The sequence below is a fragment of the Paraburkholderia silvatlantica genome (assembly GCF_003096715.1).
Lineage (GTDB): Bacteria > Pseudomonadota > Gammaproteobacteria > Burkholderiales > Burkholderiaceae > Paraburkholderia > Paraburkholderia silvatlantica.
In genome coordinates this window covers 1-56986 of record NZ_QEOL01000001.1, presented here as the reverse complement: position 1 = coordinate 56986, position 56986 = coordinate 1, and the positions used below count along the sequence as shown (strand labels likewise).

Below are 56986 nucleotides of genomic sequence, written 5' to 3'. Positions count from 1 at the left end.
GTACTCCCGCTCCACGCTTGCCCACGAGGAAGTCGAGGTCGCAACCCTCGTCGGCCTGCAGCACGTGATCGACATACAGGCGCGCATAGCCGCCCTTGCCCAGCTGCTCCGCCACGCCGGGCGCGGCCGCCGGATCGACATCGCTCAGACGGCGCGCGAGTTCCTCGTCGCTGATGTCCAGATGCAGGCGGCCCGATTCGCAGTCCAGCTCGATCCAGTCGCCGTTGCGCACCGCCGCGAGCGGGCCGCCCGCCGCCGCTTCGGGCGCCACGTGCAAGACCACCGTGCCGTAAGCCGTGCCGCTCATGCGCGCATCCGAAATGCGCACCATGTCCTTCACGCCCTGGCGCAGCAGCTTGGGCGGCAGGCCCATGTTGCCGACCTCGGCCATACCGGGGTAGCCGCGCGGGCCGCAGTTCTTCATCACGAGGACGGAGTCGCGGTCGACGTCGAGCGATTCGTCGCCGATCGTCGCCTTGTAGTGGTCGAAGTTTTCGAACACCACGGCGCGGCCACGATGCCTGAGCAGCTCGGGTGTGGCCGCCGACGGCTTGAGCACGGCGCCGCGCGGCGCGAGATTGCCGCGCAGGATACAGATGCCGCCGTCTGCGATCAATGGGTTGTCGAGTTGACGAATCACTTCGTCGTTGTAGCTGGGCGCCTCGCGCACGTTATCCCAGATCGACTTGCCGTTGACCGTGAGCGCGTCGGGATGCGGCAGCAGATTCGCTTCGCCGAGCCGGCGCAGCACCGCCGGCAGCCCGCCCGCGTAATAGAACTCTTCCATCAGGAAGCGGCCCGAAGGCTGCAGATCGACGATGGTCGGCGTGTTGCGGCCAATGCGCTGCCAGTCTTCGAGTTCGAGGTCCACGCCAATGCGGCCCGCGATCGCCTTCAGGTGGATCACGGCGTTGGTCGAGCCGCCAATGGCCGCGTTCGTGCGAATCGCGTTCTCGAACGCTTCGCGCGTGAGGATCTTCGAGAGCTTCAGGTCTTCCAGCGCCATCTGCACGATGCGGATGCCCGACATATGGGCGAGCACGTAGCGGCGCGAATCGACGGCGGGAATCGCGGCGTTGTGCGGCAGCGAAACGCCGAGCGATTCGGCCATGCAGGCCATCGTCGAGGCGGTGCCCATGGTGTTGCAGGTGCCCGCCGAGCGCGACATGCCCGCCTCTGCCGAAAGGAACTGGTGCAAGTCGATCTCGCCCGCCTTCAGCTCTTCGTGCAGCCGCCAGACCACCGTGCCGGAGCCGATGTCGCGGCCTTCGTGCTTGCCGTTGAGCATCGGGCCGCCGGTCACGACGATGGCGGGCACGTCCACGCTCGCCGCGCCCATCAGCAGCGCGGGCGTGGTCTTGTCGCAGCCGCACAGCAGCACGACGGCGTCGATGGGGTTGCCGCGAATCGCCTCCTCCACGTCCATGGAGGCGAGATTGCGCGTAAGCATGGCCGAGGGGCGCAGGTTCGACTCGCCGTTCGAGAACACCGGGAACTCGACCGGAAAGCCGCCCGCCTCATAAATGCCGCGCTTCACGTGCTCCGCGAGCTTGCGGAAATGCGCATTGCAGGGTGTGAGTTCCGACCAGGTGTTGCAGATGCCGATGATCGGACGACCATCGAATTCGTGATCGGGAATGCCCTGGTTCTTCATCCAGCTTCGGTACATGAAGCCGTTCTTGTCCGTGGTGCCGAACCACTGTTGGGAGCGCAGTTTGGGTTGGGTATCCGACATCGTGTTCGTCTTGTGGAGCGGGTAGTTCGCCGAGTGCTTCGCCGATTGATTCGAGCGATGGATTCGGCACAGTCTATGGAGAAGTCTGATAACCTTCTAATGAAATAATGGACGCTTCCGATATCGAAATCAGCATTGGTATAAACACCTAATATTATTTGGGAAAACAGGCGAAAAACATGCTCGATACGAGCCCCTGGTACGTGCGCACGCGGCTGAAAACGCGGCAACTGCTCCTCGTCGTGGCGCTGGCGGAGGAAGGCAACATTCACCGCGCGGCGGCGGCGCTGAACATGACGCAGCCCGCCGCCTCGAAGCTCCTGCGCGAGCTCGAGGACATGCTCGGCGCGGTACTGTTCGAGCGCATGCCGCGCGGCATGCGGCCCACGCTGTATGGCGACGCACTGATCCGCCACGCGCGCGCCGTGCTCGGCAGCCTCGACCAGGCGCAAGAGGAATTGAGCGCACTGAAGGCCGGGCGTCTTGGCCACGTGGCGGTGGGCGCGATCACCTCGCCGGGCGTGCGCGTGCTGCCGGCGGCCGTTGCGGCGGTCAAGCGCACGCATGCGAACCTGCGCGTATCCGTAGAAATCGACGCCAGCAACGTGCTGCTCGAACACCTGGCGCAAGACAAGCTCGACGTGGTGCTGGGCCGTCTTTCCGCCGAGCACGACAAGCTCCAGCTGCGTTACGAGCCGCTCGCGGGCGAGCCCGTGTGCGCCGTAGTCCGGCCGGGGCATCCCATGCTTGTGGCGGCGCAGGACCAAGCCCGACCGATCGCGCTCGCCGACATCGCGCGCGCCACCTGGGTCGTGCCGCCGGTCGGCAGCGTGCTGCGCCACCGCTTCGAGCTGATGTTCCAGCGCGCGAGCCTCGCGCCCCCATCGAACGTGGTCGAGACACCCGCGCTGCTCTTCATCACGCGCGTGCTGGAGCAAAGCGACATGATCGCCGTGCTCACCGAGGACGTGGCGCGCTACTACGCGGCGCACGGCATGGTCGCGATCCTGCCGGTGCCGATGGATTGCCAGATGGACGACTTCGGCATCATCACGCGTGCGGACGGGCTCCTTACGCCTGCGGCGAGCGTGATGATCGAGGCGTTGCGGCAGGTGAGCGCCGACATTTACGGCACGCACGGCCGCGAGCCAGGCGCGCGATAATCGCGCGGCGAAAACCGATGCGGCCAGCTTGCCGCCTTCTGCACGGTTCAGGTCGTCAGCCGCCGATACGCGTTCAAATGGCGGACGAGGCCCTGCGGGTCGCCTCGTCTTTCGAGCAGCATCGCCAGATTGTGGTGAGCGTCCGCGTACGTCGGGTCGAGTTCGAGGCAGCGTGTATAGCTTCGCTCAGCGTCTTCGAAGCGTCCCAGTTCCTCGAACGCAATCGCGCGATTGAAGTGCAGCACGGCATCGTTGGGGAAGTGAGCCAACGCCTCGTCGAATACATGCAGCGCATCCTCGCAGCGGGATTCGAGCTCACACAGCAGCGCGCCCAGGTCAACGAAGGCAGCATAAAAAGGGTGCGGCGATAGCGCGATGGCCTTCCTGTACGCCCGTTCGGCACCGCTCGCATCGGCTGCTCTCAACTGCTCGCCAAGGTCGTACCACTCGTGCGCCTGATGCGCCAGATTCTTCTGTGCAGGCGCCGAATCGAGAAACACGACATCGCCCTTGATTTGCGCAACTTCGAAATCGAGCAGGAACTGACCGGTGGCGGCATCCCATTGCGAAGGGCCGGCTCGCACCGCCACGTCGTTACCGACCGCCGATACGCGAATTCCCGTAAGCGGCAATTCGTCAGGTAACTCGTCCCTGAGCCGCGTGAGCGCCATGATGATCTTGCGCGGCGCAATGCGCGCATCGCGCAGCTGCAACGCCGTACGCAGCAGCACGGCGTCCTGGAACGTGAAGCGGTAGGCGTTTCGCGGCCCTCGTGACGGCTTCACGAAGCCAGCGGCAATGAGACCTGATACCACCCTCCGGGTAACGCCCAGCATGGCCTGCAATTCGCGCATCGATATCTCGCGCGCGGCGGCTTGCGGCGTCACTTGCGTGCCCGCACCTTTGCAGGCGCTTCAGCGGGTGCCTTGGCGGCACGCGCCGGCGGCTTGCGCGTTTTGGGCGCGACAGGAAGCTCGGTAACGGGCTCCGCGCTCTTGCCACGTTTGGGCGCCGCAGCGGCTTTCGCTTTTGCGCCACCCTTCAAGCTCGCACGCAAGGCATCCATCAGGTCGATAACCTGTCCGCCGCCGGCCCGTTCTTCGTCAGCCTCGTGAACGACGACCTGCTTGCCGGCGATCTTTTCGTCGATGGCTGCGAGGATGCGCTTCTTCTCTTCGTCTTCGTACGCAGTCGGATCGTAATTGTCTTCAGCACCCTGCTCGATAATCTGCAGCGCGAGTTTCATCTCGGTATCGGATACGTCGACACGTTCGACATGCAGGTCGGCCAGCGAGCGCACCTCGTCGGCGTAAAGCAATTGCTGAAAGACGAGCCCGTCTTCCTCGGGGCGCACCTGCACGATCCGCGTCCGTCCTTTCGACGCCCATTTCGCCAGCGCGCAGCGGCCGCTCTCTACGAGCGCCTGCTGCAACAGGCTGTACGGCTTGCCGCCTCGCTTGTCCGGCGCAATGTAGTAGGCCTTGTCGTAGAAGACCGGGTTAATCGCCTCTTCCGGGATGAAGGCCATGATTTCGACGACATGGCTCGCAGCGTCTTCCAGGGCTTTTAGCTCGTCGCTGGTGAAGACCACGAAACGGTCCTTTTCGAATTCGTAGCCCTTGTTCATGCTCGAGCGCTCGACAACATCGCCCGTCTTCTCGGAGACGTATTGCTGCTTCACGCGCGAGCCGTCGGGCGCCAGCATGTGAAACCGGACGTCGGACGAACTCTCAGTGGCGGTATAGAGCTTCACCGGTATCGAAACGAGCCCGAAGGACAGCGTCAGGGAAGCGATTGAGCGGGCGGGCATGGACTTCTCCTCGCGGATTTGCATGTTCGGCAGTCGCTTACGCAAAGCGCGTGCCGCCGCCGACCAGCGGTGGTTTCATTTTAGGAGCTTTATCGCCGATGCCAACGATTGCGCCCCCGTCCAGTAATCCGCCCAGGGGTCCTGCTGCTGGAAGCTGAGGTACTCGCGGGCCGTTTGGACTGTCCACTGCGCCCCGCCCTTGAGATCATTCAGTTGCGCCCAGGAGACCGGCATCGAGACGCCCATTGCGGGTCGCGCCCGCGCGGAAAATGCCGCAGCGGTGGTCTGCGCCTTGCCGTTGCGCAGGTAATCGACATAGATCTTTCCGACCCGGTTCGAAGCCCCGGAGGTCGCCGAAAAGCGCTCGGGAATCGTCTTCGCCAGATGCCGCACGAATGCCTGCGAGAATGCCTTGACCGGATCGTAGCCCAGCTGCGGGGCAAGCGGCACGACGACGTGCAAGCCCTTTGCGCCGCTCGTCTTCAGCCAGGCTTGCAGGCCCAGCTCCGACAACAACGTTTGCACCAGGAGCGCCGCTTCCTGAACGCGTCCCCATTTCACGCCTTCGCCTGGGTCAAGGTCGAAGATGACCCTGTCGGGCTTCTCGAGGCGTCGAACGGTTGAATTCCACGTGTGAAACTCGACGGCGTTCATCTGTGCCGCCGACAGCAGCGCGTCGACCGTATCGATGGTCAACAAAGGCGGATGATCCGGCCAGAGACTGCGGTCGTGAGCCGTCAATCCGGGTATGCCTGTTCTCTCGGCATGTTTCTGGAAGAACAGCTCTTCGGCAATGCCTGCAGGCGCGCGGACCATCGTAACGGGCCGGGCCAACAGGTGTGGCAGCATCCGCTCGGCGATACTCGCGTAGTAGCGGACCAGGTCTGCCTTCGTGATACCGGTCGATGGGTCGACGACGCGCTCCGGATGCGTGATCTTCAGCTTCGGCTGCGGCTGGGGCGCCTGCGTCTTTCCGCCTTCCCTTATGACGCCCGTTGCCGGCTTGTCGATTCGCAGACCCCGGAAGGAGGCTTGCCGGATGACACCATCGGCAGTCCAGTCCGCGAATTCGACCTCGGCGACGAGTTCCGGGCGCACCCACCGCTCGCTGCCGGCCGAGCGCCGGGCCCAGCGGCGGGGCCTCGCGACAGCGGTGTCGAATGGTGCCGCATCGACTTCGAGCGGCGCCAGCCGCGCCCACAGGTCCCGCGCGGTCCTGGCGTCCCAGCCGGTGCCGACGCTTCCGGCGTCGTGAAGCTTGCCGTCTGCGTAATAACCCAGCAGCAGGCTGCCGACCTCGCCGTCTTTGCCGCCTCGGCCCGTGAAGCCGCAGATGACCAGTTCCTGCCGGAATCGGGACTTCGCCTTGAGCCACGTCTGCGTCCGCCCCGATTCATAGGGCGCGTCGCGGCGCTTGAGCATGAGGCCTTCGAGGCCCAGGCCCGAGGCGGCCTCGAACAGTTGCGCAGGGGGCGCCTCAAAGTCCTGGCTGAACCGGATGTGCTCGCCGGCATGCGCAAGAAGCTGCGCGAGAAGCCTGCGCCTCGACCATAGCGGCACCTTCCTGAGGTCTTTCCCGTTGAGGTACACCAGGTCGAACAGGAAGTAGACGATGTCCTGGCTCGCGTTGCCGTCTATCGCATCTTGCAGTGCAGCGAAACTGGGAATGCCATCTTCGAGGACGGTAATTTCGCCGTCCAGCCACGCACTGCCGAGCGCAAGCGCTTCGACCTCTGCTGCAAGCGCGGGAAACTTCGCTGTCCAATCCTGGCCACCTCGTGTGATGAGTCGCACCCGGCCTTTGGCGACGCGGGACAGCATGCGATAGCCGTCGAGCTTGGCTTCGGCTATCCAGTTACCCCTTGCGGGTAGTGCAGGCGCCAGGGTCGCGAGTTGGGGCTCGAGTCTGGCGGGCAACGGAGCAGAAACCGCCGCGCCAAGGTCTATCTCCGACGACGCGCTGCTTGCCGGCCTCGCCACCCTCGGCGCTCGTTCCTCGATGAGCCCGAGCGGCCTCGCGGTAACGCTGTCGGGAAGCGCCTTGATGACATCGTAATCGGCAAGCGGCTGCGCCCACGCATCGCGCTTCTTGAACAGCATCCACGGGTCTTGCCTGTCGCCGGGCCTGGATATGCGAACCAGTTCCCAGAGTCCGGCAAGCTTTTCGCCGTGGAGCCGGAAGACGAGCTTGCCGGCAGTCATTCCCTCACGCGGATCGCCGACGGGTTCCCAGGTGCCGCGGTCCCAGACAATCACGTCTCCGGCGCCGTATTGTTTTGCCGGAATCGTGCCTTCAAAGACCGCGTAGTCGACAGGATGGTCCTCCACGTGAATGGCCATCCGCTTTTCCTTCGGGTCGTAACACGGGCCTTTGGGTACGGCCCACGACAGCAGCACCCCGTCGAGTTCGAGCCGAAAGTCGTAGTGCAGCCGGCTCGCCCAGTGCTTCTGCACAACGAAGCCCAGAGGTCCATTTTCAGCGGGCGCGTGGGCAGACAACGGCGCCGGTTCAGGCGTGACATCGAAGTCCCGCTTTTTTCGATAGCGGGAAAGCGGCGGTGAGGGCGGATTGCGGTCGCGGGTCGAGGCCATGACGATAGTCTAGAAAGAACTGTCGCCTGGTGCGTCGCAAACGGAACGCGTGACGCGAACGCTCGCGCCCGCCCCTTCGACCGGGCGAACCGGAGCATTCCCTGTTGCATATCGCCGGCCAGCCAGACCCGGAACAACCCATCGCCCCAGAATACAAAGCGGGAGCCGGCATCCCGCCGCTCCCGCCAGATCACTTCGTTATGCCAACTAGCCCCGCGCAAGGAAGCCGCGGCAACGCTCAGCTCATGTGCAGACCGCCATTGAGCGAGAAGTCCGCGCCAGTCGAGAAGCCCGCTTCGTCGGACGCGAGCCACGCCACGATCGAGGCGATTTCCGCCGGTTCGCCGAGCCGCCGCACCGGAATGCTGTCGACGATCTTCGAGAGGACTTCGGGCTTCACCGCCTTCACCATGTCCGTGCCGATATAGCCGGGCGAAACGGTGTTGACCGTGATGCCCTTGGTCGCCACCTCCTGGGCGAGCGCCATTGTGAAGCCGTGAATGCCGGCCTTGGCCGTCGAGTAATTTGTCTGACCGAACTGGCCTTTCTGCCCGTTCACCGACGAGATGTTGATCACCCGCCCCCAGCCGCGCTCGATCATGCCGTCGATCACCTGCTTCGTGACGTTGAAGAGGCTCGTGAGGTTGGTGTCGATCACCGCGATCCAGTCTTCGTGCGTCATCTTGCGGAACACGACGTCGCGCGTGATGCCGGCGTTGTTGACCAGAATATCGATTTCGCCGACGTCCTTCTTCACCTTCTCGAACGCAGCGGCCGTGGAGTCCCAGTCGGCCACGTTGCCTTCGGAGGCGACGAACTCGTAGCCAAGCGCCTTCTGCTCGTCGAGCCAGCGCGCCTTGCGCTGCGAGTTCGGGCCGCAGCCCGCGATCACCGTGTAGCCATCCTTGTGCAGACGCTGGCAGATGGCCGTTCCGATGCCGCCCATGCCGCCGGTCACGTAGGCAATACGCTTTGCCATAGATCCTCCTTTTGCTTTAGGGGGTAGGTGAGTTGGGAAAGACTCTGGAGGATGGAGTCAGTTTGACGAGCACCATCAAGCCGGGCGATGGGGAAATACCCGTACAGGAAAACGCCTGCCGCAATCCTTCCGTCAGACAGCGTGTGCCGGCCTGCGCACGATGCCGCCGGAGACCCAAATCAGCGTAGCAGCGTCCTTTGGGGGACACAAGGCGATCACGCCCTCGGGCGTGGGCAAAAGCACATAATTACCTGGCATGCCTCAGTAAACGCACGCGCAAAAAATGTGTCTTGCATAACGACACGGCCCGGCTCCATTCGGGGGCCGGGCCGCAAGCACGCTCACTGCAAAGACATCAAAGACCGGCGGCAAGGCGCTCGTCGCCATCCCTCCCGGGCAAACCCGTCACGTATTCGAGCCGCCCCACCGCTTCGAGCAGCGAGCGGCCGGCAATCGTGAGCGAAAGCCGGCGGTGGCCCTGCGTCCATTGCTCGAGCGCAACCAGCTGACGCTCGAGCAGCGTGTCCAGTTCCTGGCGGTTCATGTCGATCTGGTCCGGCGAATGGCGGACCAGCATCAGCGTGGCGAATTCTTTTGGGCTCAGCAACGTTGTCTCCCAGTAACTTTCATGCCGCAACCAGGGGCACAGGGCCGCATATATTCGGGCCTCAATGTGACGCGGGCATGAATGTCACAATTTCGCTCCTGCACGATATTGATCCTGCATATCCGGCGTTGCCGCCCTCTTTTCGGGCAGCCGCGTGTGAGCCGGCACGAGCGCCGCGCCGCATTCCTCCACGAGGTTGCGCAGCGAAGTCGGAAAGAGCGTGCCGGGGTCGTCGGCAATGCCTGCACCGTCGTCGCGCAGGGCCGCGCCGATGCCCACCACGATGGTTGCGTCGGGCGCGCGCTCGCGCAGGCGCCGCACGAGATTGCGCAGATATGGCGCCGACTCGGGCGCATCGAGCGACACCACGCAGATGGCTGGCGAGCGCTCATCGATCATGGCCCCGCGCGTGGCGCGCACCTCGTCGTACGTGGTCGCCGTGCAGGGAATGTTGCGCCGCATGAGCAACTGGCCGACGATCGCCACCGCCACGTCGTCGAACGCGCCGCGTCCGGGCACGCAGAGCACTTCGCCCGCGTCCGGCGAGAGGGTGAATTCGATCACCTTCGCGCCTTCGTCCGCGCCCTCGGCGGCCGCCTTCCTCGCACTTTCCTCTTCGGGTGCGGCATGACGCGAATCGTCTACGGATTCGAGGTCCTCGACGATATCGAGCAGCGCCTGGTTGATGCGCGCGACCTGCTCGCCGGGCAGCACGCCGCGCAAGGCGTCGTTGCGCGCAAAGCGCAGGCCCTCGAACACCACCTGCTCGTAGTAGTCGATGAGCGGCATGCCCGTGAGCAGCCGGTCCGCCTGCAGCAGCGCTTCATGGGGATCGTCGGCGAGCAGGCGCTGGTAGCAGGTTTGCGCGGGCGTGAGAGCGGGCTGGTCGCCGAGCAGGATCGTGAGGAAGTTCAGCCGGTCCACGTAGCGGCCCAGGGTGACGATGCACAGCGTGAGCGGCGTGGAAAGCACGAGCCCCACGGGACCCCACAGCCAGCTCCAGAAGATCGCCGCCACCACCACGGCAAGCGGCGAGAGGCCCGAGCGCTTGCCATAGACCATCGGCTCGGCGAACTGCCCCGCCACCACGTCCACGACGATGAAGAAGATCAGTGTCGTCACGCCCATGGTCCATTGCGGCTGCGTAGCCGCAGCGACGATCGTCGCCATGATCGCCGCGATCCAGATGCCGATGTACGGCACGAAGCGCATGAGCGCCGCCACCGCGCCGAACAGCAGCGCGCCCGGCACGCCGATGCCCGCCAGCCCCAGCGCGATCACCCCGCCCACCGTGACATTCACGCCGACTTGAGCGACGAAGTAGCGCGAGAGCCGCTGCGAGGCGTCGTTGATGGCGGTCGTGGTGCGGTGCAGGTCGTCGGAGCCGAATACGCTGATGAGCCGGTCGCGCAGGTCCTCGCGCTGGAACAGGATGAAGATCGTCACCACGAGCACGATGAAGGTCGTCTCGAGCGGCGCGATAGCCGGGGCAAGCGCCTTTTGCGCCAGCGTGAGCGGCGTGGGCGCGGGCGTATGGATCTCCACGGGCATCGGCTGCTGCGGCTGGTTGCGCGCCGCGCGCCCGCGCGGCTGCGGCGGCGCGGGCGGCGGCGTGGGCGTCACGCGCTGCAGCGCGGTGGCGGCCCGCGACATGAGCGAATCGGCGCGGCCCACGGTTTTTTCCTGCACCGTTTGCACTTTCTGCTCGATCTCTTCCTGATACTGCGGCAGGGAGGCGGAAAGCTGATAGACCTGCGCAGCGATCAGCGCGCCCACACCGGCAAGTGCGAGCACGGTGGAAAGCACCGCAACGAGAATGGCGAGGAACTGCGGCAAATGAAAGCGCCGCAGTGTGGTCACGAGCGGCGCCAGCAGAAAGCTCAGCAGCACCGAGAGCGTAATGGGAATCAGCACCGCGCGCCCGAAGTACAGGCCGCACACCACGACCACGCCGGTAATGACGGAGGCGAGGCTGTGCAGCGTAGGCGGGCTTGGCGGAAACACCCGGTTGCGTCGGCCCTGCGGCCGCAGCGGGAAATTCATGTCGGATCGGGTATCAGCAAAAAAGAGGAACATCGAAGCCGCGCTGGCTCGGGCAAGCGCGCGGCCCATCTATACGCGTGAGGCATACGCACGAGGCGCGCCTCGAAATGGTACAGCGCCCGCGCGCGTGGGGCCCGGCCGTCCAGATTTTCGCAGGTCGCGGGAGGCAGACGCAAAAAACGCGCGTCACTGCGTCTGCGTCTTGCCCGAGACGAGTTCCTGGTTGCGCGCGGTGAGGAACTGGATGAGCCCATCCACGCCGCCCTGCTGGATCTTCTCGTTGAACTGCTGGCGATAGGTCTGGACCAGCCACGCGCCGAGCACATTCAGGTCGTAAAGGCGCCAGCCTTGCGGCGTCTTGTACAGGCGGTAATCGATTTCGAGCGGATTGCTGTTGGTCTGCGCGAGCGTGCGCACGACGACGTCGGTATCGCCGGGCGAGCTGCGCATGGGGGGATAGTCGATCTTCTGGTCAGGCTTCAGTTGCGCGATGGCGCCCGAGTAGAGATGGATCAGCAGCAGCTGGAACTGCTGCTCGATCTGCGCTTGCTGCTCGGGCGTGGTGGTGCGCCAGTGAGGCCCCATGGCGAGGCGCGTGGTGCGGCGAAAATCGACGTACGGAAGAATGTCGCGGTTGACGATATCCTGGATGCGAGCGATGTCGTCCGGCGCGATGGCCTTCGTGCGGACTTCGTCGAGCACCTGCTGCGTGGCGGTCTTGATGAGCGCCTGCGGGTCCGACTGGTCCACCTGGACCGATTGCGCAAACGCCGCCGTAGCGGGCAGGAACAAAAGACACCACGCAACGAGCGCGGTCATGCGGAATAACCTGGTCATCGATATCTCTGGGCAATGGCGGGAGCGGCGAGCGGGCGCGAATCCGGTGAGCCGGCGACACCGGCATCACGGCGCGTGGGCGCCGCAAGCCCGGCGCTTCGCGCACGCACGCCAGCGCTCAGTCTAGCGGGTCGGGCGCACTCAGGTCGGATCGCTGTGCGGCTCGTGGGCGCGGACCGGATTGTAATGGGGCTCCTGCGAAGCAAGACACATACCATGCCACGGCGCTACGCCCGGCCCCGCCCGCGCAACGCCCGCACACCCGCGCGCGCTTGCGCCCTGTAAAAACTACAAGCGGGCTACGGCAACGCAGAGGGGGACCACACTCGTCAGGCCCGGCAGCCGTTGCGCAGGCAAGCGGGCACGAGAACCACGTGCAATCGAAAGCGCGCCGCCGGACTGAGCGACGCCGTGCGGTCCGCCTGCCCACCGTTCGCGCCACCCAGGCCCCATTCGCGCCCGTTTCCCCACGCTTCGTCGCATCCCCCTCGCCCGCCTGGCCCCCACTCGCCACACTGCAGACATCGCCCCCGCTCGACCCGCCAAGGAGAGCCAGCATGTCTGCCATCATTGCTGCGCACGTCGTCGCCGCAACACTTTCTGTCATACTCGGAACCGCCGTCATGCTGGCCGAAAAGGGCAGCGCGCGGCACAAGTGGCTCGGCCGCCTCTGGACGCTGACGATGTTTGCCGCCGCGCTCAGTTCGTTCGACATCCGCGAGTTGCATCCGGGGCATCTGTCCTGGGTGCACGGTCTGTCGCTGCTGACGTTCGCCAGCGTCGGGCGCGCCATCTGGGCGATCCGCCACGGCAACGTCCGCGGCCATCGCCTCGCGATGCGCGGTTCGTTCTTCAGTCTCGTCGCTGCCGGTCTTGCCGCCGTCGCGACGCCTCACAGGCTGCTCAACCTCATCGTCACAAGCTGGTTCGCATGATGCCTGGCACGCACGTCGAGTTTCCGAACGCCGCCGCCCGCCTGCCGGCGCCGGCGGCCAGCGTCCTGCTCGCAGGGTTCGCGCGCGAGGGCGTGATCGTCGTGACCGGCAATACGCTGATTGCCGTCGCGCTCACCGCCGCGGGCGTTCACGAGCGATTCATCGACAACCTTGTCTTCAGCCAGGCAATCGGGCTTTCGATCATGCTGCTGCTCGACGTCGGCCGCTTTTATCTGCAACGCCACAATGCGCTCACCGGCCCGCGGCTCGCCCTCGCGATGGTGCTCGCCATCGTGCTCGGCGCGGCGCTCGGACGCGGCATTGCAAGCGTGGTGCTCGGGATCGGCCTGCGCCACGCGTTCGCGACGAAGGATCTCGCGCTCACCGGCTGGATCGCGCTCACCGCCACGCTGCTCGTCACCTGGTATGGCTGGTCGCGCACGCGCATTGCCGAGCTGAGCGAACAGGTCGCGCGCACGGCATGGCAGAAGGAAACCGCCGAGCGCACGGCGCTCAGCGCCCGCCTGCAGGCGCTGCAGGCGCAGATCGAGCCGCACTTTCTCTTCAATACGCTGGCAACGCTCGACAGCCTGATCGCGTCCGACCCGCCGCGTGCGCGCGAGCTGCTCGCGAGCCTCAACCGCTTCCTGCGCGCGACGCTGGAGGCCTCGCGCGCGCAAAGCGAAACGCTCGCGGTGCAGTTCAAGGTGCTCGACTCGATGCTCGCCGTGCACGCCATGCGCGTCGGCCCGCGCCTCGCCTACGCGCTCGACCTGCCGCGCGATTGCGCCGACCTCGCGGTGCCGCCCATGCTGTTGCAGCCGCTCGTGGAGAACGCGCTCAAGCATGGCATTCAGGGCGCGCTCGAGGGCGGCCGAATCGACGTCGGCGCACGGCGCGACGGCGAGCAAGTCGAGCTGAGCGTGACCGATACGGGCCCGGGCTTCGGCGCGACGCCGGGCACCCAGGGCGCGGGGGTCGGGCTCGTGAACGTGCGCGAGCGGCTTGCGGCGCTCTATGGCGAGCAGGCGTCGCTCACGCTGATCGAAAACGTTCCGCATGGCCTCGTGGCGCGTGTCCGGCTGCCGTTGCGCGATACCGTTGGCGCAAGCGTGCAGGAGTCCGGATCATGAAACGCCAGACGCCTGCCGATGCGGCGCAGCACGGCGATGCCTCGCTGCGCTCGCCCGACACCCCGAGCGCGCTGATCGCCGAGGACGAGCCGCTGATCGCCGCCGCGCTTACGCGCGAACTCGCTGCCGCGTGGCCGGAATTGCGCATCGTGGCAACAGCCGGCAACGGCCACGAAGCCATCGAGCGCATCGGCGCGCTGGCGCCCGACGTCGCGTTCCTCGACATCGCCATGCCCGGCGCGACCGGCCTCGATGTCGCGCGCGCGTGCGCGAATCTCGCCGCGCCGCCGCAGATCGTGTTCGTGACCGCCTACGACGCCTACGCGCTCGAAGCCTTCGAGGCCGCGGCCATCGACTATCTGCTCAAGCCAGTGGAGACAGCGCGGCTTGCCCGCACGGTGGAGCGCCTGCGTGCACGGCTCGCGCAATCGGCGGCGAACGACGCCGGGCCGCGGCAAGTGCAGGCAGATCTGCAACGCGTGCTGCGCCAGCTGGAAACGATCACCCAGGACGTTCGCGAAGCGCGTGCCGGAGCGCGAGCGGGCAATGCCGATAGCGCCCCGCGCGCCGCGCCGCTGCGATATCTGCGCGCGTCCAGCGGCAACGACATCCGCATGGTGCCGGTGGAAGAGGTGTTGTACCTCGAGGCCGCCGACAAATATGTCGTGGTCACGACGCGCAGCGGCGAGTTGCTGATCCGCACGAGCCTGCGAGAGCTATGCGCGCAACTGGACCCGGCGCGCTTCTGGCAGGTTCACCGCGGTACGGTGGTCAACGTGGACCAGGTGGAATGCGCCTCGGTCAGCGCGATCGGGAAGATGACGTTGAGGCTGCGCGGCCACGCGGGCGCCCTCGGCGTGAGCCGCCAGTACGCACACCTGTTCAGGCAGATGTGACGCGCGAAGCGCGCATTTCACCGAGCAATGCCTAGACGGCGCCTCCTTCCGCCTGTGCACTGCCGCCGAGATACGTTGCCCGCACCCGGTTGTCGTTGGCCAGCTCATGGGCCGAACCCGCGAGCGCCACACGGCCGCCTTCCAGCACATAGGCGCGGTTCGCAATGCGCAGCGCCTGGCGCGCGTTCTGCTCCACGAGCAGCACCGCCGTGCCCGCGTGGCTGATGCGCGCGATCACTTCGAAGATCGCGCGCACGAGTTTGGGCGCGAGTCCCATGGAAGGCTCGTCGAGCAGCACGAGTTTTGGCTTGAGCATGAGCGCGCGCGCAATCGCGAGCATCTGCTGCTCGCCCCCGCTCAGCGTGCCGGCGAGTTGATCCTTGCGCTCGCGCAGCCGGCTGAACGTTTCGTATGCCTGAGCAATGCCCCGGTCGAGCGCGCCGGCATCGCGCCGCAACAGGTAGCCGCCCAGACGCAGGTTCTCCTCGACCGTCAACCCGCCAAAAATGCGCCGCCCTTCCGGCACGTGCCCGATCCCCAGCGCGACGATGCGATGCGACGGCAGCCCGACGAGCGCCTGCCCCTCGAACGCAATGCTTCCGCCGCGCGGACGCAGCAGCCCGGAGACGGTACGCAGCGTCGTGGTCTTGCCCGCGCCGTTGGCCCCAAGCAGCGCGACGATCTCGCCCGGCCCGACATCGAGCGAAACGCCGTGCAGCGCTTCGATGTTGCCGTAATTCACGCGCAGGTCGCGCACGTCGAGGAGTTTGCCGGCCGTGTCTAACCCCGTGTCTAACCCCATAGCGACTTCTCCCCGTCCGTGGCGTCGGGTCCGTCGTCTTCGTCTGCCGTGCCCAGGTAGGCGTCGATCACCACCGGGTCGTTCTGGATCTGCGCGGGCGTGCCCTGAGCAATGATCTCGCCATGATCCATCACGACGATGCGGTCGGACACGCCCATCACGAGCGCCATGTCGTGCTCGATCAGCAGCACCGTCACGCCCAGGTCGCGGATGCGGCGGATCTGCGCCATCAACGCGTGCTTTTCGGTCGGGTTCATGCCCGCGGCAGGTTCGTCGAGCAGCAACAGGCGTGGCTGGCTCGCCAGCGCGCGGGCGATTTCCAGCCTGCGCTGATCGCCATACGGCAGGTCCGAGGCATATTCGCTCGCGCGCGCACCGAGCCCCACGAGATCGAGCCAGCGCTGACCGAGCGCGCCGTGCGCGGCCGCCTCGGCGCGCGCGGCGCGCGTGCCCGCCAGCTCCGCCACGAGGGCCGTGTGCAGCCGGTGATCCATGCCGATCAGCACGTTCTCGAACGCGCTCATATGGTTGAACAGACGGATGCCCTGAAACGTGCGCGCGATGCCGAGATGCACGTTGCGATGGGGCGCGCCGCCGCCGAGCGGCTCGCCGCGCCAGACGAGGCGGCCGCCGCTCGGGCGGATCACGCCCGTCAGGCAGTTGAAGACCGTGGTCTTGCCCGCGCCGTTCGGGCCGATCAACGCGAGAATCTCGCCGCTGCGCACCTGGAACGTGATGCCGCCGATCGCGCGCACGCCGCCAAAGCGGCGCTCGAGGTCATGCACTTCGAGCAGGGTTTCGCGCGCAGCGGCGGCTTCGAGGCCGCCGCTATCGGCGAGAGAGACAGCCGCCTCGCTTTCCTTGCCCGCCGCTTCCGCTGCTTCCGCTTCGTGCGCCACCGTCTCTTCCTCGGGCCGCGGCGCGGCGCGCCTCACGCGCGCGGGCCACAGTCCCTGCGGGCGCAGCAACATGAGCACGACGAGCGCGACGGCAAAGCCGAATATCCGCCACAGGTTCAAAAAGCGCAGCATTTCCGGCAGCCCCGCGACGATCAACGCGCCGAGGATCACGCCGGGAATGCTGCCGCGACCGCCCATCACGACGACGATGAGGATCGTCACCGACTGCAGATACGTAAATGCCGTGGGGTCGATCGTGCCGAAGCGCGCGGCGAAGAGACTGCCCGCGAGACCGCCGATCAGCGCGCCGATCACGTACGCGAGCATCTTCACGCGCAAGGTCGCGACCCCGACCGCCTCGGCGGCGGCTTCGTCCTCGCGGATGCTGGTCCATGCGCGCCCGAGGCGCGAGCGTCCGAGCCGCACGGCGAACACCAGCACGACGATGAAGAACGCCATGCCCAGCACATACACCGAGCGCGGCGAGCTGAACTCGAAGCCGAACAGGCTCGGCGGCTCGATGCCGTAGATGCCGTTCGGGCCGCCGGTAATGTCGAGGTTGGTGGCGACGATGCGCGTGATCTCGCCAAAGCCGAGCGTGACGATGGCGAGATAGTCGCTGCGCAGGCGCAACGTGGGATAGCCGATCACGACGCCGGAAGCCCCGGCGAACGCGAGGCTGAACGGCAGCGTCGCCCAGAACGAGAAGTGCAGCAGCGTTTCGAGCAGCGCCGTGGTATAGGCGCCAATGGCGAAAAACGCCGCGTAGCCGAGGTCGAGCAACCCGGCATAGCCCACGACGACGTTCAACCCGAGGCCCAGAATCGCGTAGGTGATGATGGTCAGCCCGACGTCGACGATATAGCCGCTCGCGAACTGGGGCAGCGCGATCGCCAACGCGATCAGCACGCCGGAAACGACCCATGAGGTGTCCGTGGCCCGCGCGCGCATGTCTCACATCCTCTCGACCACGCGTTCGCCGAACAGCCCGGTGGGCTTCACCACGAGCACGGCGATCAGCACACCGAACACGAACACGTCGGTCCATTGGGACGACACGTACCCCGCGCCGAACGCCTCCAGCAGGCCGATCAGGAAGCCGCCCACCATCGCGCCCGGAATATTGCCGATGCCGCCGAGCACTGCCGCCGTGAACGCTCGCAGCCCGAGCACGAAGCCCATGAAGAAGTTGATCTGCGTGTAGAAGAGCCCTTCCATCACGCCGGCGACCGCGGCGAGCGACGAGCCGATGAAAAACGTGAGCTGGATGAGCCGCTCGACGTCGATGCCCATGAGCCGCGCCGCATCCTGGTCGATGGCGAGCGCACGCATGGCCGTGCCGACGAATGTATGGTGTACGAACAAATACAGCGCGATCATCAGCGTGAAGCTGGCCGCGATAATGCCGATCTGCGCAAACGTGATGTGCACTTGCGCAACGTCGAAGCCGCTATGCGTGAGCAGGTGCGGGTAGGTGCGAAAGCCCGCGCCGTAAGCGATCAGCACGCCATTCTCGAGCAGCAGCGAAACGGCTAGCGCCGTAATGAGAATGGACAGGCGCGGCGCGCGCAGCAACGGCTGGTAAGCCACGCGCGCAATCGCCACGCCGAGCACGCCGGTCGCGAGCATGGCCGCCGCGAAGGCGAAGAACAGCGCGAGCGCGAGCGGCAGGCGAGCGGCCGCGAGTGCGGAAAGCGCGGTCCAGCCCACGAACGCGCCCACCATGAAGAGATCCCCGTGTGCGAAGTTGATGAGCCGGATGATGCCGTAGACCATCGTGTAGCCGAGGGCGACGAGCGCGTAGAACGAGCCGATCGTCAGCCCCTCGATGACGAACTGGAAAAAGGTGCTCATGAGCGGCCCGGCGCGCTTACTTCATTGCCACCCACTTGCCGCTCGCATCCTGGCGCTGGTAAGGCTCGAACTGATCGTTATGCACGACGACCGTGATGTACACGGCACGGCTGCGGTCGCCCTTCGGATTGAAGCCGATCGTCCCCGTGGCGCCCGGGTAGTTCGTGATCTTGTGCAGTGCGGCGCTGATGTCGGCGGGCTTTGCCGACTTGCCATCGGCGATGGCCTTGGCGGTCACGCCCACGGCGTCGTACTCGTACACCGAGTACGGTCCCGGGCCCTGACCATAGGTCTTGTTGTACTGATCGAGATAGTCGTGCGCGCCGGCAAGGAACTGTGCGAGCGGTGCGGTCGTGATGATCATGCCGTCGGCGGCCGGGCCGGCCGTCTTCATGAGCGTGGGGTCATTGGTGCCGTCGCCGCCCATGAAGGTCATCTTCAGGCCGACCTGGCGCGCTTCCTTCACGAGCAGACCCGCCTCGGAGAAATACCCCGTGTAATAGATCACGTCCGGCTTGAGCGAGGCAACCTTGGTGAGCGTGGGCGAATAATCCATCTGGCCCGGCGTGATCGAGTCGGCGTAGACCACGTCCACGCCCATTTTCTTGAGCGATTCCACCGTGTTCTGCGCGAGACCCTTGGCATAGGTCGTGTTGTCGTCGATCACCGCCGCCCGCTTTGCGTGCAGCGAGTTCTTCATGAAGCTGGCCGCGAAAGGCCCTTGCTCGTCGTCACGGCCAATCGTGCGGAATACGTTGTCGTAGCCCATTTCCGTGAGCTTCGGATTGGTCGAGGCGTCAAGTACGTAGGGAATACCGGCGCGGTGGAAGGCGGTCAACTCGGGCAATGCCGCGCTCGAGCAGTAGCCGCCCGCCACGGCGACCACGCCCGCGTCCACGAGTTTCTGTGCGGCCTGAACCGCCGTTTGTGCGTCGCACGCGTCGTCTTCGGGCACGAGTTCGATTGGCTTGCCGAGCACGCCACCGGCCGCGTTGATTCTGGCGGCCGCGAGTTTCGCGCCGTTCAGGATATCCGTGCCCGCTGCGGCGCTGCTGCCCGAAAGCGGCACCGGCACGCCGATCTTGATGGTCTGCGCCTGGGCGAGTCCAGGCGCGAGCACGGCGAGCGAAAAGAGCGTGAGCGCGAGGGTTGCATGCAGCGTGCCATTGTTCTGAGGATTCATGTGAGCGGCTCCTGAGCGTGGACCCGACCGGGCGATGCTGCAACGCAGGCGAGCCCGCGCGGTCAGTTAGCGAAACGAAATAATTCGTCCAGTGCGATGCCCTGCAGGTCCTGCCCGCTCATGGCGCACAGCTTGCATGGGTACCGGCGCATAACGACCTATCCATGATAGATGCATGCCACCGTTTAACTGCCATAGGGTAAGCGCGAATACAAATTGCGTGCGCTCGCGGCAGCGTGAAGGTACTTTGTAGACACGCACGGAGGGGCGCGAATGAAGACCATCGTACTGGGCGGCGGCATAGCGGGCGTCACGAGCGCGTATTACCTCGCGCGCGACGGCCGCGACGTGACGGTTATCGAGCGACGCGCTGGCGTTGCGCTCGAAACGAGTTTCGCCAACGCCGGGCTCGTCGCGCCGGGCCATTCGTACACGTGGGCCTCGCCCCGCGCGCCGCTAATCCTGCTCAAATCGCTGTTCGTCGAGGGCCAGGCGCTGCGCCTGCGCCTGAATGCCGATCCGCACATGTGGGCATGGTGCGCGCAATTCCTGCTCAACTGCACCGAGGCGCGCTCGCGCGAGAACACCTCGCGCAAGGTAAAGCTGTGCCGCTATGCGCAGCATCAACTGCAGGAGGTCACCGCGCGCGAGCGACTCGAATACGACCTCATCAGCCGCGGCCTGCTCTATCTCTATCGCGACGCCGCCTCGTTCGAGCGCGGCCGCGCCCACATGTCGATCCTCGTCGAAAACGGACTGCCGCTCGAAACGCTCGACGCCGCCGCGGTCGCGGCACGCGAGCCCGCGCTCGCCCACGCGCGCGAACGCATTGCGGGCGCGATCTACTGCCCGAGCGACGCAAGCGGCGACGCGCACCGCTTCACGCGCGGGCTCAAGGACGTTTGCGAACGTATGGGCGTGCGTTTCGTGTTCGACGCGCCGATCGAGGCCATCGAAGCCGCCGGCGATCGCATTGCCGGCGTACGCACGAGCGCCGGCGTGATCCAGGGCGACGACTACGTGCTCGCGCTCGGCTCCTGGTCGCCGATCCTCGCGCGGCCGCTCGGCTACCGCATCGCGGTCTATCCTGTGAAGGGCTATTCGGCCACGTTCCCCTGCGGGCCAGGGCATCGCCCGCCCGAGATCGGCGGCGTGGACGAGAATCACCTTGTGGCATGGGCGCGGTTTGGCGCGCGCCTGCGCTTCACGGCCACTGCGGATTTCGCGGGCTACGACACGCGCCACACGCCCGCCGATTTCACTTCCATGATGCGCTCGGCGCGCGAACTCTTTCCGCAAGGCGCCGATTACACGCAGCCGGCGTACTGGGCCGGGCTGCGTCCAATGACGCCCGAAGGGACGCCGCTGATCGGCCGCACGCGCCATCGCAACCTCTTTCTGAACACGGGTCACGGACACATGGGCTGGACCATGTCGTGCGGCACGGCAAAACTGCTCGCCGACATCATGGCCGGGCGCGAACCCGAACTCGACATGACGGGATTGACGCTGAAATGATATCTGCCGCACCGCCGCAAAATCATGAGAATGCCTACACAAAGCTCGATTTCGCGCTCGACGGCGGCATTGCCCGCCGCGCCGCGATCGGCCTCGTCGTGCTGGCCACCGATCACACGATCGAATACGAGTGGCGCGATCTGTTGCGCCAGCCGGGCGTAGCGTTCTACGAGAGCCGGCTCGAGAATTCGCCCGACATCACGCCGCCTCGCCTCGCGGAAATCGAGGCGCGCATCGCCCCCGCGGTGAGCCTGATGCTGCCCGGCGAGCGCCTCGACGTGGTGGCGTTCGGCTGCACGTCGGCTTCGATGGTGATAGGCGAAGAAAAGGTCGCGGCGCGCATCCGCGAGGTCCGGCCGGACATTGCCTGCACCACGCCGATCACGGCCGCGCTCGCCGCGCTAAAGGCGCTCGACGTGCGCCGCGTGGCGCTGCTGACGCCCTACGTGCGCACCATCAACGACTTCATGCGCGATTACATCGAGGCGCGCGACGTGACCGTCACGCGCATGGCTTCATTCGAGCATGCAGACGACAACGAGGTGGCGCGTATCGATGCGAATTCGATTCGCAGTGCGATAGACACGCTGGCGCGCCACGACGATGCCGATGCGGTGTTCGTGTCGTGCACCAGCCTGCGCGTGGCCGCGCTCGTGCCTCAGATCGAAGCGCAGACCGGCAAGCCGGTGCTGTCGAGCAACTACGCGATGGCGTGGCACGCGCTGCGGCTCGCGGGGGTGCAGGATAGCGAGCCGCAGTTGGGGCGGTTGTTCGCGCGCCAGTGACCTCATCGGCTAATGAAATCAGGCGTAAATGGGCTTGCCAGCGAGCGCGCTGCGAATCGCACCCGCGAGGTCGCCAGCGGCGAATTTCGCCACATAGCCGCTCGCGCCTGCATTCTTCACGTGGGCTTCATTCGCGGTGCCCGTGAGCGACGAATGAATCACCACGGGAATATCCACGGTGCGCGGGTCCGCCTTGATCTTGCGCGTCAGCGTGAAGCCGTCCATCTCCGGCATTTCGAGGTCGGTCAGCACGAGCGCAATGCGATCCTTCGCGCGCACGCCGTCGCGTTCCGCTTTTGCCGCAATCTCGTCGAGCTGCTTCCACGCTTCGAGGCCCGTCTTCGCCATCGTGTATTCCACGCCGAGCGCCTTGAGGCTCTGGCCGATCAGCTCGCGCGCGAAACCCGAGTCGTCGGCGGCCAGCACTTTCGCACCCGGCGGAATCATCGCGGGCTCGCCCACGTCCTCCGGCACGACCGCGCCGTGCTGCGCCGGGAACACGTCGCGCAGCACCTGCTCCACGTCCACCACCTGCACGAGCTTCTTGCTCTCGGGGTCGTTCTCGAGCCGCGCGATGCTCGTCACGCGGTTGCCCATCGTCACGTCGGCGGTCAGCACCTGGCTCCATTCGAGCCGCACGATCTCGTCCACGCTTTCGAGCGCGAAGCCCTGTGTGGAGCGCGCGAATTCGGTCACGAGCAGGATGTTCAGGCCCGTGGCCGGCTCGCAGCCCATGAGCCGCGGCAGGTCGATCACGGGCATCACCTGGCCGCGGATGTTCGCCGCGCCCAGCACGTAGGGGGACGACGCCGCGATCGGCGTGATCGCCGGCATGCTCAGGATTTCCCGTACCTTGAAAACGTTGATGCCGAAGACTTCGCCAACCTCGCTGCCCGGCGCCGCGCCGAGACGGAAAAGCAGCAGCTCGAACTGGTTCGTGCTCGTCAGGCGGGTTCGTTCGTCGATTGCGAAGCCGCTATCCATGATTCTCTGGTGTCCTTTACGTGTGGCGCGATGCGTCCGGCATCGGCTCCCTGCCAACGTCTACGGCCTGGCGAGGGAAATCTTGAGCCTGCCGCTGCCGCACGAGCGTGCTGGATCAGGACGTCCTCACACGCCCCCGCGCAGGCGGCCAGCAGTATGCTCGCGCAGCAGCGCCGCGCAGACCCGCGCGCTCACCGGCCTGCCGAACAGGTAGCCCTGCTGCCGTTCGCAGCGCAGCGAGCGCAGAAACGACGACTGCTCTGACGTTTCCACGCCTTCGGCGGTCACGCGCATGCCGAGTGAATGCGCCATCGCCACGACGGCCTGGGTGATCGCCACGGAGTCGCGATTGTCGGGCAGGCCCGCCACGAACGTGCGATCGACCTTCAGGTGGTGCAGCGGAAAACGCTTCAGATACGCAAGCGACGAATAGCCGGTGCCGAAGTCGTCCACCGAAATGCGCACGCCAATGGCGTTCAGCGCGTGCAGCAGAGGCAGCACGCTCTGACTGTCGCTCATGAGAATGCCTTCGGTGATCTCCACTTCGAGCGCGTCGGGCGAGAGGCCCGTGCGCGCGAGGCATTGCTCCACCTGTTCGACCAGCCCGTCCGCGATCTGGCGCGGCGAGAAGTTGACCGCCATGACGAAGTCGGGCGCGAGGAGGCGCCGCCACTGCGCGGCCTGGCGGCATGCGTGCTCGAGCACCCACTGGCCGATCGGGATAATCATGCCGGTGTCCTCGGCCACGGGGATGAACTCCGCCGGCGAGACCTGGCCCAGCTCCTCGCTCTCCCAGCGCAGCAGCGCCTCGGCGCCGATCATGCGGCCGTTTGCGCCATCCACGATCGGCTGATAGACGAGGCGCAGTTCGCCCGAAGCGAGCGCACGGCGCAGCCCACGCTCGATCTGGAAGCGGCGCTGCAGGCGCTGGCGCAGCTCGGTCGTGAAAAACTGAAACTGGTTGGTGCCGCGCTGCTTGGCCGCGTACATGGCCGAGTCGGCGTTGCGCATGAGCGCGGCGGCGCTGCGGCCATCGTCGGGATACAGGCTGATGCCGATCGAGGCGCCCAGGTAGTACTCGTTGCCCGCCACCGCGAACGGCGCGGCTATCGCGCCGAGCACGCGCTGCGCGAGCGCGACGAGTTCGTCCACGCCTGTGTAGCAGCACACCGCGATCACGAATTCGTCGCCGCCCACGCGCGCGAGCGTGTCCCCCTCGCTCACGCACCCGGTGAGGCGCCGCCCCACGTCGCGCAGCAGCGAGTCGCCGGCTTCGTGGCCGCCCGTGTCGTTGACCTTCTTGAACCCGTCGAGATCGACGAAGAGGAGCGCCGGCTTCGCCGAGCACGTGGCGCGCTCCAGCATCGCATGCATGCGCTCGGCAAGAAAGGTACGGTTGTAAAGGCCTGTGAGCGCGTCGCGCGTGGCGAGGTAGCGCAACTGCTGCTGCGCCTCGCGCACGGGCCCGATGTCCGTGAACGACACCACCACGGAAACCGGCTCGCTTTCGCCGGGCCGGAAGATCGGCAGCACGTTCTCGCTCACCCAGACGATCTCGCCGTCCGCGAGTTCGAGGCCGACCGTCTCGCCGAGCACCGGCTTGCCCGTTTCGAGCGCCTTCATGCTGGGGCGCTTCGCGGTGGGCAGCGGCTTGCCGCTTTCGTCGAGCACGCGCGGAATCACCTTCACGATGCTCATGCCGATGGCGTTCTCGGGCAAGCGCAGGAGGCGCCGCGCGCTGCGGTTGCAGGCGAGCACGGTGTCGTCGCGGGCCTGCATCACGATGCCTTCGTTGAGGTGATCCACCACGAGGCGATGGTGCTCCTCGCTGAGCGCGAGCCGCTCGGCCATGGTCTGCTGGTTGAGCATGGCCGCGACGCTGCGGGCGATATCGCACAGCAGCGCCTCCTCGGCCGCGCTGGGCCGCCAGGGCCGGCTCTGGTACACGGCAAGCGCGCCCAGCACGCCGCCGTTGTCGTCGTCGAGCGGTGTGGTCCAGACCGCGCGCAGGCCACTGTCGAGCGCGATGCGGCGGTACTTGCCCCACTCGTGCGCGAGTTCGAAGTCTTCCACGCACACCGTGCGCCGCTCGGCAATCGCCGTGCCGGACGGGCTCGTGCCGGAACCGACCGGCGTGCCGTCGAACGCGGCGTGATACTGCGCCGGCAAGGCTGGCGCGCTGCCGATGCGCAGGCGCCGGCCATCGCCGTCCAGTTGCAGGATCGCGCAGTTCGCGCCCGCGCCCAAGAGCCGCCCGGCGCGGCAACAAACCTGAGCCAGCAGCTCCGGCAGCGGCATGCTGCGCGACACCAGCCGCAATACACTGCGCTCCTGCGCGAGCGCTTCATCGGCCCCGCCGTTTGCCCCGTCCGATTCCTCCTCCGGCTGACCGCCCCGTGATCCCGCCGCGCCGAACGCTCCCGCCGCTTGGGAATAGACCATACCTTCTTCCCCTCCTGTTGCCGCGGCGCGTGTGGTGCAGGTAGCATCCGCGGCCGGCCCGATCTCCAGTGTGGTGTGCGGCGTACCGCCCGCCGTGAGGCGAGTGATGACGCCGCCACTGCATTAACGGCAAGGGCTGCCGTATCTTGAAGTGTCGGGCGCGGGTGGTGCGGGGCGGATAACGGGGCGCGGGTGGGAAGGCGCGCCGGGTGGGGGTTCGCGCGCGGAGCGTGGGTGGTTGTGAGGGTAAACACCGGGCGCGACCCGTCCTCGTATCGGCGGGACCGCGCAGGTAAACGTAAACAGATATCCTCGCGCCCCGCAACGATGATACCCACTGCCTGACACGCGACTCGCCATGCCAATGGCCGCGATACCCTTCCTCAGGGCCCGGTTTGCCCTTCGATAGCGCAATGGGGATGGCTCTCAAAGACTGGCCATTGCGCCGCACTACCATGTGGATCGTCTTCGGCAACTGCATAGAATATGGTCATCGCCAATTCCAAAATATGCGCGTTGCACGTAGCTTCGGCAAATAATTCGAATAGGTTTGCTCAGCCCGCCGCTCGCTCGCGTCGTATCGGTAAATGATGTATCGCTTGGTCGACTCGTTTCGTTCGACATTCGGTATTAGAACCTCCACACCGTCCGCATCGAAATAGAGGGAAACCGGTCGCGCCCGTTCCGCGAATTCGACTCGCTCCCACCGTTTCGCGTTAGCGTTATAACGAATCGCGACGCCCTGTAGATAGTTCGAAGTGAATTCGCCAGATATCAGTAAGGCACGTTCCTTCGTGCCTACGCACGCAATCTGTACATCATTGCCGCGTGACTGATCTTCGTCACCCTGATAGAGGCGTACGGGCGCTGCATCGTCTTTACTTAGATAGTAGGTCGTCGTGCTATCTATGGGACGATCGCGCAGCAATACGACTGTGTGGCTTTGATCGCTTCCTAGTGTGCAAGTCGCAACCACATCCATTCCGAAGGCGGGCTGCGACACGGCATTGTAACTAACACAGAGAACCGACATAAAGGCGAGTAGTCTCATTTGGCCATATCACGCAATGGTTGCATCGAACCCGGATCGGCCTTTAGCTTCTCCGCGCACGCCCTGATTTTCTTGTAGTACACACCGTTTGACAGACCGCGATAGAGTTTGTACGCCTCCTCCAGCGAACCAGCCTTGTCGATCCAGTATTGCATATACTCCGTGCCAAGCTGAATATTCGTAGCCTCATCGAACATGCTTGAGGAGACGTGCATAGCGGCACCTTCCGCGAATGCCTGGTGGGTTTGCAGATCACTGGGCATATGCCCTAGCTCTTGCTGCTTTCGGTATTTATAGACTTGTTGCACCGCACCTTTGTTCATTTGCATAAGGCCCTTCGCCGTGGAACCCGCTACGGTAGCGTTCGCATCGAATCGTGATTCCATGTAAATCTGACAAATTACAAGATTTTCGTCCAGACTCGATTTGTTATTGAATTGCACCAACTGGCGAATTTCGTGCAACCGCGCCGAATCGTCAACCAGTACGGTGACAGGCGCGGTATCGAACTTCGGCGTAAGTTGTGCCCTACGTGTCTTGATTACTTTGGCTGTCATAAAAACTTGTCCCAATCGGGGTTGAGGGGCGGTGTTTCTTCGAGTACATGCAGCGTTGCTGAACTCGCGTCATAGGCCGATATGCGTTGCGTGTAGCCTCGCGCGTCTGTTCGGCCGTCTATCTCGTCTCCATCATCAGTAATGATCCTGTAGGGCATATCGCGTAGAGGTTGACCTGTGCGCGGGTTACTTAGATGGAAACATTGGTCGTAGTCGCGTTGCGTCGCGCTTGATGTCGTAGTGTTCGCACGTTGGCCCATAAGCCCCGTCGATTCTTCGGCGGTAAAGATCATCGCCATGTTTCGCTCGGCATGGAACACGGGGGGCGGCGAACAACCGCAAATATTGACATCGCCGCTGAGCGCCCATTGTTGACCATTCGGCCCGGTGCCTTTATGACGCGGCCCGCGCGGTGCGATGTAGCCTTCCTGTTTGCACGCGCGGCAATACGTTTTCATGTAGAGCGTGGAGATATTCACTTCCGGCGGTGGATTCGCACACGTTACACTCGGCAAGCCTTCCGTTATGAATGCGTCACCTGCCTCATCGCCGATGCCAAGAAATACGCGTCTCATACGGCCTCGCCTCGGCTCTTCATTGCCTCTTCTGTGACAACCTCCCAGGTGTCCAACCACGCCGACCCCTTTCGATCGGGGCTATCCGTTATCGTGTCGCCGTTATCCAGCACGCTCCCCACATACGCGAATTGGGCCATCGTCGGATTGGTCTTGATCGCCAGGCCGCTAACGATTCGGGCGGTCGTGCCGTTCGCGTAATGGACTTTATCGCCGATAACGCCGACCCTCACGCGCTCTCCGTCAACGTTCCATTCGCCCCCTGGATCGCGCAGTACGCCGCCGCGTGCCGTCGTTGAACCATAGAGTGCGAAGCGTTCGCCGGGTATGCACGGCGGCGGTACATATGACGCATCGAAAAGACCTTCGGGCGTTTCGCCTTCTGCGACGAACAAACCTGATTCCCGGTCTCCCCAAGGGGTGGATACGATTTTGTCGCCGTTGCTCAGGGTGCTGCCTACGAGAACAAAGCACGTGGCTCGATCTGAAACCAGGGAGCCCGAACCATCCATGATTACGGCTTGGCTGCCGTCGGGATAGGTGACGATATCCCCCACGAGTGCGGCGCGAAGGTCACAGATAACAAGGCCCGATGTCGCCTTGGTGATATACCCGCCGCGTTCCGTGCGCGCGCCCAATGTTGCGAATGCGTACAGAGTGCCTTTGCGTTCCTTCTGATTCGACATTTCCAGACCTCCACGAAATCGACGAAAACAACCGGCTCGACGATGCGACCGGCGAAGCGCCGAGCTAGTTTTCACCCGGCACTCCGATAAGTACGCCGTCTGATTGAGTGGAGACATAAGACTGGTCCGAATTTCCAGGCAAATAATCTCGCGAGCGCATTCGCTTGCAATTAATTTGATGCTCGTCAGATTTTTGTTACTATCTCGATTAATTTTCGCTGTCTGAATTTGCCATGAATAATTGAGAATCTGCCTAGGCAAGCGGACAAAGAAAAAAGGCCGCTCGTACATGAACGGCCTTCCTGTTCGCAAGCACTACACCCTACGTCTGGCTCTTCTCGCTGCTCTCGCCACTGCCGTCCTTATGGAACACGCGCCTGGTCGCGCGCTTCGTGGCCTCGTAGCCCTCGCGCGACACATGCGCGATGCCGTGGCCCACCGTCTTCGCGGCGTTCGCGGTGGCGTGGCCGAATTCGCGCGCGGCGTGGCCGGTTTTCGCGGCCGCTTCCTTCGAATCGTGCTTGATGTTCTCCTTCACTTCGTGAACATCGGCGTGCGCCATCGTGCTGGCCATGCCCAGCACGAGCGCCGCGAGTATGAACCGTTTGGATTTCATCGTCGGGCTCCCTTTTGTATTGTCATCGAATGACTGCAGACGCATCGAGCATCACTGCCGCGCGCCCCGTAAGCAGCACGCGGCCCTCGCCGCGCACCGTAAAACCATAGAGGATCGTGTTGCCGCTGCCGCTCATGCGTTCGGCTTCGATCGCGAGCGGTGCGGCGAGCGTGTCGAGGCGCTCGACATGCGCCACTACGTTACGCACGCTCGCAAGAAAGCCCGCGCGCGGGCGGCCCGCTGCCGCGCCCTCCATTGCGCCAAGCAACGCGCCATGCACGGCCATCGCCTGCGCCGCGTACTCCACGCCGCAAACGGCTGCGAGGCGGCCGCGCGAGCGCAGCGGGTTGTGCGGATCGCAATGACTTGTCGCCGTACAACGGATCCGTGTCTCGTCCCACGCCTGCACACCGTCGAGCAGACACATCGCACCGCTATGCGGTATGCGCGCCGCGATCCATGCGCGCTCGAGCGGCGCGGCGGGCGCGGTCGGCGCGGCGTTCGCGATCACGTCCGCGAGCGTATCCGGCAGGTCGGCTTGCGTCGTCATGCGCCGTCTCCAAACGCGTCCGGGGCCGTCACGCCGATTTGCACGCGCAGTTCGGGCAAATAGTCGATGACCACGCTCGCAGGCTGTCCGGACCTGTCCATGCACGCGAGCGCTTCGAGCAGCGGCAGCGCGCGCGCAGCGGGATTGTTCGTGCGCAGCGCTTCGAGTTCGGGCGAGGCGAGCGGCGTCGCGGGCGCTTCGGTGAGCGTCACGTCGAGGCGCGCAATCGTCGCCGCGCTCGCCTGCGGCGCGAGCACGAGCGCCACGCCAAATGCATCGGCCACCGGCCGCAACGCATGCAGCGGCTCGGGATAGTCGGCGTCGTAGGCGATCAGCAAGGTGGGCACGCCATCCACGGCCACCTGGCACGCGCTTTCGAGCAGGCCCGCTGCGAAGCTGCCGTCGTGCGCGCACAGCACGTTCGAGGCGGCCCGGTCGCGCGTCGCGATGCTCCAGTAGCCCGCGGGCGCGTTGTGCACCGAGTTGTGAAAACGCGTCGGCGAAAGCAGGCGGTCGTCGCCGGCCAACGCGTCGCAGATTATGTGGCAGTTCTGACCATCTCCACCCGAGGCCGCGAACACGGCGGCAAGCGTCGTCGCGTCGCGGCCGCTCGCCGCGACGGCTTCGTGGCCCACGGCGAGCGCGGTCTTGACGACGGCCCCGGTACGGCGGCGCTCCGCGGCCGGCAGGCCCTCGGGCGGCGGCAGCAGCGTGCGTGCGCTCGCGTACGGCGTGCGCGCGGCGAGCACGTCGGCCGTCTGCGGCCAGTTGGCAAGACCCGGGCCGATCACGCCAACGCTTTCGATGAATGCGGAAAGTCTCATGGCGGTCATCCGTGATGTGCGCGGTCCGCGCGCCCGAACAGGAGGCTGCAGTTCGTGCCGCCGAAACCGAATGAATTGCTGAGCGCGGCGCCCACTTGCGCCTCGCGGCTTTCCAGCACGTAGTCGAGGCCCAGCGCGGCGTCGGGCTGCGTGGTGTTGACGCCGGCGGGCACGAAGCGATGGCGCAGCGCAAGCGCCGCGATCACGGCTTCGAGCGCGCCCGCCGCGCCGAGCGTATGCCCCGTCGCGCCCTTGGTCGAGCTGCACGGCGTGCGCTCGAACAGCGCATTGACCGCGCGGCTTTCGGCGGCGTCGTTGCTCGGCGTGGCCGTGCCATGCAGATTGATGTAGCCGATTTCGCCAGGCGCCACGCCCGCGGCAGAAAGCGCCTGCGCCATCGCGGCGCGCGCGCCGAGCCCTTCGGGATGCGGCGACGACATGTGATGCGCGTCGCTCGATTCGCCCACGCCGAGCAGCAGGATGGCATCGTCGTCCAGCGTGTCGGGCGTGCGCTCGAGGAAGGCGAACGCCGCGGCCTCGCCGATCGAAATGCCGTTGCGGTTCACGTCGAACGGGCGGCACGGATCGCGCGAGAGCAGTTCGAGCGAGTTGAAACCGTACAGCGTCGTCAGGCAGAGCGAATCCACGCCGCCCACCACGGCCGCATCGATGAGCCCCGCTTCGATCATGCGGCGCGCGGAACCGAACACCTTCGCGCCCGAAGAACAGGCCGAAGAAATCGACGTGGCCGGCCCGCGCAGGCCGAAGTACGCGCGCACGAACGAGGCCAGCGCGAACGGGTTGTGCGTCTGCGCGTAATGAAAGCCCGGCTTGAGCGCGCCGCTTTCCAGGTCGCGCTGCCGGTAGGCGTTTTCGGTTTCGAGAATGCCCGAGGTGCTGGTGCCGACGAACACGCCCACGCGAGCGGCGCCATAGCGCGCGACGGCGGCCTGAATGTGTTCGGCGAAACCGTCCTGCGTGAAGCCGATCTGCGCGAGACGGTGGTTGCGGCACGCGTAGTCCGCGAGGTCGGCCCGCATCGTCTCGCTCTCGAGGCCCGCCACCTCGCCGGTCCACGTATCGAGGTCCGCGCGCGCGAAATCGCAGCGCGCGAGGCCTCCGCGCGCGCCGCGCAGCGCGTCGAGCGTCGCGTCGAGCCCGCGCCCGAGGCAGCTGGTAGCGGTGAAATGCGAAAGGATGAGTGGTTTCACGTCAGTCGGTCCATTGGCGCAGCGGTGGAATCAGGGTTGACCGGCTTCGCCGTCGAGGCACGCGCGCAGTGTGGTCCACTGCAGCTGGCGTTCGGCGGCGGCGCGCAGAAGCGGCGGCAGCACATCGAGCACGAGCGGCTTGCCGCGCGCGTCGCGCGCCGCGTGGCCGTCGTGCACGAGCAGGATGTCGCGCGCAGCCAGGCCATCGAGCAGGCGGTGCGTGACCGGGGCGGCGTTTTTCGCGCAGGTGTCGAAGCCGCGCCGCGTCCAGCTCGCGAGGTGCAGACCGAGGGCGCATAACACCGGCTCGAGGAACGGATTGCGCAGGCCCGCCGGTGCACGGAAAAAGCGCGGCGCCGTACCCGCGATTCCGGTGAGCGTGCGCTGCGCCGCCTCGATCTCGCGTTTCATCACGAGCGGCCCCGAGACCGAAAACGTATGCCGATGGCGCTGGCTATGATTTTCGACGGCATGGCCGCGCGCCACGATCGCTTCGACAAGATGCGGGTAGCGTTGCGCCAGCTCGCCGATGCAGAAGAACGTTGCGTGCGCATCGAAGCGGCCCAGCAGCTCGAGCACGCGCGGCGTCACTTCGGGGTCTGGACCATCGTCGATAGTAAGCGCGATGCGCTGCCCCGCGTGCTCGGGCAGGCGCGTCCAGTTCGGGCCGAGCAACGCGCTGCGCGGCCACAAGCCCGCGGCAGTGAGCGCGAGATGCGAGGCGACCACGCTGCCCGCGGCCCACGGCCATGCGTGCGGCTGCGCGGCCACGGCGGCGGCCGCGCCCGCGTGCAGCGCCGCTGCGCCGCAAATGAACGGCGACGGCTTCCAGCGCCGCGCCGTGGCGAACGCGGGCATCACTCGCGTAGCGGGCAATGAAGCCGGGTTCATGCGCGGCCTCCGTGCGGGCGGCTCATCTGCGCGCGTTCGGTGCGCGGACGAGCGGACCGCCGCTCGTCGGGCGTATCGGCGCTCACGTGCGCCTCGGCGCTGCTGTGCACGAGCGGCGGCGCGAGAATCGCCGCGAACGCGAGCGCAAGCATCGCGCCCGGCCCGACGGTCAGTCCGAACGTTTCGAGCAGCGGCACATGAGACAGCGAGAGCAGGCCGAAGCCCGCCACCGTCGCGAGATTGGCGACGAGCAGCGAGACGAGCGTGCGCGGCGTGATGCCCGCTTCGTCGTCGCGCTTGCAGAAGAACAGCGCATAGTTCGAGCCCACCGCGACGATGAGCAGCATGCCGACCAGATGCAGGATGGTCAGCGGCACGCCCGCCAGCGCGAATCCCGCCGCCACGACCAGTACCGCCGCGACGAGCGGCGCGAGCGCGCGCGCCGCTCGTGAGACCGAGCGCAGCGCGAGTACCAGCAGCACGACGATGACGACGAAACCCGCGAGCGAGAGGCGAATGTCTTCGTGCACGTAGTCCACGTACATGCGGTCGGCTTCGGCCTTCAGGTCGACGAACAGTGCGCCCGGCACGTTCGCACGGGCGACGGCGCCGCTCACGGCGCCGGCGTCGAGGCTCGGCGTATTCACGGCCTGTGCGCCTTGTGCATTGCGCGGCGCGCGCAAGGCGAGCATGGCGCTCCATTGCCCGTCGCGCCGGGTCAGCAGCGCATCGACAGCGAGCGCCATCGACGTGCCCTTGAGGTCCGCGCGCGTGACGAGCGGCGCGTTGCGCGCCGCCTCGACGTCGGCGAGAAACGGCGCGAAGGCGTCGGGCTTCACGTCCACCGGCTGGTTCCTGATCGCCTCCTGCAGGCGCGCCGCGAGCACATCGCTGGCGGGCAGGCTCGCGAGGCGCGCACGCTGCGTGGCGTCGCTCGGCAGGTAGCGCGCGGGGCTCTCGAAACCGCCCAGCACGCCACGCTCGACGAGCGGTTGCAACTGCGCGCCAACCTTCTCCGCGCCTTCGAGCGCGGCCTGCTCGCTCGCGGCCGGGATCACCACGAGATAGCGCACGTCGGGTGCGCCAACGTCCGCGCGCAGACGCGTGTCGAGCGCCTGGCTCGCGGCGGGCACGGGGCTCAGGGAGGAAAGCTCGTGGCTCCAGAGGTCGCCGCGATGCAGCCACAGCGCCGCCACCGCGGCGAGCACGAGCGCCGCGAGCGGCCAGCGCAGGCGCGGCGCGGCCTGCGCGAGGCGTGCGAGCGCCGCACCGATGCGCGACACATCGCGAATCGCGACGGCACCGCCGCACAGCTGCGGCAGCACGAAGCGCGTAACGAGCGCGGCGCTCACGAGGCCCGCAATCGAATAGAGCCCCAGTTGCACGAGGCCGGGGAAGCCCGAGAACAGCATCGTCGCGAAGCCGCACACCGAGGTCAGCACGCCAAGGCGGATGGTCGGCCAGTAAGCGGCGAGCCAGGCGCGCATCGTCCCGCGGCCCTGGGGCGCACCGCGGGGGCCGCCCTGCGACGACTGCACGAACAGATAGATCGAATAGTCCACCGCCTCGCCCATCAGCGTCGTGCCGAAGCCGAGCGTCAAGCCATGCACCGTGCCGAACACGAGCGAAACTGTGGCAATGCCCGCCGCCACGCCCGAGAACACCGGCAAGAGCCCGAGCCCCAGCGTGCGCGGCGAGCGGTACAGCGTGAGCAGCAGCGCGACGATCAGCACGAGGCTCAGGGTGGAGAGGCGCTCCACGTCGTGGCGAATGGCGTCGCGGGTGGCGACCGCGAACACGCCCGGCCCCGTCAGCGATACCTGGTAGGCCGAAGCATTGGGCAAGGTGCGCGTGGCGGCGGCAAAGGCGGCGCGCACGGCGTCGATGGCGCGGGACTGCGCGTCGGTGTCGGAGCCGGCGGCCGCCGTTTGCGCCACCAGCACGGCGCGCCGGCCGTCGCGCGAGGCCCAGACGCCGCCGCGGCTCGCTGGCTGCGCCGCGCTGTCGAGCTGACCGACCATGGCCGCCACTTCGCCCGTCGGGTCGCGCGGCAGCAGGTCCTTGGCAACGAGGCCCGCCGACGACGTCAGCAGATCGAGGCTCTCGCCGAGCGCCGCGTGCATGCCTTGTTCCGTGAAGTGTTGGGGCGTGACCGCGGGGCTCAGCACGTAGCGGTGTGCGAACATGAACTGCTCGTCGCGCGCGTCGTTCTCGTCCGAGCCGTTGTGAATCGCCACGAATTGCGGATCGGCGCGCAGGCTCGCCGCCACGCGGCGCGAAAGCGCCGCGCGCGTGCTCTCGTAGCCGCCGTCGATGCCGATGAGAATGAGCCGGGAAGCCAGGCCGTCGCGCAGTTGATCGACGAGCACTTGCTGCGTGGGGCTCGGCGAGCGCGGCAGAAACGCCGAGAGGTCGGCAGTGAAATTTGCGCGGCCGATCGCCACCGCGCACGCGACGAGGCCCAGCAGCCACACCGCAACGGCGCGGCGCTGCACGAGCGCGAAGCCGCGCGCAAGGACCGGATGGGCACGCGGGTCCATCAGTTCGCGTCCGCGGAAAGGGCGTGCAGGCGCATCACCGAATGATCGCCGTCCGCCTGCTGGATCGCGACGCTGCGCATCGCGTCGCGTGTGCCGTCTATCGTGATCGTATTCACCACCTTGCGCATGCGCGAGTCGAGCGGCGTGAGCGTAAGCGTCCAGTCGTCGCCCTCGCCCGCGAGCGCGACCTTGTACACCTGCTCCAGCGCGAAGCGGTTGCCCGCGAGCGTCGCACGGATGCTCTCGATGAACGCGCCCAGCTCCGGATAGCGCGCGAGCGCCAGCGTGTAGGTGCGGTTCTCGCGCTGGACGGTCAGCATGTCGCCGTCCACCACGAGGTGCTCGGGCTTCGGGTTCTGCGTGATCTTTTCCAGATGATCGGGCGCGACGAACACGAGTTCGCCCGACGACTCGACGGGCTGCGTGGCGATCGAGAGGTACTTCGTCTCGGTGAAGCTCGCGCGGCCGGACTTGTGCTGCGCGAGCGTGGACATCAGGCGGTCGAGCGTCCAGGCGGGCTGCGCGGTTTCGGCAGCCTGGGCCGGCACGGCAGGCGCGCCCGCCGCGATGACGGAAGCGGCGATGAAAGCGGCGCTCGCCAGCGCACGCTGGCAGCGCGCGCGCAAGGTCGCGCAACGGCGGATCGCACTCATGCGTCGGTCACCTCGTGCACGGGAAGCTCGGCAGGGGCGCGCGTCTCGCGGCGGCGTACCGGGGCCGGCGCCGGCGCACGGGCCGCAGCGCTTGCCGCCGCCGTTGCCGGGGCCGGTGCGCCGACCTTCGCGCCCTGCTTGCCGCCCTGCCAGAAGTCGTAGTAGTTGAACCAGTTGTACGGCGCCTTGCGGCAATAGCGGTCGAGCAGCGTGACGTAGCGAACGAGCGCCGCGTCGATGGCGCGCTGGCGCGACTCGCGCGGCACGTCGGTGAAGTCCGCCAGCGTTTCGAAGTGCACGTCATAGCGATTGCCGCCGCGGTACAGGCCCGTCATGAAGAGCACCGGGCGCTTGAGCATCGCGGCCATGTAGAGCGGCCCGAGCGGGAACGCCGCCGGCTCGCCGAGAAACGCCATGCGCCGCATGGTGGCGGTGTCGCCGGCGAGCAGCGTGCGGTCCGCGAGCATGCCCACCATGCAGTTCTGGTCGAGACGCTCGTGCACCTTCAGCATCGAGCCGACCTGGCCGAGCCCGATCACTTCGGGCTTCGCCGCGGGATTCACGGCGGCGAGCGTCGCGTTGATCTTCTGCGCGTTCTCCTCGTACATCGTCACGACCACGCGCAGGTCGGGCCGCGTGCGGCCGAGCGCGCGCACGATCTCGAAGCTGCCAAGGTGCGCGCCCATCAGGAACACGCCGCGCCCCCTGGCGAGCGTCTCGTCCACGAGCGTATGGCCGTGCGGGCGGATGTCGAACATGTCGAAGCGCGCGTTCGCCAGATAGATGCGGTCGTGGATCGTCGAGGCGAACGTGAACACGTGGCGGTAGACGTCGCGCCAGTGCGCCGGGCGGCCCAGCACGCGGCGCAGGTAATCGCGCGAGGCCGCGCACGCGCGCGGCGAAAACAGCACGAAATACAGCGCGATCAGATGCAGCAGCGCGCGGCCCGCGCGGCGGCCGAGGCGCAGCGAGAGCCACGTCATGATGCGCAGGAGCAGCGTGTTGCTGCGCTCCTGCTGGTTCGCCCAGTCGGTGCGCTTCGTCATGGCTGCGCTCCGGTCTGCGCGCCCGCGCGCGTGAGCGGCCCGGCGCCGCGTGCGTCAGCGGCTTCGTCGCTGATGACGCCGCTCGCGACATCGCGCGCGCCCGCGCGCAGCGTGAAGCGGATCGCACCGCTCGCCGCCGCGTCCCAGGCGAGGTCGAGTGTTTCGCCGGGCGCGGCCGGGCTCAGGAATTTCGCGGTGCTGAGCCTGAACGTGTCGAACGGCCGGTTCAGCGCGGCGCCGATCGCGTCGATGGCGTGATCGAGCAGCACGACGCCGGGCACGATCGGGTGACCCGGGAAGTGGCCGGGCAACGCGGGATGATCGGCGGGAATTGCGAACGAAAGCGTGGACGCCGGCTTGGCGAAAGCGCCGCCCGCGTCCTTCGCGTCCTTCGCGGGAGCGCCGCGCATCTGCCGCGCCACGAACGCGGCGAGCACGTCGTGTGGCAGCTTGCCGGTGTCGTTGCGCGGCAGGGCATCGACGAACAGGAGCGGACGCGGCAGAAACGCGCGATCGATGCGTTCGCGCAGCGCACGCTGCAGATCGGCGAGCGCAAGCGTCGGCGCGACCACGAGCGCGACGAGGCGCTGCACGACGTCGTGGCCCGTACGCGCATCGTGTTCGAGGTGGTCGGGCATGAAGAACACGCCGTCCACCACGCCTGGAATCGCGTTGAGCTGATGATTGAGGTACGCGAGCGAGCTTCGTTTGCCGGCGATGTTGATGAGGTCCGCCTTGCGCCCGTGCAGCAGGAAACGCCGGGCGTCGAGCAGTTCGATCGCATCCCCCATCGGCACCGGCTCTTCCACGTGGCCGCCCGATACCCACATCGTCGCGCCTTCGCCGTCCTGCGCCGCGCTTTCGCGCGCTTCGAAACGAAGCTTCGGGAGCAGTTGCCACGTTGCCCCCTTCGCCGTGCGGCGCGTCGCGATCTGGCCGGTTTCGGTGCTGCCGTAGATTTCGACGAGCGGCGCCTTCAGGCGCGTTTCCGCTTCGATCGCCAGCTTTTCCGAGAGCGGCGCAGTGGCCGAGAGCACCAGTTCGGCCGGCGGCAGCGCATGAGCGGTGGCGAGCAGCGCGCGCAGATGGATCGGCGAAGTCACGAGCACGCGCGGATGCGGCACCGCTTCGAGTTCGTCGCGAATATCGACGGGATAGAACGGCAGCCGGTTGCTGAACGCGCAGCCGCCGATCAGCGGGAGCAGCACGGTCACTTCGAAACCGTACATGTGCTGCGGCGGAACCGTGCCGACAATCGTGCAGTCGTGCGCGGCGAGCAGGCCGTGCCGCTCGGCCGACGCGCGCACGCCCGCCACCAGCGCGCCCCACGTCTTGCCGTGCGGCACCGGCGCGCCGGTGGACCCCGACGTGAACACGTAGGCGACGACGCGCGAGGCGTCGATCTGCGGGACGACGAACGGCGCGGCCGCGTCGGCTTCCTGCGGTGCTTCGGGCCAGGCGAAACGCGGCAGGCCGATCGCGCAATCGGGCGCGTCGTGCAGGCAGAACGCGTCGGGGGCGAACGAGGCGAGCTGGCGCACGGTTTCCGGCGTCTGCGTGGAGGGCAGCAGGCTGATGCGGCCGGACACGAGCGCCGCGCACAGGCCCACGGTGAAGCGGTAGCGGTCGCGGCAGACGTTGAACACATGTCCGCCCGCCGGCAGCGCCGCGGCCACGCGCGTGACGTCGGCGAGGAACGCGCGCACCGTGACGGGCGCGCCGTCGCGCCAGGCGATGACCTGGTCGGGCGACGGATGAAAAACGAGCGGATGAGTCTGCATAACTTCAGTCAATACGGATTCCTGCGTTGTTCCCTGGCAGGCCTCAGGCTGGCGAGCGGCATTCATGATCAGGAATGCTCCGCGCGGGCGTGGGCCGTCTGCTGAGTCGTCTGCCGGTATGCGCGGATCGCGTCGAGCATGCCGGCATTCGGCTCGCCAGGCAGCACGAAACGCCGGCACGCGTGCTCGGCGACGAACATTACCGCCACGAGCGGCAAAGCCAGATAGTTGGCGAACGTCGCCCACGCGACGATCGGTGCAACCGCGAACATCAGCGTCGAAACGCCGGCAATCGCGACGAAAAAGAGCGTCCACGCGAGCGTGATCTGGCGCGTATAGCGCGCGACGGCGGGCGTCAGCGCGCCGCCATGGATCATCGAGGCGAACTGCGTACAAAGCGGCACGCGCCCCGCCGCGAGCGTACGCCCGAACAAGAGCGCCATCGCGAGGTTAAAGCTCACATGCTCCAGATACAGTCCCCATTCAAAGTGCAAAGCAAGCGGCGTGCGCATGATCCACAGCGCGAGCGCGACGAGCGTCCAGAGCGGCAGCAGCCACGCCCGGCGCGGCGAGCGCGCGGCGGCGGCCAGCGCGATCGCGAGCGGCGGCACGAGCGCCATCGCAAGGCCGAAGCCGTGCGCGCCCGGCGTCGCCACCGCGTAGTGCGCGCCGATTTGCCAGGCGGCCACCGCCGCCACGCCAGGCACCGCGCGCGCCGCCGCAGCCACGGCGCTCATCGCCCGCCTCCGCGCTGGCGCACGCGCGGGCCAGCGCGCCGTGTGCACGGCGCCGGCGGGCGTTCGGCCCTGGTGCGGCCCAGGGCGGTCTGGCTGAGTGAAAAAGACATCTGGCTTATATCGCAAATAGGCTCGTAAGCGAATCGTAGGGCGAGGCAGGCGCCTCGAATCATCACAAGAAATGCAAGTATCGGGCCGGTTTCTTGCAAGCGTATCCAGGCACGCACATTTTAAGATTGGCGGGACCCGATCACCTGTCCTGCCCGACGCCGGTTTGTAACCGAATGTTGGGAATCGCGCCAGCCAGGGCTTTTGTCCGATCCAGACAGGCCCAATGCCGCGCAAGCGTCTCGCGCGTTCCGGTCGCAAAAATGCGTGCCGCCTGGCACCGACCCTCTGTAACCCTTTCGCCTGGGAGCACGGTATACGCACCGATACCCTTCACTTAGAATCCTGGTAACTTTTACATCAAACGAACCCTAAAAACGGGCGGCCGGTGCTGTCGGCCCGCACGCCCGGAGAGCCCACGCATGATGAACGCACTGGAACAAGAACTCGCCGCGCAGATCGTGAAAGAGCTGAACCTCGAAGACGTCTCGCTCGACGAAGTGAGCGCCGACACGCCGCTCTACGGCGAAGGCTTCGGGCTCGACTCGATCGACATTCTGGAAATTGCGCTGCTGATCTCGAAGAAGTACGGCTTCGAGCTGCGCTCGGACAATCCGGAAAACGAGAAGATCTTCGCGACGCTCGGCACGCTGGCCGCCTATGTCGCGGCGCACCGCGTGCGTTGACTGACGTGAGCGGCGCGCGGTGCCACGACTGCCGGCGCTGGCCGGGATTGAGGGAGGAAAACCCATGCGTGCACTCGTGACAGGCGGCAGCGGCGCACTCGGGCAGGCCATCAGCGTTGCGCTCGCGCAGGCGGGCCACGAGGTCTGGGTGCACGCGAACCGGCGGCTGGCCGAGGCCGAGGCCGTCGCGCAGCGCATCGTCGCGGCGGGCGGCAGCGCGCACGCCATTGCCTTCGACGTGACCGACGCCGACGCGGCCGAAGCGGCGCTCGCCCGTCTCGTGGAAGACGCGCCCGTGCAGATCCTGGTCAACAACGCAGGCATTCACGACGACGCGCCATTGGTGGGCATGCGCCGGGAGCAGTGGCGCCGCGTGATCGACGTCTCGCTCAACGGCTTTTTCAACGTGACCCAGCCGCTTCTCATGCCGATGATCCGCACGCGCCGCGGGCGTATCGTCAACATCGCCTCGCTCGCGGGCGTGATGGGCAATCGCGGCCAGGCGAACTATGCGGCCGCGAAGGCCGGGCTGATCGGCGCGACGAAATCGCTCTCGCTGGAACTGGCTTCGCGCGGCATCACCGTGAACGCCGTGGCGCCCGGCATCATCGCCTCGCCGATGGCGGAGCACGCATTTCCCGCCGAGCGCATCAAGCAGCTCGTGCCTGCGCAGCGTGCCGGTCAGCCCGCGGAAGTCGCGGGCATGGTGGCGTACCTGGTGTCCGACGCGGCCGCCTACGTGACAGGGCAAGTGCTCTCGATCAACGGCGGCCTGGCCTGAATACGCGGCGCGTTTTGCGCTGCTGCATCCTCTGAGGAAATACGAGTGTCTGTGCAACCCTTCGACGCAAAGCGGCAGTCGCGCTCCGCGCCCGACACAGGCACGGGCGCGAGCGCCGAAGCATCCGGATACGAAGCCCCCGCGCACGATGCGCCGGACGTCCGCCCCGGCGGTTATGCGCGCGCAGCGGCGCGCGCTAGAATTTTTCCAGGGTCTCACGCTGTCGAGGCACCCGCTGCCATGGCCACGCCTTCATCCACGCATCTTGTCCTGATCCCGAGCTACAACCCGGGCGCCCGGCTCGACGAGACCGTACGCGGTGCACGCGCGCAATGGAACCCCGTGTGGGTCGTGGTGGACGGCAGCACGGACGGCAGTGCCGCGCGCCTGCAGGCCATGGCCAACGACGACCCCGGCCTGCACGTCATCGTGCTGCCCGACAACCGGGGCAAGGGTGGCGCAGTGCTCGCGGGGCTCGAAGCCGCCGCGGCGCGCGGATTCACTCACGTCCTGACGATGGACTCCGACGGCCAGCACCCCGCCGCGCTGATTCCCGAGTTCATGGCCGCCTCGCAGGCCGCGCCCGAAGCCATGGTGCTGGGCCTGCCGAAGTTCGACGCGAGCGCGCCGCAACTGCGCGTGCAGGGACGGCGCCTGTCGAACTTCTTCGCCGACTTCGAGACGCTGTGGGCCGGCATCGGCGATTCGCTGTACGGCTTTCGCGTGTACCCGATCGCGCCGCTCAAGGCGATCATGCAGCGCCAGACGTGGATGCGCCGCTTCGACTTCGATCCCGAAGCCGCCGTGCGCCTGTGCTGGGCCGGTGTGCGGCCGATCCGGATCGAAGCGCCGGTGCGTTACTTCGGCGCCGATGAAGGCGGCGTTTCGCATTTCAACTACGTGCGCGACAACCTGCTGCTCGCGGGCATGCATCTGCGGCTCGTGGGCGGGTTGGCGCTGCGCCTGCCGCGCCTGATCGGCAGGCGCCTGCTTCCCTGATCGCCGGCTGGCTGGTTACGCCGTGGCGCGCTGCGTGGCGGGCGTGCGGTAGTCGGCCAGCAAGCGCTCCTGCTTTTTCCCGGCCGCAGCGAGATGGCGCGCCTTGACGTGGCCGAAGCCGCGAATCTCGTCGGGCAGCGCGGCCAGCTGCAGCGCGACGGGCAGGCGCTGCGCGTCGAGGCTCGCGCAGAATTCGTCGACGAGCGCCACGTATTGCGCAATCGAGCGGCGTTCGTCGCGACGCTCCTGCGTCTTGCCGAATACATCGAGCGCCGTGCCGCGCAGCCCCTTCATGCGAGCCAGCGTGCGCAACACCGGCAGCATCCACGGACCGAAACGGCGCTTCACGAGATGACCGTGCTCGTCGCGCTTCGCGATGAGCGGCGGCGCGAGCCAGAAGTTCAGCTGGTAGTCGCGTCCCGGCTCGCCTTCGAACTGCTCGCGCAGCTTCTGCAGATACGCAGGATCGGCATAAAGACGCGCGACTTCGTACTCGTCCTTATAGGCCATGAGCTTCGCGAGATTCACGGCAACGGCGCGCGTGAGCGGCAGCTTCGCGTCGCCGCCGAGCGCCGTCTCTTTCACGCGAATGCGCTCGACCACGCGGCGATATTGCTGCGCATAGGCGGCGTTCTGATACGCGGTGAGCAACGCTTCGCGCGCGGCGATCAGCTTGTCGAGCGATTCGGGCATGTGCAGAACGACAGCCTGCGGTTCTGCCGGCGTTTGGGTGAGCGCGCGCACGACCGCCTCGCCATGATGCGCGACGTAGCGGCCCCAGTCGAACGCCTGCTGGTTCTTCTCCACGGCCACGGCGTTGAGTTCGATCGCACGGCGCAGATGCGCGAGTTCGAGCGGCAGCCAGCCCTTTTGCCACGCATAGCCGAGCAGCAGCGGATTGCTGTAGATCGTGTCGCCGAGCAACGCCAGCGCAAGCGCATTGGCGTCCACGAACGCACAGCCCTCGCCGATGCTCGCGCGCAGTTCGGCCTCGGTTTGCGCGCCCGGGAACGTCCACCTGGGATTCTTGACGAATTCCGCAGTCGGCGTCGCGCCGCTGTTGATCGCCGCGACCGTCACGCCATGCTGGGTCCGCGAGAGCACGTCGCCCGAAGCCGAGACGATCGCATCGCAGCCGATGACGAGGCGCGCTTCGCCCGTGGCGATGCGCGTGGCATGCAAGGCTGCGGGCGAAGCCGCTACCTGCACGTGGCTCAGCACGGCGCCGCCCTTCTGTGCGAGCCCGGCCATGTCGAGCACGGTCACGCCCTTGCCCGCGAGATGCGCAGCCATGCCGATCAGCCCGCCGATGGTCACGACACCCGTGCCGCCGACGCCCGTCACGAGAATGCCGTAAGGCTTCGCCAGTTGCGGGAGCACGGGCATGGGCAACGCGTCGAAATCGATCGAGGCGGCGCTGGTCGCATGCGCCGCGCGCGGCTTGCGCAGCTGCGCGCCCTCGGCCGTCACGAAGCTCGGGCAAAAGCCCTTCACGCACGAGAAGTCCTTGTTGCACGACGACTGGTTGATCTTGCGCTTCGTGCCGAGCGGCGTTTCCAGCGGCTCGACGGAGAGGCAGTTCGACTGCACCGAGCAGTCGCCGCAGCCTTCGCATACGGCGTCGTTGATGAACGCGCGGCGCGCCGGGTCCGGATACGCGCCGCGCTTGCGGCGGCGGCGCTTTTCGGTGGCGCAGGTCTGGTCGTAGATCAGCACGGTGGTGCCGGCGGTGTCGCGCAGCGTGCGCTGCACGCTGTCGAGCTGATCGCGATGGTGAACATCCACGCCGGGCGGCAATGGGATCGTGGCGGCGTATTTTTGCGGCTCGTCCGTGACGATGACGATGCGTTTCGCGCCTTCGGCATGCACCTGATGCGCGATCTGCGGCACGGTGAGCACGCCGTCCACGGGCTGGCCGCCCGTCATCGCCACCGCGTCGTTGTAGAGAATCTTGTAGGTAATGTTGGCGTTCGATGCGATGGCCGCGCGAATCGCCAGCAGTCCTGAGTGAAAGTATGTGCCGTCGCCGAGATTCACGAACACGTGCTTGTCGCCCGAGAAGTGCATCTGGCCGAGCCACGCCACGCCCTCGCCGCCCATCTGGCTGAACGTTTCGGTCTTGCGGTCCATCCACATCGACATGTAGTGGCAGCCGATGCCCGCCAGCGCGCGCGAGCCTTCGGGCACGTTCGTCGAGGTGTTGTGCGGACAGCCCGAGCAGAACCACGGCTTGCGCTCCACCGTCACACGCGGCTTCGCCGCTTCGCGCTCCTTCGCCTCGATGATCGCCACGCGCGCGAGCATGCGCGCGCGCACGTCCTCGGGCACCGCATTGGACAAGTCCGCGCGCGAGAGACGCCGCGCAATGGCCTTGGCGATCAGCGCGGGCGAGAGTTCGTAGTGCGCGGGCAGCAGCCAGTTGCCGCGCGGCACCGACCATTCGCCGCCTTCGTTGTCGCGCTCGTCGAATTTGCCGTAGATCCTGGGACGCACGTCTTCGCGCCAGTTGTATAGCTCTTCCTTGAGCGCGTATTCGAGAATCTGGCGCTTTTCTTCGACCACGAGAATTTCGTCGAGCCCGGTGGCAAAGCCGCGCGCGTCCTGCGCGTCGAGCGGCCATACACAGCCCACCTTGAGCACGCGCACGCCGATCTGCGCGCAGGTTTCGTCGTCGAGGCCGAGGTCGGTGAGCGCCTGGCGCACGTCGAGATACGCCTTGCCCGCGGTCATGATGCCAAAGCGCGCGCGCGGCGAATCGATCACCACGCGGTTCAGGCGGTTCGCGCGCACATAGGCGAGCGCGGCGTACCACTTCTCGTCGAGCAGGCGCGCTTCCTGGGCGAGCGGCGTGTCGGGCCAGCGGATATTGAGGCCGCCTGCGGGCATGATGTAGTCGGCGGGCGTGACGATTGCCACGCGATCCGGGTCGAGGTCGATCGAGGCGGTCGATTCGATGACGTCGGTCACGCACTTCATGACGACCCACAGGCCCGAGTAGCGGCTCATGGCCCAGCCGTGCAAGCCGTAGTCGAGATATTCCTGCACGTTCGCGGGATAGAGCACAGGAATGCCCGCCGCGATGAGCGCGTGCTCGGACTGGTGCGCAACCGACGACGACTTCGCCGCATGGTCGTCGCCCGCGAGCACGAGCACGCCGCCGCGCGCATCGCTGCCCGCCGAGTTGGCGTGCTTGAACACGTCGCCGGTGCGGTCCACGCCTGGGCCCTTGCCGTACCACATGCCGAACACGCCGTCGCGCTGCGCGCCGGGCCAGAGATTGATCTGCTGCGTGCCCCACACGGCGGTGGCGGCGAGGTCTTCGTTCACGCCGGGCTGGAACACGACATCGTGGGCCTGGAGGTGCTTTTTCGCCTTCCAGAGCGACTGGTCGAGCGCGCCGAGCGGCGAGCCGCGATAGCCGGAGACGAAGCCCGCCGTATTCAGGCCGGCCTTGCGGTCGCGCGCCTTTTGCAGCATGGGCAGGCGCACCAGCGCCTGCGTGCCGCTAATGTACACGCGGCCTTTTTCCAGCGTGTATTTGTCGTCGAGCGAAACGGATGCGGCTAGCGATGCAGCTTCTGCGGCGGCACGGTCTGGGGCGTTCATGGGGGGCTGTCTCCGGAATCGGTACTTCATCGGTACGTTTTCCGGGCGAGTATAGGAAGCCGATATGCCATCGTAAAATCACAAATTGAAAACACTGGTATGCGAAAAACGGATGGCATGGCGCCTGGAAAACCATGCATCCGGGGTGCCTGCTCAAGCGACCCGGGCATTTGCCGTTAACACACGGGACCAGCAACCACTCATTCCGGAGTCCCCGCTTGCACGCGAAACCACGCGCTCTGCCATCTGCATCCGTCTTGTTCGGTACCCTGGCTGCAACCCTGCTGATTAGCGGCTGCGTCTCCAGCCCTCGCGTCGCCACCGCACCCGCGCGCCCCACGACCGTGGTTGCCGCTCCCCCTTCGCCGCCTCCGCCTGTCGTCGTCGCACAACCCGTTTATGTGCCACAGCCGTACGACGCCTATGTTTCGGTCGTGCCCGACCGCGACGTGGTCTACGCCGGCGGCAGCACGTATATCTGGATCGTGGGACCGGACGGCCACCGCCAGCGCCGCTACTACGGCCGCGGCGACTTGCGCGGCGAAGTCCTGCATCGCCGCGCGGAATTGCGCGTGGTGATGGCGCACAACGAAGGCCATCTGCCGATGCAACACGCACGCATGCCGGAGCCCCAGCGCGTGCGCGTGGCGATGCAGCCGCACGGCGCGCCGCCGCATGGCTACCGGCCGCAGCCGGGCGGGCATCCGCCGGTGCACACCGCCCAACATCGCCCGCCGCCCGCGCCGGGCCGTAACGCGAACGCCAGCGCCAATGCGAATGCCGGCCATCACCGTCACCCCGACGGCCATCCCGACGCCGCGCCCGCGCCGCGCTTCGCGGGCCAGCCGCCGCATGCGGGTTAATGGCGGCCAAGACCTGGTCCGACGCATTGGGACTTCATGGGTTGATTCAGGCGACATGCGGTCCAGCGGACGTTTGGGCGCCCGCGTGACTGAGTGCGCGAAGCCCCGCGGCTCACCGGACTGCGCCTGGCAACCAGGCGCGCTAGCGGTCCCGGATGCGTTTCCAAGGCCCGGGCCGGCATTGTTGTCACTAAAATGTCACAATTCGTCCCTTGATCCGCAAACACTCCGTTTGTGCAAATGGCTATTGGGACGGTAAAAGTGATTGGGAACCTTGAGCTTCTATCGCGCCTGCTGATCGCCGCCCTCCTTGGGAGCGTAATCGGCTTCGAGCGCGAGCGGCTGAACTGGGCGGCCGGCCTGCGTACGCACATGCTGGTCTGCGTTGGGGCCGCACTGATGATGCTGGTGTCGGCATTCGGGTTTGCTGATGTGCTCGGCGAGAAGAATGTCGTGCTTGATCCGTCGCGGGTGGCTGCCCAGGTGGTTTCGGGCATCGGCTTCCTCGGCGCGGGATCGATCCTGTTGCGTGGCGAAGTGGTACGCGGGTTGACGACGGCAGCGAGCCTGTGGTCGGTCGCGGGTATCGGCCTGGCGGTGGGCGGCGGCATGTACACGGCCGCCATCGGTGCGACGGTCATCATCATGATTATCCTGGTCGGTGTGAAACCGCTGGAGCGGCGCTTCATTGCCGTGCGCCAGCAGCGCACCATACAACTGCTGGTCGAGCGCGGCAGTGTCTCGCTGGACACCGTCCATCAGGCGCTGGGCACGGGCAGCGTTCGCGTCAAGCAGTTCATTGTCCAGCAGTCGGAGGATGACGCGGATCTCGACGATGTGCAGATTGCTCTGTCGCGGGTGAACGCGGGCGAGTTCTCGACGATATGCGCGCGCCTCGAAGCCATGTCGGGCGTGCGCGAATGTCGACGCGAGAAATAAGGCGGGGCGACATCCATGACCTGAAGCTACGCCTATGAAGGTCCTTCGCAGGCGGGCGGGCACAAGAGCGCCAGCGTAGCGGCACCTCCTGTCTGGCTGCGAGCGCGGCTTATTTCGATTTCGGTGGCCGTCCGGTCTTGACCGGTTCGACCGCCTTGACGGCTGCAAGAAGACGTTTCGTCGGCTCGGATGCCAGCAGGAGCAGCCCTGCACGGACGAGTTCGCTCTTCTTCACGGCGAGACCAGCATCGAGGCACCGCTGTTTGAGCACCGCGAGCTGCTGGTAGTCCTCCCTGGGCATCGTGAAGGTGTCGCGCACGACCTTTTCCTGTTTGACATGGTCTTTACGGTGCCGGGCAGCGCGCGCGGATTGCGCTTCGACTGGTATGGCCTTCGCGGTCTGTGGCCTTGCCGCTACATGTCTGGTTTGCGCAGTCTGGAGCGACTCCCCGCCGGCCACTGCCTTGTTGGCACTGTCGTCCGGGGATGGATGCGCTCGCTTGCCGCTTCTGTTCCTGGTAGCCTTTGGCTTCATGATTTTTTTTCAGGTTTGACAAACCGTACAAACAGTTTATCGTCTTTCTGGCAAGAGGGAGTTTTCCATGCCAGACAAACACATTTCCAGCCAGTTCGATGCCGATCTGGAACATCTGTCGTCGAGATTTTTCGAGATGGGCGGGCTGGTTGAGTCCCAATTGGCCGATGCAATGGATGCGCTCAGCCGCTTCGACATGGGGCTGGTCGAGAAGGTGGTCGATGAGGAGCATCGACTCAATGCGATGGAAGTCGAGATCGATGCCGAGTGCAGCAACATCATTGCGCGGCGCCAGCCCATTGCATCCGATCTGCGTCGACTGCTGGCCTTCTCCAAGGGGATCAGCAATCTCGAGCGCGCAGGCGATGAAGCGCGCAAGATCGCAAAGCGGACGAGAAGGATCGCGAATGACGCTGCGGGCAGGAACATGAATATCGCGGAAATCCGGTCATCCGGCCAAATGGCGGGAACCATCCTCCACAATGCGCTCGCTGCATTTGCACGGCTTGATACGGTTCAGGCGGCGCAGATCATGCGTGAGGATGAGGCGATCGATGAGCAGTACCGCGCATTCGTGCGCAAGCTGCCGGCATTCATGGCGGAGAATCCCCGCATCATCTCTTCCGCGCTCGACTACGTGTCCATCGCGTCGGCCATCGAACGGATCGGTGACCATGCGAAGAACCTGGCAGAACTTGTCATCTATGTTGTCAAGGGTAAGGATGTCCGTCACCTTTCGCGCGACCGACTGGAGCGCGAGGCACTGGATAATTGAGAACCATACGCAGTGGCGCGAAGTCCCAACAGCCGCATGCGTCACGTGCGGCATCCGGTTGTGAGCCTCATGAAGTGCGCAGTGGACAACCAGTGTGTCGCGGGGTAGTGCCATGAAAATGTCTCACAGATTGCAATCCGATTCGACCGGCCCGGTTTGGGGCCTGATTTTGGGGATGTTCCTGACGGTGGCTGGGATCGGCATCTGGATCTACGCGAAGTCATCGGAACACGCCAACTCCCTGGACGAATCGCTGGCGATGGCTGCGATGCTTGTCGGCACCTTTCTGGCTGTCTATGCCGGCCGGGAAATCAGGCACAGACGTCGATAGTGCCACGGTCGGCAGCCGGGGCAGCACACGCCAGGCCATGGTGGGCGACGCGGCTGCACAGACCGTAAGCGGACAAGCGCGGGGATTCGTACCGGGGAATTGCATTGCGTGATGTCCGGCGTACCGCGGATCACACCAGTTTGTGCGTAGATTCGGCACAGGCTCAACTGACGTCCGAGGCGATCGCTGTCGGCGTTCGAATGTCTGTTGCCGAGGGTGAAGACAACGTTCGAGTGTCGAGTCAACGTGCTGGAGGAGCGGCCGAAGATGGCCGTCCAGCGCCCCAGGAAGCACGAGTTGCTGGTCAGTGCACCGGCGCGCTAAAGGCATGTGGGAGGCGCAGACGATCTTGGGCAAACCACAACTACGGTGTCGATGTTACTTCCGCCTGACCGTCTTGCTGGCCAATGTTGTCGTCGGTTGACCGGAAGCACGCGCGTAGTTTTTCTACGAAGCAGTTCAATGCAAGTGACACCGCCACGTCGCGCCGCCTCACAAGCAGTGTTTGCGCCTGGCCTTCGTCGTCTGTCAACGCGTGTACCGCGAGCTTGCCATCCTTCGCCAATGGCGCGACCACGGATCGCGGCAAAAGGCTGATTGCGATTCCGGCGCGGACGCAGCCGAGTAGCCCGTCGAGCGTGCCCAGCTCCATGCGCCTGATGCTCGTGATGCCGCGCCGGATCAGCAAACGCTCGAGGCGCTCCCGATAGGCGCAGCCGTGCCGGAATATCGCGATTTTTGCGTCGCCGCGGAACTCAGCCCACGCAGGTCGGCAACCGTCTCGCGAATGTCTTATCCACGGGGCCGTGACGACAACGAGTTCTTCGCACAATATCGATTCCGCCAACAGATCGATGTGATCGACAGGTGCGCACACCAGCGCCGCTTCGAGACGCCGCTCAAGCACATCCAGGATCAGGCTCTGCGATGTTCCGGTGCCAAAGGAAATATCCACGCGAGGAAATTCGGTCGCGTATTCGACCAGGACTTCGGGCAAGCGAACGGCCGCCGTGGTTTCCATCGATCCGATGCGCAGCACGCCTCCGGGGACCGAGTTGCTGGCAATCGAACGCTTCGCCTCCGCCATCATGTGATCAATCTGGCTCGCATACGGCAGCAATTGCGCGCCTGCAGGCGTCAGCGTAACGCCACGTCCGTGCCGGTGAAAGAGCGACACAGAGAGTTCTTCTTCAAGGCGCCGGATGCGCTGCGTGACATTGGACTGCACGGTATCGAGGAACAGCGCCGCCTTGGTGATGCTGCCCATGCGCGCCACCGCAGTGAAATAAATCAGATCGCCCGAATCCATACGTCTTCCTCAACTATTGCAACACGTTTGCACTGCGAGAGCTTACGCGAGGCAACATGCGTGCCATACGCGAGTGTTTCGAAAATCGCAATGCGCGTCGCACTGCAATGGTACATCGGTGCGCCGAACCGAAGCACACATCGGCGTTAGACTGCATTCATGGTGCACGAGAGCCCTGCCTTTCGACGGTCCCGCATGCTCGATGAGCGCCTGCCAAGCCTTCCAATCCCGCTTTTCAGGTGAAAACTTCCGCGCGCCATCATCGAACGGAATGTCTCGTATCTCGATGGGTGAACGCTCACGCAAGCGGCATATGCCATGCATAAAAACACATGATCCTTCATTCAACCCGATATCTGACACGATCATGGAAAAACACAGCTTATCCAGCATCGCCGTATCGACTTCCAACCAGGACGAGCACATGCGGCTCGGCATCGTCCTGACCGCGATTCAGGTGATCGTCTTCTTCTCGTTCGTCTCGCTATGCACATTTCATCCAGCGCTTCTGCAACGGGATGCCCTCGGTATCGGCGTGCCTCTGTCGTTTCTCGCGGGACTATCGGTGATCGCGTGCGGAATCGTTTTGACCGCCATCTATGTTGCCGTATCGAACCGTCTTTGGGAGCGTGCCGAGTGACTCGTTATCTCATCCCTCTCCTGCTGATGGCGCTCGCGTCCCCCGCAATGGCCGTCGACGCGCACGCTCCGGCCGCAAGCGGCATATCGATCGCCCTGTTTCTCGTCATCATCGCCATCACACTCGGGATTACCTGGTGGGCCGCGCGGCGCACACGCTCGGCGAGCGATTATTACACCGCGGGCGGCCGGATCACCGGTTTCCAGAACGGTCTGGCGATAGCCGGCGATGCAATGTCCGCCGGCGCGCTGCTCGGCCTCACGGCGCTCGTTTTTTCCAAAGGCTTCGATGGTCTCTTCTATGCAGTCGGCTACACGACGGGCATGCCGATCGTCGTTTTTCTGATGGCGGGTCGCATGCGCAAGATGGGCCGCTTCACGTTCATCGACGTCGTCGGCGCGCGTCTCGACAGCCCGTCAATCCGTATCTTCTCGGCGTGCGCGTCGCTCGTCATCGTTCTGTTTTATCTGGTCGCCCAGATGGTGGGGGCGGGTCAGCTCATCGAGGTATTGTTCGGCATCGGCTATCCGTATGCCGTGTTGCTGGTTGGCGCCTTGATGGTGCTCTACGTCGCCTTCGGCGGCATGATGGCCACGACGTGGGTGCAGATCGTGAAGGCCGTGCTGATGATTTCCGGCTGCGCACTGCTGTGCGTGCTCGTGCTGCATCAGACCGGCTTCAGCTACGGTGCACTGCTCGCGGATGCCGTCCGCGTGCATACGTCGGGGTCCGGGATTCTCGCGCCGACGTCGTTCGCAAGGCAGCCGCTCAACGCGTTTTCGCTCGGGATCGCGCTGATGCTTGGCACGGCCGGTCTACCGCACGTGCTGATGCGCTTCTTCACGGTGCCGGACGCACGCGCCGCGCGCAGTTCGGTGCTGTGGGCCACCATGCTAATGAACTGCTTTTACGCGATGATTTTCATCATCGGCTTCGGTGCGCTGTATCTGCTGCGCAAGAATCCACAATTCTTCGACGCGCACGGCTCGCTGTTGGGCGGTGGCAACACGGCGGCGCTGCATCTTGCCTACCTTCTTGGCGGCAACGCGCTGTTCGGTTTTCTCGCCGCCGTCGCCTTTGCGACGATTCTCGCGGTCGTGGCGGGCCTTACCTTATCGGGCGCGACGGCCGTCAGCCACGACATCTACGGCAGTCTGATGCGCAGCCGCCGTCACGGCAGACTCGACGAACGCACGGAAATGACCGTCATGAAAATCGCAGTCGTGCTGATCGGTGCGCTCGCGGTCGTGCTGAGCCTCGCGTTCAGAACCCAGAACATTGCGTACATGATCAGCCTCGCGTTTTCGATCTCGTGTTCGTCGACGTTCCCGGTGCTGATCCTCGCGATCTACTGGAGGCGCTTCACGACGCTCGGCGCGTTGTGCGGCGGCGGAGCAGGACTCGCCACGTCGCTGCTGCTGACGATTCTAGGCCCATCGATCTGGGTCGCGGTACTCGGCCACGCCGCGCCCGCTGTCTCCATCGATCCGCCCGCAATCATCACCGTGCCGCTGGCGTTCGCGGCAAGCATCGCCGTATCGCTGCTGGAGCGAAGCCTGATGCGTGCCCCCGTCAGCAATCTTTCATGAAATCACAACAACACCGTCCTTACCGAACAAGGCAGACAAAATGAGTATCAGCAAGAACAACGCATTTACTGAACTGATGGCGATACGCGGCGGCCTGCCGCCCAGCACTGACGAGGTTGAGGTCACCGGCGCGGATCCCATGTACGTGTCGCCGTTCAAACTGGGCGAAACTTGCGCAGGGGCGCTGGCCGCACGAGGCGTCGCCGCCAACGATCTCTGGGAGTTGCGCACCGGTCACCGTCAGAAAATCAGCATCGACGTTCGCGCGGCGGCGGCGACATCGCGCTATGGTGGCGACATGACCTTGCGCCGCAACGAGCACGGCGAGTACCAGCCCATTCCCTACTCCCAGGCGATGAAGCACATGGTGTCGCTCACGCAGCCGTGGAAGGCCCGCGACGGACGCTGGGTATTGCCGCACACGAATCTGCCGCATCTCGAACGACGCGTGCTCGATGTGCTCGACTGCCACAGCACAGTCGATTCGGTGCGCACGGCCGTCGCGCGCTGGGATTCGGACGCGCTTGAAGACGCCATCGCCCGGGCGCAGGCGTGTGCAGGCAAGGTGCGCACGCCTGAAGAGTGGCTCGCGCATCCGCACGGTGCGTATCTGGCGAGCCGCCCGGTCGTCGAAATCACGAAACTCGCCGACGGCGAACCCGAGCCACTGCCTCCCGGCACCCGGCCTTTATCAAGCATCCGCGCGCTCGACCTCACGCGTATCCTCGCCGGGCCGACTGCGGCGCTCGGCATGGCTGAACACGGCGCAGACGTATTGATGGTCACTGCACCGCATCTGCCTCAGGTGCCCTCTTTCGTGCGCGACACGAGTCACGGAAAACGTAGCTGTTTTCTCGACATGGATCGTGCAGTCGAAGCCGAACGTCTGCGCGAACTGGTGAGCGAGGCCGACGTGCTGATCGACGGATACCGTCCGAACCGGTTGGCGGCGCATGGTTTTGGTGTCGATGAACTCGTCAAGCTTCGACCTGGCCTGATCCATGTCTCGGTCAATTGCTATGGCTCGGGCGGCCCGTTCGCGGATCGCGCGGGGTGGGATCAGGTCGCGCAGGCCGTCACCGGCATGTGCCACACGCAGGGACAGGCGACGGGCGCGGGTCACCCGCAACTGACGCCGGTTTTCACATGCGATTTTCTGACAGGGTTCCTCGCCACTTTCGGCGCGATGATCGCGCTAGCGCGCCGCGCACGCGAAGGTGGAACATATCGTGTGCAGGTGTCGCTATGCCAGTCCGCGATGCTGCTCCAGCGACAGGGCTTGCTCGAAGATTTTCACGATGCTCCAGGCAGCCTGACGTCTGCCGAATTCGAGGCGCTGGCGGTATGCGATGACGACACGGTTTATGGTGATCTGAAAACGCTGGGCCCGGTTTTACGCATGTCGGAAACGCCATGCACCTGGCTCGGCACCACGCCTGAGCTTGGGAGTGCTAAGGCGGAGTGGCTGCGGCGTTGAGGGCATGCTGCGTTGGTGAGGATCGTCATTAAGTGCGACGGCGGAATCAAGCCTCGAGGCGACCGAGATGGATTGCGCTTCGTCGTCATCCAGCTTACCTACCGTTAGAATTCTGAGGGCCGGTATTGGCCGCACAGCGTCCCCCACAACCGAGCGCGACGATCAACTCGGCGAGCATCTCATGCAAAAGGCATAACTCAACCCTCAGCAGCCGTTCACGGCAGTGAAAGATCAACGACTCAAATGCACCACGAAACAGTCATGGATCAACTGCATCACATTCCCACTTTCCATTGACGGCCCAAAATACGAGCATCGCTACCACTGAGACAGTCGGGGAGAAGTTCAGGTCGTGAAGCGTAGCCCTTCCTCGAATCAGGACCGGTTTCACGAATCATGTTGTTGTCGCAATGCATCTGAAGACTTAGTCTTCCGGCGAACGCAGCGACACGTCGCCGACGACCACGCCTTTCAACCCCTCTCGCAACGCCGTAACATTGTCTGCACCGTTCAGTTGCTCGAACTCCCGTTGCGCTTCCTGCCAGAGAGCGGCCGCCCTTTCGTGCAGGCGCCGCCCATCCTCGGTGAGCTCGATAAGGCGGCTTCGGCCGTCCGTGGGCGAGGGCTTGATCGTGACGAAGCCGTCGCGTTCCAGGAAGCCAACCATTTTCCCCATCGCCGTTCGTTCGATATCGAGCCGTTCGGCAAGGGCATTGACCGGGATACTGCCCACCTCCTCAAGGGCGGCCAGGGTGAGGAATTGCGTAATGCGCAGACCCGCGGGCGCAAGATGGCTATCGTAGAGTCGGGAGATCTGCCTGCTCGCTTTCCTCACGGCGAAGCAGTTGCATTGATCGATTCCAAGCGGCTGGTTGACCGGCAACATCTGTTCTACTCCTGATTTTGGTTAGGCACGCTAACTACGCGCGCGTCGCGCGAAGATACGGCAGTATCCTTCAATGAAAGCCGCGATCGACAGCGCTGGTGTCCGGCGACCTACGCGCCTCATGTCTCGCTGCCGAAACCGACCCGTGTCATCTGCGGTGCTCAAAGACCTGCAGGCGGTGTGATGTAGCCGGGTATCTCGGCCGCAAGCGTGCTCTTCAGCACCGCTGTCCCCTTGTCGGCCATGACCTCGCTCTTGCCGGCGGCGAGCGCGTCGTAGGTCTGTCGCACAACGTCCTCCGGACTGGCTTTCGGCACGTCAATGCCGTTGGTCAGATCGGTATCCATGAACCCGACGTGCAGGCCGAGAACCTGGATGCCACGCTCGTGCAGGTGAAAGCGAAGCTGGTTCGTGTAGCTCCAGGCGGCGGCTTTCGACGCGGCATACGGTGTCAGATAGGGCCGCGGAAGCCACACGATGTCGGAAAGCACGTTAATGATAGCGGCATGCGGCTGGGCCGCCAGGATCTGTTCGAAGGCCTGTGTGACGCGCACTACGCCGTAGTAGTTGGTATCGAACAAGCGGGTGGACTGCGCTTCGACGTCAGCTGCGAGGGGCCCGTCGATCAGAGCGGCAATGCCCGCGTTGTTGATCAGCAGAGTCGTGTCGGCCGCCAGTTTCGCGGCCTCGGCGATCGACGCCGGATCCGTGACATCGATCCTGACCGGCACGATGCCCGGCTCGTCGAAACCGTTCGTATTGCGCATACCCGCGTACACTTTCGCCGCCCCGCGCCGAAGCGCCTCGCGTGCAAAAGCGAGGCCCAGCCCGCGATTGGCACCGGTGATGAAGACTGTGGCGTTCTTGATATCCATGACATGCTCCTTTTTCAAAAGCCGCGTGCCGGGGGAATGTCGACTCCACCCACGAGCGCGCGGATGAGTGGTTCAAAGAAAGACGTGTTCCGGCAACTGCTTCGAGAGCGACTCCCGCAGATGGGTCGCGAGAGTCAGTACGGCGCCAAGCGGGCTCATCCGCACGCTGACTCGCGGCACCGAGCCGTCGGCGTTGCGATCGACGACCGCGACCGCGCCCAACGTTTCGCCGCTCGTCAGAACGGCCTCGTATTCGAGAAAAAGCCGCGAGCCGACGGCTTGAACGAACGTTGGCGTCTGTGAGACGTAAAAGGCACCGACGGCGTCGACGGCGAGCCGGATTTCGTCGCGCCCGATGACGGGCGCGCGCAACACCGAGCTGACCAGCTCGGCGTCGGCCGTCAGATCATCGAGAAACGGGTGACGATCGGATTGGATGGGTGACATTTTCAAACCTCTCGATTCGTTTCAAGGACGTGTTCACGCGAATGCGGCCCGATATTTCGCGACGAATTGCTGGACCGACAGCGGCGGCTCTCCGGTGACCTTCTCGACGACGTCGTTGGTGCCCGAGAAGATGCCGTCGCGGTAGTTCTGTGCGACTTCGACCAGATGCTGCGTGAGGAACGGCGGAAACTTGTAAAGGGTTTCCATCTTGATCTGGAATTCCTCGATGGACGTCGGCGCGTATTCGATCCGGGTGCCGAGAACCTCGCTCATCGCGGCTGCGATCTCGACGTGGTTCATCTCGACGGGGCCGTGGAGCGTGTAGGTCTTGCCCTCGTGGCCTTCGGGGTTGGCGAGGATGTGGGCGATCACGCGTCCCTGATCGTCGCTGGCGATGGGCGCGTGACGGCCGTTGCCAAACGGAAATTCGATCTTCTTCGTGGCCCATATCTCCCGCGCAAAATGCGGATAGACGAGCCAATCGGCAAAGAAGGTCGGACGCAAATGCGTGGTCGCGACACCCGACCAATCGAAGACCCGCTCGGATACCCAGTGATCCTGTGCCGCGTGGCTCATCGACTCCCGGCGCGCGGAAATCTGCGACATGTTGACGATCGCCGTGACGCCCGCTTCCTTTGCTGCCTGCGCGAAATAGGCCGCGGCTCCGATGATTCCCGGCGCGATCGGATGAAGGAAATACGCTGATCGGATGCCTTCCATCGCGGCCCGAATGTCGTCGATATCGGTGAAGTCTCCGACTGCGACATCGACGCCGCGCTGCCTCAGAACTGCCGCCCGATCATCATCGGTGCGCATATAGGCCCGCACGCGTTTGTGCATCTTGAGCAGTTCGTCAATGGCAATACCCCCAGTGCGTCCGGTTGCACCGCTTACAAGAATCTCAGGCTCGTTCATCGCTTTGCTCCGTTCGAAAGTGAGAGCATATGCTCTCTTTTGACAAAGAGTAGAAGCATATGCTCTCATTGTCAAGTTTTTCTGGTTCGCCCGCACCTCGAGGGAAGTCACGACGAATCCGGCGGCTGCATTGCGAGCGACGCATCGACGGGCAGTTGCGCAGGTGCCCAGCAATGCGAAGCGCCGCAGGCGTCGATATCGTCCCTGCTTACTTGGTCGGGTCTGAAAAATTCGAAGGGCCCTGTGCAGCAAGGATTTGAAGCCGAAAGTGGTTGATGCATTTGCAGGATCCTGGCAGATTATGGGGAGT

General features: G+C 65.5%; 49 protein-coding genes and 1 pseudogene (1 of these 50 cut by a window edge). 16 read left to right on the top strand and 34 right to left on the bottom strand.

The window, feature by feature from the left end; genetic code table 11:
- Positions 1-1735: the 5' portion of an IlvD/Edd family dehydratase gene (locus tag C7411_RS00250; protein ID WP_110382584.1), read on the bottom strand. It extends 17 nt beyond the left edge of the window; only the first 1735 of its 1752 coding nucleotides appear in the window; the start codon lies at positions 1733-1735; its stop codon lies off the left edge, out of view.
- Positions 1736-1914: 179 nt separating this feature from the next.
- On the opposite strand from C7411_RS00250, the gene C7411_RS00245 reads away from it, so the two are divergent.
- The gene (locus tag C7411_RS00245; RefSeq protein ID WP_110382583.1) at positions 1915-2898 is read left to right on the top strand and encodes a LysR substrate-binding domain-containing protein; all 984 of its coding nucleotides are present in this window, start codon (positions 1915-1917) and stop codon (positions 2896-2898) included.
- Positions 2899-2945: 47 nt separating this feature from the next.
- On the opposite strand, the gene C7411_RS00240 is transcribed toward C7411_RS00245, so the two are convergent.
- The 7 genes from C7411_RS00240 to C7411_RS00210 form a co-directional block, all read right to left on the bottom strand.
- A complete protein-coding gene (locus C7411_RS00240) occupies positions 2946-3752 on the bottom strand; it encodes a tetratricopeptide repeat protein (protein ID WP_181431299.1) in 807 nt (268 codons plus the stop codon).
- Between the two features lie 29 nt (positions 3753-3781).
- The gene (ku, locus tag C7411_RS00235) at positions 3782-4708 is read right to left on the bottom strand and encodes a non-homologous end joining protein Ku (protein ID WP_110382581.1); all 927 of its coding nucleotides are present in this window, start codon (positions 4706-4708) and stop codon (positions 3782-3784) included.
- Positions 4709-4783: 75 nt separating this feature from the next.
- Entirely contained in the window at positions 4784-7300 is a 2517-nt protein-coding gene (gene ligD, locus C7411_RS00230) for a DNA ligase D (RefSeq protein ID WP_110382580.1), read from the bottom strand.
- A gap of 238 nt (positions 7301-7538) precedes the next feature.
- A complete protein-coding gene (locus C7411_RS00225; RefSeq protein ID WP_110382579.1) occupies positions 7539-8279 on the bottom strand; it encodes a 3-ketoacyl-ACP reductase in 741 nt (246 codons plus the stop codon).
- A gap of 355 nt (positions 8280-8634) precedes the next feature.
- Positions 8635-8886 carry a hypothetical protein gene (locus C7411_RS00220; RefSeq protein ID WP_165822718.1) on the bottom strand — a complete coding sequence of 84 codons (252 nt, stop codon included), beginning with the start codon at positions 8884-8886 and terminating at the stop codon, positions 8635-8637.
- Positions 8887-8970: 84 nt separating this feature from the next.
- Positions 8971-10929, bottom strand: a complete 1959-nt coding sequence (locus tag C7411_RS00215; RefSeq protein ID WP_110382578.1) for an AI-2E family transporter — start codon at positions 10927-10929, stop codon at positions 8971-8973.
- Between the two features lie 186 nt (positions 10930-11115).
- On the bottom strand, positions 11116-11766 hold the full coding sequence (locus tag C7411_RS00210; protein ID WP_110382577.1) for an MlaC/ttg2D family ABC transporter substrate-binding protein: 651 nt from the start codon (positions 11764-11766) through the stop codon (positions 11116-11118).
- Positions 11767-12323: 557 nt separating this feature from the next.
- Here C7411_RS00210 and C7411_RS00205 point away from each other — a divergent pair.
- From C7411_RS00205 to C7411_RS00195, 3 genes are read left to right on the top strand one after another with little or no spacing between them, the layout of a single operon-like run.
- Entirely contained in the window at positions 12324-12701 is a 378-nt protein-coding gene (locus C7411_RS00205; RefSeq protein ID WP_110382576.1) for a DUF2306 domain-containing protein, read from the top strand.
- The gene (locus C7411_RS00200) at positions 12698-13834 is read left to right on the top strand and encodes a sensor histidine kinase (RefSeq protein ID WP_110382575.1); all 1137 of its coding nucleotides are present in this window, start codon (positions 12698-12700) and stop codon (positions 13832-13834) included. Before C7411_RS00205 ends, C7411_RS00200 begins: the two co-directional genes overlap by 4 nt.
- Positions 13831-14730 carry a LytR/AlgR family response regulator transcription factor gene (locus C7411_RS00195; RefSeq protein WP_110382574.1) on the top strand — a complete coding sequence of 300 codons (900 nt, stop codon included), beginning with the start codon at positions 13831-13833 and terminating at the stop codon, positions 14728-14730. Before C7411_RS00200 ends, C7411_RS00195 begins: the two co-directional genes overlap by 4 nt.
- 31 nt (positions 14731-14761) lie before the next feature.
- Here the strand turns inward: C7411_RS00195 and C7411_RS00190 are convergent, their stop codons facing one another.
- From C7411_RS00190 to C7411_RS00175, 4 genes are read right to left on the bottom strand one after another with little or no spacing between them, the layout of a single operon-like run.
- Positions 14762-15532, bottom strand: coding sequence for an ABC transporter ATP-binding protein (locus tag C7411_RS00190; protein WP_110382573.1), 771 nt, complete (start codon positions 15530-15532; stop codon positions 14762-14764).
- On the bottom strand, positions 15523-17382 hold the full coding sequence (locus tag C7411_RS00185; RefSeq protein ID WP_110382572.1) for a branched-chain amino acid ABC transporter ATP-binding protein/permease: 1860 nt from the start codon (positions 17380-17382) through the stop codon (positions 15523-15525). Before C7411_RS00185 ends, C7411_RS00190 begins: the two co-directional genes overlap by 10 nt.
- Before the next feature lie 3 nt (positions 17383-17385).
- Positions 17386-18285 carry a branched-chain amino acid ABC transporter permease gene (locus tag C7411_RS00180; protein WP_110382571.1) on the bottom strand — a complete coding sequence of 300 codons (900 nt, stop codon included), beginning with the start codon at positions 18283-18285 and terminating at the stop codon, positions 17386-17388.
- Between the two features lie 16 nt (positions 18286-18301).
- The gene (locus C7411_RS00175) at positions 18302-19468 is read right to left on the bottom strand and encodes a branched-chain amino acid ABC transporter substrate-binding protein (RefSeq protein ID WP_110382570.1); all 1167 of its coding nucleotides are present in this window, start codon (positions 19466-19468) and stop codon (positions 18302-18304) included.
- A gap of 273 nt (positions 19469-19741) precedes the next feature.
- On the opposite strand from C7411_RS00175, the gene C7411_RS00170 reads away from it, so the two are divergent.
- Together C7411_RS00170 and C7411_RS00165 are read left to right on the top strand one after the other, a co-directional pair.
- A complete protein-coding gene (locus C7411_RS00170; RefSeq protein WP_110382569.1) occupies positions 19742-20986 on the top strand; it encodes a D-amino acid dehydrogenase in 1245 nt (414 codons plus the stop codon).
- Positions 20983-21771 (top strand): maleate cis-trans isomerase family protein, encoded by a 789-nt coding sequence (locus C7411_RS00165; RefSeq protein WP_110382568.1) that lies wholly within the window; start codon positions 20983-20985, stop codon positions 21769-21771. The genes C7411_RS00170 and C7411_RS00165 overlap by 4 nt, the downstream gene beginning before the upstream one ends.
- Before the next feature lie 18 nt (positions 21772-21789).
- Here C7411_RS00165 and C7411_RS00160 read toward each other — a convergent pair whose 3' ends face one another.
- The 15 genes and pseudogenes from C7411_RS00160 to C7411_RS00090 form a co-directional block, all read right to left on the bottom strand.
- On the bottom strand, positions 21790-22755 hold the full coding sequence (locus tag C7411_RS00160) for a chemotaxis protein (protein WP_110382567.1): 966 nt from the start codon (positions 22753-22755) through the stop codon (positions 21790-21792).
- A 126-nt stretch (positions 22756-22881) separates the two neighbouring features.
- Positions 22882-25197 (bottom strand): putative bifunctional diguanylate cyclase/phosphodiesterase, encoded by a 2316-nt coding sequence (locus C7411_RS00155; RefSeq protein WP_110382566.1) that lies wholly within the window; start codon positions 25195-25197, stop codon positions 22882-22884.
- Positions 25198-26244: 1047 nt separating this feature from the next.
- On the bottom strand, positions 26245-26805 hold the full coding sequence (locus C7411_RS00150; protein WP_110382565.1) for a transglycosylase SLT domain-containing protein: 561 nt from the start codon (positions 26803-26805) through the stop codon (positions 26245-26247).
- Positions 26802-27380 (bottom strand): PAAR domain-containing protein, encoded by a 579-nt coding sequence (locus C7411_RS00145; protein ID WP_243412986.1) that lies wholly within the window; start codon positions 27378-27380, stop codon positions 26802-26804. The genes C7411_RS00150 and C7411_RS00145 overlap by 4 nt, the downstream gene beginning before the upstream one ends.
- Entirely contained in the window at positions 27377-28066 is a 690-nt protein-coding gene (locus tag C7411_RS00140) for a PAAR domain-containing protein (protein WP_243412985.1), read from the bottom strand. The genes C7411_RS00145 and C7411_RS00140 overlap by 4 nt, the downstream gene beginning before the upstream one ends.
- A gap of 322 nt (positions 28067-28388) precedes the next feature.
- Positions 28389-28682: a hypothetical protein gene (locus C7411_RS00135; RefSeq protein WP_110382564.1), complete on the bottom strand. Its 294-nt coding sequence runs from the start codon at positions 28680-28682 to the stop codon at positions 28389-28391.
- A gap of 22 nt (positions 28683-28704) precedes the next feature.
- A complete protein-coding gene (locus C7411_RS00130; RefSeq protein ID WP_110382563.1) occupies positions 28705-29232 on the bottom strand; it encodes a hotdog family protein in 528 nt (175 codons plus the stop codon).
- A complete protein-coding gene (locus C7411_RS00125) occupies positions 29229-30056 on the bottom strand; it encodes a beta-ketoacyl synthase chain length factor (protein ID WP_110382935.1) in 828 nt (275 codons plus the stop codon). Before C7411_RS00125 ends, C7411_RS00130 begins: the two co-directional genes overlap by 4 nt.
- 5 nt (positions 30057-30061) lie before the next feature.
- The gene (locus C7411_RS00120) at positions 30062-31267 is read right to left on the bottom strand and encodes a beta-ketoacyl-[acyl-carrier-protein] synthase family protein (protein ID WP_110382562.1); all 1206 of its coding nucleotides are present in this window, start codon (positions 31265-31267) and stop codon (positions 30062-30064) included.
- A gap of 30 nt (positions 31268-31297) precedes the next feature.
- Positions 31298-32158, bottom strand: coding sequence for a polysaccharide deacetylase family protein (locus tag C7411_RS00115; RefSeq protein WP_110382561.1), 861 nt, complete (start codon positions 32156-32158; stop codon positions 31298-31300).
- Positions 32155-34698 carry an MMPL family transporter gene (locus C7411_RS00110; RefSeq protein WP_110382560.1) on the bottom strand — a complete coding sequence of 848 codons (2544 nt, stop codon included), beginning with the start codon at positions 34696-34698 and terminating at the stop codon, positions 32155-32157. Before C7411_RS00110 ends, C7411_RS00115 begins: the two co-directional genes overlap by 4 nt.
- A complete protein-coding gene (locus C7411_RS00105) occupies positions 34698-35351 on the bottom strand; it encodes an outer membrane lipoprotein carrier protein LolA (RefSeq protein ID WP_110382559.1) in 654 nt (217 codons plus the stop codon). The genes C7411_RS00110 and C7411_RS00105 overlap by 1 nt, the downstream gene beginning before the upstream one ends.
- Before the next feature lie 125 nt (positions 35352-35476).
- Positions 35477-36397: pseudogene (locus C7411_RS00100) on the bottom strand (LpxL/LpxP family acyltransferase); the annotation flags it as partial.
- On the bottom strand, positions 36394-38178 hold the full coding sequence (locus C7411_RS00095; RefSeq protein ID WP_110382557.1) for an AMP-binding protein: 1785 nt from the start codon (positions 38176-38178) through the stop codon (positions 36394-36396). The gene C7411_RS00095 and the pseudogene C7411_RS00100, both read right to left, overlap by 4 nt.
- A 68-nt stretch (positions 38179-38246) precedes the next feature.
- Complete coding sequence (locus C7411_RS00090) at positions 38247-38915, bottom strand: COG4648 family protein (protein ID WP_110382556.1); 669 nt, start codon at positions 38913-38915, stop codon at positions 38247-38249.
- A 533-nt stretch (positions 38916-39448) separates the two neighbouring features.
- Here C7411_RS00090 and C7411_RS00085 point away from each other — a divergent pair.
- From C7411_RS00085 to C7411_RS00075, 3 genes are all read left to right on the top strand, one after another.
- Positions 39449-39709, top strand: coding sequence for a phosphopantetheine-binding protein (locus tag C7411_RS00085; protein WP_110382934.1), 261 nt, complete (start codon positions 39449-39451; stop codon positions 39707-39709).
- A gap of 64 nt (positions 39710-39773) precedes the next feature.
- Positions 39774-40490 carry a 3-oxoacyl-ACP reductase FabG gene (fabG, locus tag C7411_RS00080; protein WP_110382555.1) on the top strand — a complete coding sequence of 239 codons (717 nt, stop codon included), beginning with the start codon at positions 39774-39776 and terminating at the stop codon, positions 40488-40490.
- A gap of 240 nt (positions 40491-40730) precedes the next feature.
- A complete protein-coding gene (locus tag C7411_RS00075) occupies positions 40731-41489 on the top strand; it encodes a glycosyltransferase family 2 protein (protein WP_110382554.1) in 759 nt (252 codons plus the stop codon).
- 15 nt (positions 41490-41504) lie between these two features.
- Here C7411_RS00075 and C7411_RS00070 read toward each other — a convergent pair whose 3' ends face one another.
- Positions 41505-45095, bottom strand: coding sequence for an indolepyruvate ferredoxin oxidoreductase family protein (locus tag C7411_RS00070; protein ID WP_110382553.1), 3591 nt, complete (start codon positions 45093-45095; stop codon positions 41505-41507).
- 257 nt (positions 45096-45352) lie between these two features.
- Between C7411_RS00070 and C7411_RS00065 the strand changes: the two genes are divergently transcribed.
- Together C7411_RS00065 and C7411_RS00060 are read left to right on the top strand one after the other, a co-directional pair.
- Positions 45353-45958 carry a hypothetical protein gene (locus C7411_RS00065; RefSeq protein WP_133253596.1) on the top strand — a complete coding sequence of 202 codons (606 nt, stop codon included), beginning with the start codon at positions 45353-45355 and terminating at the stop codon, positions 45956-45958.
- A 240-nt stretch (positions 45959-46198) separates the two neighbouring features.
- The gene (locus tag C7411_RS00060; RefSeq protein ID WP_221206505.1) at positions 46199-46897 is read left to right on the top strand and encodes an MgtC/SapB family protein; all 699 of its coding nucleotides are present in this window, start codon (positions 46199-46201) and stop codon (positions 46895-46897) included.
- 109 nt (positions 46898-47006) lie between these two features.
- On the opposite strand, the gene C7411_RS38700 is transcribed toward C7411_RS00060, so the two are convergent.
- Complete coding sequence (locus tag C7411_RS38700; RefSeq protein ID WP_309147565.1) at positions 47007-47216, bottom strand: hypothetical protein; 210 nt, start codon at positions 47214-47216, stop codon at positions 47007-47009.
- 283 nt (positions 47217-47499) lie between these two features.
- Between C7411_RS38700 and phoU the strand changes: the two genes are divergently transcribed.
- Both phoU and C7411_RS00045 read left to right on the top strand, forming a co-directional pair.
- Positions 47500-48207, top strand: a complete 708-nt coding sequence (gene phoU / locus C7411_RS00050; RefSeq protein ID WP_110382549.1) for a phosphate signaling complex protein PhoU — start codon at positions 47500-47502, stop codon at positions 48205-48207.
- 112 nt (positions 48208-48319) lie between these two features.
- Positions 48320-48538, top strand: a complete 219-nt coding sequence (locus C7411_RS00045) for a hypothetical protein (RefSeq protein ID WP_110382548.1) — start codon at positions 48320-48322, stop codon at positions 48536-48538.
- A gap of 364 nt (positions 48539-48902) precedes the next feature.
- Here the strand turns inward: C7411_RS00045 and C7411_RS00040 are convergent, their stop codons facing one another.
- On the bottom strand, positions 48903-49847 hold the full coding sequence (locus C7411_RS00040; protein WP_110382547.1) for a LysR family transcriptional regulator: 945 nt from the start codon (positions 49845-49847) through the stop codon (positions 48903-48905).
- Between the two features lie 202 nt (positions 49848-50049).
- Between C7411_RS00040 and C7411_RS00035 the strand changes: the two genes are divergently transcribed.
- From C7411_RS00035 to C7411_RS00025, 3 genes are read left to right on the top strand one after another with little or no spacing between them, the layout of a single operon-like run.
- On the top strand, positions 50050-50487 hold the full coding sequence (locus C7411_RS00035; RefSeq protein ID WP_110382546.1) for a DUF485 domain-containing protein: 438 nt from the start codon (positions 50050-50052) through the stop codon (positions 50485-50487).
- Positions 50484-52076, top strand: a complete 1593-nt coding sequence (locus C7411_RS00030; RefSeq protein WP_243412984.1) for a sodium:solute symporter family transporter — start codon at positions 50484-50486, stop codon at positions 52074-52076. Before C7411_RS00035 ends, C7411_RS00030 begins: the two co-directional genes overlap by 4 nt.
- Positions 52077-52116: 40 nt before the next feature.
- Positions 52117-53553 (top strand): CoA transferase, encoded by a 1437-nt coding sequence (locus C7411_RS00025; RefSeq protein WP_110382544.1) that lies wholly within the window; start codon positions 52117-52119, stop codon positions 53551-53553.
- A gap of 424 nt (positions 53554-53977) precedes the next feature.
- Here the strand turns inward: C7411_RS00025 and C7411_RS00020 are convergent, their stop codons facing one another.
- The 4 genes from C7411_RS00020 to C7411_RS00005 all read right to left on the bottom strand — a co-directional run bounded on the left by C7411_RS00020 (position 53978) and on the right by C7411_RS00005 (position 56676).
- Positions 53978-54439, bottom strand: coding sequence for a MarR family winged helix-turn-helix transcriptional regulator (locus tag C7411_RS00020; RefSeq protein ID WP_110382543.1), 462 nt, complete (start codon positions 54437-54439; stop codon positions 53978-53980).
- A gap of 161 nt (positions 54440-54600) precedes the next feature.
- Positions 54601-55314 carry an SDR family oxidoreductase gene (locus tag C7411_RS00015; RefSeq protein ID WP_110382542.1) on the bottom strand — a complete coding sequence of 238 codons (714 nt, stop codon included), beginning with the start codon at positions 55312-55314 and terminating at the stop codon, positions 54601-54603.
- A 72-nt stretch (positions 55315-55386) separates the two neighbouring features.
- On the bottom strand, positions 55387-55761 hold the full coding sequence (locus tag C7411_RS00010; protein ID WP_110382541.1) for a hypothetical protein: 375 nt from the start codon (positions 55759-55761) through the stop codon (positions 55387-55389).
- Positions 55762-55794: 33 nt separating this feature from the next.
- A complete protein-coding gene (locus C7411_RS00005; RefSeq protein WP_110382540.1) occupies positions 55795-56676 on the bottom strand; it encodes an NmrA family NAD(P)-binding protein in 882 nt (293 codons plus the stop codon).
- Positions 56677-56986: the final 310 nt, after the last annotated feature.

Excerpts from the sequence above, each read along its gene's own strand:
- C7411_RS00245 (WP_110382583.1), top strand. The coding sequence starts at position 1,915 with ATGCTCGATACGAGCCCCTGGTACGTGCGCACGCGGCTGAAAACGCGG.
- C7411_RS00240 (WP_181431299.1), bottom strand. The coding sequence starts at position 3,752 with ATGCGCGAATTGCAGGCCATGCTGGGCGTTACCCGGAGGGTGGTATCA.
- ku (WP_110382581.1), bottom strand. The coding sequence starts at position 4,708 with ATGCCCGCCCGCTCAATCGCTTCCCTGACGCTGTCCTTCGGGCTCGTT.
- ligD (WP_110382580.1), bottom strand. The coding sequence starts at position 7,300 with ATGGCCTCGACCCGCGACCGCAATCCGCCCTCACCGCCGCTTTCCCGC.
- C7411_RS00225 (WP_110382579.1), bottom strand. The coding sequence starts at position 8,279 with ATGGCAAAGCGTATTGCCTACGTGACCGGCGGCATGGGCGGCATCGGA.
- C7411_RS00215 (WP_110382578.1), bottom strand. The coding sequence starts at position 10,929 with ATGAATTTCCCGCTGCGGCCGCAGGGCCGACGCAACCGGGTGTTTCCG.
- C7411_RS00210 (WP_110382577.1), bottom strand. The coding sequence starts at position 11,766 with ATGACCAGGTTATTCCGCATGACCGCGCTCGTTGCGTGGTGTCTTTTG.
- C7411_RS00205 (WP_110382576.1), top strand. The coding sequence starts at position 12,324 with ATGTCTGCCATCATTGCTGCGCACGTCGTCGCCGCAACACTTTCTGTC.
- C7411_RS00200 (WP_110382575.1), top strand. The coding sequence starts at position 12,698 with ATGATGCCTGGCACGCACGTCGAGTTTCCGAACGCCGCCGCCCGCCTG.
- C7411_RS00195 (WP_110382574.1), top strand. The coding sequence starts at position 13,831 with ATGAAACGCCAGACGCCTGCCGATGCGGCGCAGCACGGCGATGCCTCG.
- C7411_RS00190 (WP_110382573.1), bottom strand. The coding sequence starts at position 15,532 with ATGGGGTTAGACACGGGGTTAGACACGGCCGGCAAACTCCTCGACGTG.
- C7411_RS00185 (WP_110382572.1), bottom strand. The coding sequence starts at position 17,382 with ATGCGCGCGCGGGCCACGGACACCTCATGGGTCGTTTCCGGCGTGCTG.
- C7411_RS00180 (WP_110382571.1), bottom strand. The coding sequence starts at position 18,285 with ATGAGCACCTTTTTCCAGTTCGTCATCGAGGGGCTGACGATCGGCTCG.
- C7411_RS00175 (WP_110382570.1), bottom strand. The coding sequence starts at position 19,468 with ATGAATCCTCAGAACAATGGCACGCTGCATGCAACCCTCGCGCTCACG.
- C7411_RS00170 (WP_110382569.1), top strand. The coding sequence starts at position 19,742 with ATGAAGACCATCGTACTGGGCGGCGGCATAGCGGGCGTCACGAGCGCG.
- C7411_RS00165 (WP_110382568.1), top strand. The coding sequence starts at position 20,983 with ATGATATCTGCCGCACCGCCGCAAAATCATGAGAATGCCTACACAAAG.
- C7411_RS00160 (WP_110382567.1), bottom strand. The coding sequence starts at position 22,755 with ATGGATAGCGGCTTCGCAATCGACGAACGAACCCGCCTGACGAGCACG.
- C7411_RS00155 (WP_110382566.1), bottom strand. The coding sequence starts at position 25,197 with ATGGTCTATTCCCAAGCGGCGGGAGCGTTCGGCGCGGCGGGATCACGG.
- C7411_RS00150 (WP_110382565.1), bottom strand. The coding sequence starts at position 26,805 with ATGACAGCCAAAGTAATCAAGACACGTAGGGCACAACTTACGCCGAAG.
- C7411_RS00145 (WP_243412986.1), bottom strand. The coding sequence starts at position 27,380 with ATGAGACGCGTATTTCTTGGCATCGGCGATGAGGCAGGTGACGCATTC.
- C7411_RS00140 (WP_243412985.1), bottom strand. The coding sequence starts at position 28,066 with ATGTCGAATCAGAAGGAACGCAAAGGCACTCTGTACGCATTCGCAACA.
- C7411_RS00135 (WP_110382564.1), bottom strand. The coding sequence starts at position 28,682 with ATGAAATCCAAACGGTTCATACTCGCGGCGCTCGTGCTGGGCATGGCC.
- C7411_RS00130 (WP_110382563.1), bottom strand. The coding sequence starts at position 29,232 with ATGACGACGCAAGCCGACCTGCCGGATACGCTCGCGGACGTGATCGCG.
- C7411_RS00125 (WP_110382935.1), bottom strand. The coding sequence starts at position 30,056 with ATGAGACTTTCCGCATTCATCGAAAGCGTTGGCGTGATCGGCCCGGGT.
- C7411_RS00115 (WP_110382561.1), bottom strand. The coding sequence starts at position 32,158 with ATGAACCCGGCTTCATTGCCCGCTACGCGAGTGATGCCCGCGTTCGCC.
- C7411_RS00110 (WP_110382560.1), bottom strand. The coding sequence starts at position 34,698 with ATGGACCCGCGTGCCCATCCGGTCCTTGCGCGCGGCTTCGCGCTCGTG.
- C7411_RS00105 (WP_110382559.1), bottom strand. The coding sequence starts at position 35,351 with ATGAGTGCGATCCGCCGTTGCGCGACCTTGCGCGCGCGCTGCCAGCGT.
- C7411_RS00095 (WP_110382557.1), bottom strand. The coding sequence starts at position 38,178 with ATGCAGACTCATCCGCTCGTTTTTCATCCGTCGCCCGACCAGGTCATC.
- C7411_RS00090 (WP_110382556.1), bottom strand. The coding sequence starts at position 38,915 with ATGAGCGCCGTGGCTGCGGCGGCGCGCGCGGTGCCTGGCGTGGCGGCG.
- C7411_RS00085 (WP_110382934.1), top strand. The coding sequence starts at position 39,449 with ATGAACGCACTGGAACAAGAACTCGCCGCGCAGATCGTGAAAGAGCTG.
- fabG (WP_110382555.1), top strand. The coding sequence starts at position 39,774 with ATGCGTGCACTCGTGACAGGCGGCAGCGGCGCACTCGGGCAGGCCATC.
- C7411_RS00075 (WP_110382554.1), top strand. The coding sequence starts at position 40,731 with ATGGCCACGCCTTCATCCACGCATCTTGTCCTGATCCCGAGCTACAAC.
- C7411_RS00070 (WP_110382553.1), bottom strand. The coding sequence starts at position 45,095 with ATGAACGCCCCAGACCGTGCCGCCGCAGAAGCTGCATCGCTAGCCGCA.
- C7411_RS00060 (WP_221206505.1), top strand. The coding sequence starts at position 46,199 with ATGGCTATTGGGACGGTAAAAGTGATTGGGAACCTTGAGCTTCTATCG.
- phoU (WP_110382549.1), top strand. The coding sequence starts at position 47,500 with ATGCCAGACAAACACATTTCCAGCCAGTTCGATGCCGATCTGGAACAT.
- C7411_RS00045 (WP_110382548.1), top strand. The coding sequence starts at position 48,320 with ATGAAAATGTCTCACAGATTGCAATCCGATTCGACCGGCCCGGTTTGG.
- C7411_RS00040 (WP_110382547.1), bottom strand. The coding sequence starts at position 49,847 with ATGGATTCGGGCGATCTGATTTATTTCACTGCGGTGGCGCGCATGGGC.
- C7411_RS00035 (WP_110382546.1), top strand. The coding sequence starts at position 50,050 with ATGAGCGCCTGCCAAGCCTTCCAATCCCGCTTTTCAGGTGAAAACTTC.
- C7411_RS00025 (WP_110382544.1), top strand. The coding sequence starts at position 52,117 with ATGAGTATCAGCAAGAACAACGCATTTACTGAACTGATGGCGATACGC.
- C7411_RS00020 (WP_110382543.1), bottom strand. The coding sequence starts at position 54,439 with ATGTTGCCGGTCAACCAGCCGCTTGGAATCGATCAATGCAACTGCTTC.
- C7411_RS00015 (WP_110382542.1), bottom strand. The coding sequence starts at position 55,314 with ATGGATATCAAGAACGCCACAGTCTTCATCACCGGTGCCAATCGCGGG.
- C7411_RS00010 (WP_110382541.1), bottom strand. The coding sequence starts at position 55,761 with ATGTCACCCATCCAATCCGATCGTCACCCGTTTCTCGATGATCTGACG.
- C7411_RS00005 (WP_110382540.1), bottom strand. The coding sequence starts at position 56,676 with ATGAACGAGCCTGAGATTCTTGTAAGCGGTGCAACCGGACGCACTGGG.